The following is a 40,508-nucleotide window of genomic DNA, read 5'->3' on the forward strand; positions in this document are numbered from 1 at the left end:
GCTTCTTGGCGGTGGCCTGCTCGTAGTCACCGAATCCGAGCTGCTTGCTGCCCATCATCCCAGTGCGTACCAGCGATTGCAGAGGTATTTTCGCGCGGATGGCGCGGGTTTTCCAGAGCCTCCCTAATAGAGGAATAAAAGACATTCTTCTCTGGGGTAAGCAATGACTGCAACATCTGGCGAATTACGTTTCTGGGTAGACATGGCCCTTGAATGTGTGCGCCGTGACCACACGCCATCAATTAGCGCCGGAGATCAGCGCGGACCATTTTTGACAGCGCGTGCGCTCGGGCTAGCGCTTGCCGCAATTCATGATGCGAAAATGATTGCGCAAGGCACCCCTGTTGCGGTGCTGGTCTCGGGCCCGCCCGTACCGCTGGGCCTCCCCGGTCTTGCCGGTAACTCGGTTATTGTCGCGGCGGCCGCTGCAGGCTTCCAGACGTTGCTGCTCCGCTATCCCCGCCAAACCGGCTTGCTCAACACTGCGTGGACCGAATGGCTGCAGTTGTTCAATCTCGGTGCAATAGGCAGCGTCGCCGAAGCCGCCGGCCGTGCCTACGGTCTTGGCGTCCACGGCCTTGGCTTGCTCGATCTTTATCACGGCCGTCGCGGTGCCTATAGCCCTTCTTCGCCGCCTGAACCCTATCAGCATACCGCTCCTCCCAATGAACCTGGGCAGGGCTATGCCGGCGGCGCCTGGGGAGAAGAAGTTACGCCATTGGTGGCGCCCCGCCCGGCCTTTCCGCCGCCGCCGGGCCGGATTTCGCCCACTGTTGTCGATGATACCCAGCATTACAGAGACGATTTCGCCAAAGTCGCCGACCTTGGCTTCGACGATCGCAGCCGTGGACGCACTGCCGAACAGGAATTAATCGGAATTTATTGGGGCTATGACGGCCCGCCCGAACTGGGGACACCGCCGCGGCTCTACATGCAGGTCGTGCTCGGCATTCTTGATGATATCGACGCGCGGCGTCTTAACGCCCTGTCGGTCGATGAAGAGCTCGCCGTTGTCGCTGCGTGTGCTGTCGCGATGGCCGATGCCGGCATCCATGCCTGGTTCTACAAATATTCGCCCGATCACATGATGTGGCGGCCAATCGTCGGCATCCGCAGTGCGGAGCCAGGCAACGGCACCGCTGAGCCGGGGTGGTTCCCGCTGGGTCGTCCCGATACCAACCAGTCCGGCACCAATCCGTCTCAGATTCGCCTGGCCGGCACCGGTCTTACTCCGGATTTCCCAGCCTATCCTTCTGGCCATGCAACCTTCGGTGCGGCCGCTTTCCATGTCTTGCGGCTGTTCCTCGTTGAGAAGAAGCAGGCGACATTTCGTCCCAACGGCACCGACAATATCGATTTCGACTTTGTCTCGGATGAATACAATGGCCGTAACATCGACCCACGTCCCAATGACTCTGGCGGCAAGGATCCGCGCCCACTGGTGACGCGCCGCTATGCCAGTCTCTGGAAGGCAATTGTAGACAACTCAATTAGCAGGGTCTATATCGGTGTGCATTGGGAATTTGACGGCATCACCAAGCGCAATAGCGCCGACAATGGTGATGAATTTGGCGTTCCATTGAGCCCCAGCGAGTTAGGCCATACTGGAGGAGTCTGGCTGGGTGGCCAGATTGCCAATGTAGTGGCGGCGGGGATTGGAGTGTCCGCGCCGACGATTACCGCTGGTCGGATGTAGGCGCGTTTCGTCCCCGGCGAAGTTGCCGGGGACCACGCTGTCCTCCCGGTGACTGAGGTGGTCTGGTTTTCTTCACAGGCCCACCTTGAACCTTTGAGGCAGGGTATCGCCCAGGGTCTATTAAAAGTCACTGGCCAAGGTCAACGCGACAAGCTTATGCAGATCGCCAACGACTACGAGAAGGAGGTGTTTAACGGCGATGTGGGCACGGTGGAGACGATCGATGCCGATGCCAGCGAACTCACCGTGCGTTATCCCTCCTCAGAAGCCGGCGGCTGTGATGGCCGAGAGGTGACCTACGGCTGGGGGGAACTCGACAACCTGGTGCCGGCCTACGCCTGCACCATCCACAAGAGCCAGGGCAGCGAATACCCCGCCGTGGTGATCCCCCTGCTCACCCAGCACTACGCCATGCTGCAGCGCAACCTGGTGTACACCGGCATCACCAGAGGCAAGCAGCTGGTGGTGCTGGTGGTGCTGGTGGGGCAGAAGAAGGCCTTGGCGATGGCGGTGAAGAACCACCTGGGCCGTAGGCGCTACACCAAGCTGGCGGAATGGCTGGGACCATCTTGAGATCCGTCTGCCGGGATGACTCAGATGGTCATCAGTCAGCCAAAGCCGCGATCGCAGCAAGCGTCTGCAGCAAGTCCGGTAGTCGTTGCTGGCTGGCTTGATCACCTGGGAGGAAGGCAGGAAGTGCCTCGATGAAAGCGGGCGCCGCCAACAGGACTTGGAAGTGTGCCGCAAGCGCGTTCCGCAGCTCAGGGGTGCTCATCCGACACTCCTCCAGCAGCGACTCGCGACCGTCGACGACCGCCATCAGATCCTCCAGATCGTGGCTGAAGAGGAACGCTCCCTGACCACGACCGTAGAAGGCCTCCAGCTTGGTCGCCAGGAACGCCGGTGCGGTCACCATCCGGATCGAGCGGCCGCTCGGCAACCTCTGAAGCTGGGCGGACTCCACGGCCAGGGGATACCAGCGGTTGGAGAACCCGAGGATGTTGCCTTGGGCGGGCATCAGGTCGAGGATGATCTCCTCGATGCACCAGCGGCAAAGGGGTGCACCGGGCCGTGTGTCCTCCTGGAACCCCCGTGCCCGCAGCTGCATCTCCAGCTGGTAGTAGTCGACCCTGGCGATCACACGACAGATCACATCCACGTCCTGTGTGGGCCGAATGTCCGGCATTGCCGGATCCGTGATCAACAGGCCAGCCACCGCCCCGCCGACAAACACCAGTTGATCAAGCAGGGCCTCTCCCAGATGCTCAGCCGCCCGCTCGAGCAGGGCGACATTGGGATCGTTGGGGTTCATGGCTGCAGCCGCTCCTCCAGCAGGGCCACGGCGAGAGCCTGTTCACGGGCACTGCCGCCGCGCACCGCATCGAACAGGGCCAGCAGCTCGCCCAGTGGCGGGTTGCGCGCCGCCGCCTCAGGGACACTCGGGTAGAGCGGGTAGAAGGCGAGGCCACGGGTCGTGCCGTTCTTCCACGGCCAGACCGGCGGCGGATCCTTGCCCGGCCGGATCTGCTTGTTTAGTGGGGAGGCTGCATATCCGGTTGGAACACCCCGGGTGAGACCGCCCTGGCTGGCCGGGAAGCAGTAGCGGGCACCGTGCTGGAGGAACTGCAGCAGCGCCGTACGGATCACCTGCGGCTTGCCATCGCTGGTCTTGGTAGCCAGCCTGGCCGCCACTGCCCGCTCCACAGCTGCATGGGCCTCAGATGCCGTGATGCCAATCTCAGTGCCGAGTGCGGCGTAGCTCGGAGCAGGCTCGAATGGAAGCGCCAGCCGCAGCAGCACCACCAGATCCTGGGGGCGCAGAACGGGTTGGGGGTTAGAAGGGAAGCGGGCCAACGCAATGCCTTGTTCGCTATTTGCGAATAGCGAATCTTAGCTGCTTGGTGTGCGTTCGGCCGGGCACGAGGGGTGCCGAAAGCTCAGTGTTGAAGTTGGAAAGGCTCGGTGGTGACGGGCAGCCTGGGCCTGGAGCTCGCTGCCAGCGAGGAGGCAGCCATCCGAACGATCGAGACCCGCTCAGGCCCACCATTTCCACCAGCGTCTGCTGGCACCTGCAGGTTCAACCATGGCATTCACAGCCACAACCGGCGTGGCAGGGCTCACCGTTGGGGTGCCCCTTGGCGCAGACCTCGCTGCAGAACAGCAGGGTGACGTTACGGAACGGGCTGTCCGCCTGCACCGTGCAGTGGCAGCCCGGGCAGGCGCACTGCAGCGTGGCGGGTTTCTCCAGGGTCGTGGTCATGGCCTCTCCTTGCTCAATGCCGCTACCAACAGACTGGTACCGGGCTGTCACAACTTCTTATCGACACAGCAGTTTGATCAAGCCTTCAGCGAAGCGGCCCCGGTCGACGTTCACCACTTCCCTGCCATGCAATAGGTCCTGCATCAAGATCAGATGCACCATGGAACCGATGAACACCCGGGCACTGACCTCAGGATCTGCCTCCGGCAGGAAGCCACTGGTCGCGAACAGACGGACCACCTGGGGAAAGGCGTATTGCTCCAACTGACCCACGAAGGTGCGGGCCAGCTGGGGAAAGCGCTCTGATTCGCCTACCACCAGCCGAAAGAACGCCAGGAAGTCGGTTTGGCCTTCGCATGGCTCCAGGCAGCGGTGAGCCAGTTCGGCCAGCGCCTGGCGCGGATCGCCAGGCAAGGCAGCTGCCTCGCCTGGCCCGAACAACTGAGCCACTCTTTCCCCCACCATCTGGTGGGTCAGGCACTGGAACAGGGTCTCCTTGTCGGTGAAGTGGCTATAGACAGTGGCCTTCGAGACACCCGCTGCCGCCGCCACTCGGTCCATGGTGGTGGCGGCATAGCCATTGCGCAGGAACTCGGCCCGGGAGCCGGCCAGGACCGCCTCCCTTTTTTCGGCCGACAACTGCCGAGCAGCCGGCTTGGCTGGCTCTTCGGCTGCTCGCGACGGATCGGCCATGGGTGGGGCTGTTGGCTGCTCTGAGGTCGGCTCACTCCTGGGAATCACCGTCACCGTTTCGACTGTCCCTCCATCCTTCCTGGTCGTTTCACCTGGGTTCGACCCAAGCCGTGGCCAAGCCTACTGGCCCAAACCAGACTAGACGGTTTAGTATTGAGTTCAGTTGGATTCGGCTCCGTGCAGATTCCCTCGCTGCCCTTCAAGCTCCCCGCCAAGCCGCGCCCCAACGCCATTTCCCTGCTCTTGGCTGCGGGGGTAGCAGCAGGCGCTGTGGTTGTGATGCGATCGCTACAGGAGCGGCCAGCACCAGTCCCGGCCCCTTCCGCCCAGGCTCCCCTGCCCACCGTCACAGCGCTTGGCCGCCTGGCTCCCATCGGCGAGGTGCGCACCATCGCGGCCCCCTCCAGCACCACCGGCCAGCAGACCATTCTCCGCCTGCTGGTTGAGGAAGGGGATGCCGTGCGCCAGGGCCAGGTGCTGGCGGTTCTCGACGGCCAGCCCCGTTTGCAAGCGGCCGTGGAACGGGCCGATGCGCAGGTGCAACTGGCTCGCAACCGCCTGTCGATCGCCCGGGCAGACCACCGCAGTGGTCTCGCTGGCCAGTTGGCCAAGGTGCAGTCGCTGCAGGCCCAGTTGCGCACGGCCGAATCCGAGCGCCTGCGTTACCAGAGCCTGTACATCAGCGGGGCCCTTTCGGCCTCCGACCGCGAGGCCAAGAACCTGACCCGTGACACTGTGGCCGCGTCCCTGCGGGACGCAGAAGCCCAGCTCACCCGCCAGCGGGCCGCTGAGGGGGGCAACAGTCTTGATGTGGAGTCTGCCGAGCGCTCCCTGGTGGAGGCGGAGGCGGCCCGGCAGGCCGCCCTGGCCGAACGTGACCAAAGCCTGGTGCGCTCGCCGATTGCAGGCCAGGTGCTCAGTGTCCAGAGCCGCGCCGGCGAGGTGCCTGGTTCTGCCGGCATTGTCGAAATCGGCCAGACCGACCGCATGCAGGTGATCGCCGAGGTGTATCAGAGCGATCTACCTCGGGTGCGCGTGGGCCAACCGGTGCGGATCACCAGCGCAGCTTTGCTGACCCCCCTGGAGGGCCAGGTTGGCCTTGTGGGCGCGATCGTGCGCCGGCAGTCGGTGATCAACACCGATCCCACCGCCAACACCGACAGCCGCGTCGTGGAAATCAGAGCCCCCCTGAACGCTGCCAGCAGTAAGCGTGCCGCCGGCCTCTCCAACCTGCAGGTGCGGACGGTGATCGGCCCATGAGGACGCCCCTTGGCTGGTTGCAGTTGCGACACGATCGGGGCCGATTCGTGGTGGCCATCGCCGGCATCGCCTTCGCGGATCTGCTGATGTTCATGCAACTGGGCTTCCAGTCGGCCCTCTACGACAGCAACACCCGCCTCAGTCGCGCCTTCCGAGGTGATGTGGTGCTGGTCAGCCCCAAGGCGCTCAACCTCCAGAACCTCTCCACCTTTCCAAGGCGTCGCTTGCTCCAGGCCATGGACGTGCCTGGAGTGAAGGACGCCCACGGCCTTTACCTCAACAACCTCACCTGGCGGAATCCACAGACTCTTCGCAATTCGACGGTGCAGGTGCTGGGGTTTGACCCCGACGCCGCCGTGCTGGATTTGCCGGAGGTGAACGCCCAGGCCGGCAAGCTCAAGGAGCCCGACACCGTGCTGTTCGATCGCGGCTCCCGCGGCCAGTACGCCCGCATGATCCAGCGCGTCGACAATGGCGAGCGGGTGACGGCAGAGGCAGAACGGCGCACCATCTCCATCGGTGGCCTGTTTCGCCTTGGGGCCTCCTTCGGGGCCGACGGCACCTTGATGGCGGGCGACCAGACCTTCTTTCGCATGTTCCCCCGCCGGGATCCTGGTGGCGTCAGCCTGGGGCTGCTCACGCTGGCCCCCGGCGCCGACCCCGCTCAGGTGGTGGCTGAGCTGAGCCGTCATCTTGGCGACGACGTCAAGGTGCTTGCCAAGGCCGACTATCTCACGTTTGAGGAGGACTACTGGCGGGTGGCCAGCCCGGTGGGGTTCATCTTCGGGCTGGGGACGGCCATGGCCTTCATGGTGGGAGTGGTGATCGTGTATCAAGTGCTCTCCACTGATGTGAACGCCCACATCCGCGAGTACGCCACCTTCAAGGCGATGGGCTTCCGCAACCGCTACTTGCTGGCCGTGGTGTTCGAGCAGGCCCTGATTCTGGCTGCATTCGGTTTCCTTCCCGGTGCCGTGATGCCTCTGGGGCTCTATGCCCTCGCCGCGAAGGCCACCAGCTTGCCGATCGCGATGACGGCGTCCAGGGCACTGTTGGTGTTCGTGCTCACCCTGGCCATGTGCATGGCCTCCGGGGCGATTGCCACCCGACGGCTGCAGGAGGCCAACCCCGCAGATCTGTTCTGATCCGTTCTCCCGCCAGCAATGACCGCCGCGATCTCAATACAGCATCTCAACCACCACTTCGGCACAGGCGATCTCCGCCGCCAGGTGCTGTTCGACCTTGACCTGGAGGTGGAGGCTGGCGAGATCGTGCTGCTCACCGGCAACTCAGGCTCGGGCAAGACCACCCTGCTCACCCTGATCGGTGGTCTGCGATCGGCCCAGAGCGGCAGTCTGCGGGTGCTGGATCGAGAGCTGGTGGGCTCCAAAGATCGCGCTCTCACCATGGCCCGCCGGGAGCATGGCTACATCTTCCAGGCCCACAACCTGCACGGCAGCCTGACGGCCTTGCAAAACGTCCGTATGGCCCTGGAGATGCGTGGCACGAATGATGCTGGCGAGATGGACCGTCGCGCGACTGCGATCCTCACCACCGTCGGCTTGGGTGACCACCTCCATTCCTTCCCCGACCAGCTCTCTGGCGGCCAGAAGCAGCGGGTGGCCGTGGCTCGTGCCTTGGTGGGTAACCCACCATTGGTGCTAGCGGACGAGCCCACCGCCGCCCTCGACAGCCGCTCCGGTCGGGATGTCGTCACCTTGATGCAACGCTTGGCCCGGGAGCAAGGCTGCACCATCCTGCTGGTCACCCACGACAACAGAATTCTCGACATCGCTGATCGCACCCTGTCGATGGAGGACGGTCGTCTGCTCTGAGCTTTTCAGCGCAAGGCGAGAGACGAGGAGAAGGATCACTTACGCCGCAGTGTCGCCGAGGTCATCACCCGGGATGGCCGCAACGCTGGATTGGAACTTGCCCACCAGGGCCACGCCTTTGTGTATCGCCAGTACCTCGAGTGCTGTGATGCTGCGGCCTATCTGGATCGGGAGAAACAAGCAGAACGTTCCCGGCTTGGGGTCTGGAAACCACCTGGTGGAATTCAGCGCCCATGGGGCTGGCGGGCTGCGCGGAGGGGCGGCAGCAAGAGCACTGGAACACCACAGCGTCGACCTGCGAGCTTGAGGATCATCAACCCTGATTCCGGCTCTGGTGGGGCATCAGGTGCAGGGCGCCGGTGGAGATGCGCGGAGGTTGGTTCGTGGCAGCGCGCCCAGCAACTGCTACGGGAAGGTCACACCTACCTCGATGGGAACAGGGATGCTGAGGCCTGCGAAAGCCTGCGGTGATAGCCCAGGTGACCCCCTTCAGGCCATGGCAAAGCGGTGCCGCTGAACATGTGGCAACCACCCTCCATTGACCGATCCAGTCTATGCACTAGGTTGTGGACAGTGCGATTGACAGCCATGCTCACCGGTCCCGAACTGCTTGCCAAGGTCAAGGAACTCAGCGACTCCAGCAAGTCCGAATTGGTGCGCGAGTGCGGCTACGTGAGCACCAAGAAGGACGGCAGCGATCGGTTGAACTTCACCGCCTTCTATGAAGCCCTGCTGGAAGCCAAGGGCGTCAGCCTCGGTGAACCGGGCCAGGGTCGGGGCAAGGGCGGGCGCAAGCTCAGCTATGAGACCAAGGTGCAGTTCAACGGCAACCTGCTGGTGGGCAAGGCCTACACCGCCCAGCTGGGCCTCCAGCCCGGCGATGAGTTCGAGATCAAGCTGGGCAAGAAGCAGATCAAGCTGATGCCCATTGGCGCACCTGACGAGGACGAGTGAACGACATCAGGATTCCCCTGCTCGGCCCAGGGAGCCAGCCGGCCGGTATCTCGATGCTTGTTCACTCCGGCGGCAGCGATGGCAGCACACCAGCTGCCTCCAGCTCCTTGGTGAACCCGAAGGCCGTGCGCTCCTCGATTCGGTCGGTGTAGAGCACGCCGTCGAGGTGGTCGCATTCGTGCTGCACCACACGGGCATGGAAGCCATCAACCGAGCGGTCGATCTGGTTGCCCTCGCTGTCGACGCCCTGGTAACGGATCTGCTCCCAGCGCGGCACCAGCCCCCGCATCCCCGGGACGCTCAGGCACCCCTCCCAGGCGCTGCTGCGCTCGGGGCTGAGCGGTGTGATGCGCGGGTTGATCAGCACGGTCTCCGGGATTGGGGGCGCCGCCGGAGCGGTGCAACAATGAAGCTCTCGCGAAACAGAAACCTTGCCTTCATCTCTCGCAAAGCCCATGCCTGATCTGCATCGCCAGCTCGGCCAGGCGCGCGAGATCTTTGGCCGCTTCCTGCGCAACTGGCGCAAGGCCAACGGCTGGGTGATCACCACCCCCCAGGACTGGGCCCGCGCCTGCCCGGAGATCATTCCGCCGGGGCTGCGGGTCTCCAGCGGCCAGTGGGCGAATCTGGAGAACGCCCAGATCAAGCAGGCCCAGCCCAGCACCTTTCTGCAGCTGGCGGCCCTCAACCAGGCCCTGGCCAGCACCAACCGCGGCCGCCTCAGCGATGCCCTGCTCAAGGAGCGGGTGGCCAGCGGCCAGCCGATCTGCCGCCCCGATGGCAGCCCCTGGGGCCCTGAGGACTGGTTCGCCTGCTACATCGGCAATCTCCAGGGCCCATCTGAGCTCTGGCCTAAGGAGGGCGACGAGCAGGCGCCGCTGCAGCTGGGGCCGCTCAAGGCCCACTACCTGGCGCTGGTGGAGGCCCATGGCCTGCGGCCGATCACGGCCCTGGTGCAGCTGCTGAGCTGCGGCAAGGACCTGGGCACCGAGCAGCAGCTGGAGATCGAGGGGGCCCTGCTGCAGGACGAGGCGATCCGCCCGGAAACCCTGCCGGCCCTGCAGACGCTCTTGGAGACCTGGGAGGCGAACCTCACGGGCGCACCTGAGCGGAGCAGCCGGCGGCGGCGGAAGTGATGCAGCTTCCGCATGGGGAGTATTTATGGGCTCGCGAGAGGATTACCTTGAGGTGATCTCGGGCCAGCGGAAGGGGAATGCTGAGCCTGTTCACCCACTTCTCAGGTATGGCCACCACCCGCGATGACGACCACGCAGGCGTCGCGGCACTGAACGATCTGTTTCGCTGCCAGGCCGCTCTCAACACCGCACTGGGCCGCTGGCAGGCCCAGTGGAGCCGGCCCATTCCCATCCAGCCCGTCACCTTGCAGGAGGTGGGATTGGCGGTGAGTTTCTCGCGCTCCGGCGAGGGTCTCTACAGCGCCACCCTGCTGCATGAGCAGGGCGCGAGCCTGGAATCGGGCTGCTGCAGTTCCGCCCTGGAGACCTACTGGCTGGTGCTGGGGATGGTCCGTCCTGAGTGCCTGTGGATCCGATGAAGCTCAGCGAGTACCACGCCCATCCCGCCTGGTCGCCCACCACGCTCAAGGCGGCCGTCACCGGCACGATGCGCGCCTGGTGGCATCGCTTTGGGCCCGAGGCCACACCCTTTGAGCCCAGCCCCGACATGGTCAAGGGGGATCTGGTCGATGCCCGGCTCACGCCGCCGTTCTGTTGGCGAGCGGTTTGCGGTGTTCAGCACCATCGCCCGCAACACCAAGGCCGGTGCCGCCAACTGCGCCGCGGCCCGGGCTGCCGGCCTGACGCCGGTGAACCAGGAGATGGTCGATCAGGCGCAAGCCGTTGCCGATGCCCTGCGCCGCGATCCGGTGATCGGTGAGGTGCTGGCCGCCATGGATGAGCGCTACTCCCAGCAGCCCCATTTCTGGAGCGATGGGGCCGGGCGGCCCTGCCGCTGTCTGCCGGATGTGGTGACCAGCGATGGGTGCCTGTTTGACCTCAAGAAGACGCGCACGGCCGTGCCCCGCCGCTTCTACTGGCAGGCGAAGGATCTGGCCTACGACCTGCAGCTCGCCCACCTGGCCCTGGGCCATGCCGATCGCAGCGGCGCCATGCCCACTGAGGCGGGGTTCATCGCCTTTGAGTGGGAGGAGCCCCACGACTGCGCCCTGCTGGTTGTGGAGCCGAGCGACCTCGAGGTGGGGCTGGAGCGGCGGGAGGAGGCGTTCCGCCGGATTGCGGAGTGCCAGATGAGCGGCGCGTGGCCCAGCCACGGCCGCCAGCCGTTCCGCCATTTGCCTGCAGTCTCTCGCACTCCCGAGAGCGAGGCGATTGATCCGGAGTCGATCGCCCTGTTCTGAGGCCTCTTGCCCCCACCACACAACGGAACCACCACCCGCCCATGACCAGTCCACCCCCCAGCTCCAGCCCCAGCACCAGCGCCCTGGCCCGGACCACGCCGGCGTCACTGTCAGCACCGGCGCCACCGGTCGACATCAGCAGCGGCGTCTTCTCCGGCATCGCCGCCTTTGAAGCCGCCCAGCGCATGGCCCAGTCCCTCTGCACCAGCTCCATGGTCCCCACCGAGTACCGCGGCCAGCAGGGCCTCTCCAATTCGCTGATCGCCCTGGAGATCGCGGCCCGCATGGGCCTCTCGCCGCTGGTGGTGATGCAGAACATGACGCCGATCCACGGCAGGCCCACCTGGTCGAGCTCGTTTCTGATCGCCACCGTCAATGCCAGCGGGCGGTTCACGCCGCTGCGCTTTGTCTTTGACGACAAGGCCAACCCCAGCAGCTGCTACGCGGTGGCCAGCGACAAGGCCAGCGGCGAGGTGCTGGAGGGCGAGACGATCAGCATCGCGATGGCCAAGCGCGAGGGCTGGTGGAGCCGCCCGGATCGCAACGGCAAGGAGACCAGCAAGTGGCAGTCGATGACCGGCCAGATGCTGCGCTACCGCGCCGCCGCCTTCTGGGTGAAGGTCTACTGCCCTGAGATCAGCCTGGGGCTGATGACCCAGGACGAGGCCGCCGACGTGCAGGCCGTCGTGGTTGACGCGGTGCAGCCGGCCCCGGCCCCAGCACCAGCGCCAGGCCCGGGCGCTGCGGCGGTGCCGACGCCCCTGCCTGCCAGGCAGCCCGCGCAGCAACCCGCCGCCGCGGCCACCAAACCTGACCACGACGGCACACCCCAGGCCACAGCTGCTCCAGCGGCACCCGTTGCCCGCCGCAGTTCAAAGCGATCGGCCGCAGCACAGAAGCAGAGTCAGCCCGCCGCCGAAACAGACCACGACGGGCTGCAGCCACCTGAAGCAGGCCAGTCGCAGGGGACGTCTCCGCAGCCGGCCAGCCCGGAGGGGCCAGCCGCTCCCGGCCCTGGCGAGAGCACACACCAGCCCGAGCTGCCGACGGGCCCAACACCGCAGCCCGGTGCTGGCGCGTCAGAACCCTCGGAACCCTCCAGCACCCAGCAGCCGTCCAGCGCGGAGCTGCTCAGCACAGCCCAGCAGGAGATCCCCAGACTCGCCAGCGCCGCCGCCCTGGACAACGCCCACCAGCGCGTCAATCGCCTGCTGGCCGAGGGCCAGCTCAGCGATGAGGCCGCCGAGCGGCTCTGGTCTCTGATTGATCGGCGCCGGCAGCAGCTCCAGGCCAGCGGCGTGGAGGGCCAGCCATGAGCACCAGCGATGGCGTCCCTCTGCCGAGCGCCGCGGCCGGCGCCGGCTTTGGCCCTCACCAGATCTGGTGTGACGGGGAGGTGCTCTACCGGGTGGAGACCAGCCCCACCTGCCGTACGCACTGCCGGCTGGTGCCGCTCAACGGTGCACGCACGGCTCCGCTGCAGCGGCACTGGTCCCACACCGCCGGTCTGCGGCGGGTGCGGTGATGGAGCACCTTCCGGCCAGACCGCGGCCGCTGCGCCTGCCGCTGGGGCGTCACAAGAAATGCGTGGCGCTGCACACCGACACCTACCTGCAGCTGCGGGCCTTTGCCCAGCAGCACGACCTCAGCTGGAGCGGCGCCATCCATGAGCTGCTGCGCACCCATCCCGCCATCGGGCTCCCGTCGCTGCTGCAGGCCCGCCAGGCCGCTGCAGCCCGCACCTCTGCACTCGAACCATGAGCATCAACACCATCACCCTGGTCGGCCGCGCCGGCCGGGATCCCGAAACCCGCTTTTTTGAGAGCGGTTCGGTGGTCACCAACCTCTCGCTGGCGGTGAACCGCCCCAGCCGGGAGGAGGAGCCGGACTGGTTCAACCTCGAGATCTGGGGCAAGCAGGCCCAGGTGGCAGCCGACTACGTGCGCAAGGGCTCGCTGATCGGGGTGATCGGCCGCATGACCAGCGAGCAGTGGACCGACCGCAACACCGGCGAGCGGCGCAGCAAGCCCGTGGTGAAGGTGGATCGCCTGGCCCTGCTGGGCAGCCGGGCGGACAGTGCGACGGCTCCACCAGTCGAGGGCCAGACCACAGCCCAGGCAGTAGCTCCTGCCGGCACCCCGATCAGCGACGAGGAGGTGCCGTTCTGATGGCCACCCGATCTCCCCGCAGCGGCATCGGCGCCAGGGGGCGTCGCCCCGAGCTGCCGGCCTTCTGCCGCACCCGCCGCAGCACCACCTTGGTGAGCATCACCAGCCTGCGCGAGCTGCAACGGCTGCTGCTGCTGGTGCTGCTGTTCCAGCTCAGCACCCTGCTGCTGGTGATCACAGGCCTCGGGCCTGGGGTTTGAGCCATGGGAGCTGAAGTGGCTGACCTGAAGGCCGTGATGGCAGAGCTGAGCATTCAGCTCAACCGGCTGTCGGCACAACTGACCCTGCTGACTGCTCGGCAGGCCCCTCCCCAGCAGACCAGCCCCTGGCTGCCGCTGGCGGAGGCCGCGGAGTTGCTCCACTTCTCCTCCGCCCGGGCCCTGAAGAGCAGGATCCTGCGCGGGGCCTTCCCACCGGATTGCTACCGGCAGGTGCCGTCGCCCTCCGGCAAGCGGCATGCCTATCTGGTGAATGTGGAGCGCTACCTCAAATCTCTGCGCTGAAGGCCACTGGCAGGCGTATGGGAAGGCGGCGCTGTTTCATGACCTATCAACCTGAAACTCCATGCACCGACTTGCGAAGGTGGGAACTTGACGACTCAACGCCTGGAGCAGCACGACAGCTGTGCGTGCGGGGTTCCGTTGCCGCGCGGCCATCGTCTTCAGGCAGTCGTTGATGGTGATCGGGTCCAGATCGAGCATGTTGCACAGGAACTGATCGGGGTTGACCGCCTCAACTCCCAGGGGTTGCAAAACCGCCTGCGGGAAATGCCGCAAATTCAGGGTGACGATGACCTCCGCCTTGGCGGCGATGGCTGCGGCCAGCACATGGCGATCGCCCGGATCGCACTCAAGTTGGTCCGCCAGGCCTGCAGGTGGTTCGACCACCGCCTCCGGGAAGGCTCGTTCCATGGCCGCACAGAACCGCGCAGCTTGCTCGGTGGTGGTGCGCCCGTCAGCGAGGAGATTTCGGACCGTGTCCTGAAGGATCTGCTGCGACCAGTGGACCCGATAGAGGTGCCGATGGGCAGCCTCGAGCAACACATCCCTCAGCTCATAGGGGTAGAGAACGCAGCTGTCGAGGAGAACGGGGAAGACAGCAGGCTCCAGCCAGAGGCTCACACGGCCTCCACCTGCATGTCCTGCCCCAGCTGACTGAGCTCATCCAGGGCGGAGCGCCGGTGTTGCTGACGCTGCTCACGCAGCTGCAGGACATCCTGAATACGCAACCGTCGGTGACTGCCCACCATCACCACCGGTACAGCGTTCTGGTCCAGCAGCCGGTAGAGGTAAGGCCGAGAGATGTTGAGGATCTGGGCAGCCTGCTGGGTCGTCAGCAGGGCGTCATGGGGAACCACCGTCACCGCCTCACCCCGTTTGAGGTTGTCCAGCAGGGCACGCATCAGTCCGTAGAGCGCAGCAGGCACCAGATGCTCTTCTCCATGGGGGCCGACCAGGCGGGCTTCACCGGCTTGGAAGAGGGCCAGCAACTCCTCCAGTTGCTCCGGCGACATGGAATCTGGGGTGATGGTCCCGGGCAGCACAGGCATCGCAACCATCGCAACCACCTCCCGATCCACTGACGAACGTAATAAGCGTAACCAGCGCGGTCCCGGCTGGCTCGAACAGCCCTGCGCCCCCGGTCCAGGCAGAGGCCCTGCATCAAGGTGCTGCGCTGAGTTCCGACTGGAGCGCTGCCATCTCATGGGCGTCGAACCAGCGCTGGTAGATGCTGCTGTGCACCGCCAGGCTGTGGCCCATCGACTTGGCCGCCAGGGACGGGGAGATCCTGGGGTTGTGGATCGCCCGTACCGCCCAGGCATGGCGCAGGTCGTAGGGCTGCATGCCCGCCTGCACGCGACGGAACAGCCGACCCATGGCCATCCCCGCGGCCCTGTGACCGCGTTCGGGGTGCATGGTTCTGGGCAGGCGCCGGTCGGTGAGGTTCCAGCGCTGCAGCCATTCCGCCGGCATGGCCAGGGATTGCCGGGCACCGGTCTTGCCGTCGCTGATCCGCAGCAGTCCGGAGGGTTGCACCTCGGCGTGCAGCAGTGCCTCATGGGGCCGGCAGCCATAGGTGGCGACGACCGCGACGGGCCACTGCCACTCGGGGGCGAGGTCATCGATGAGTTGCTCGATCTGGCGATCACTGGGCAGGTCGCGGGGTGAGGCCTTGCGGGCCGAATAGCCCTTGCCGCGCTGCCTCAGGTCCGCGATCAGTTCGTCTCCCCAGCCCAGGGCCTCGGCCATGGTGGCTGCAGCACGGCTCGCCCGAAGCCGGGTTCTGCTGCCAGCTGCGCAGGCATCGACCAACGCGAGAAGGTGGGCGGGTTGCAGGTCCTGAATGGCCCTAAGGCCTGAGAGGGGCTGGCGGTAGTCGACATCCCAGGAGACCTCCGCTGAGCGTCCCCGGGTGCGTTTGCCTTCCCACCACTGCCGCGTCAGAGACAGCGCGCTGATGCCGGAGACGCGATCCCTGGTCGCTTGTCGGCTCGATGGCCCGCGCCCGCGTCCCAGCCGCTCCCATGGCCCCCAGTCGAAGGGTTCGATCTCCAGGCGAGCACGCTCCAGAGCGCGGCCGAGGGTCTCGGCAAGCTCCACGCCCTCTGTGGCGCGTGCCGGGTACTCCAGCCCGGTGGAGATCCGCTGCTGCTGCCAAGGGGTGTCGGCTGGCTCGCCTGGCTTGGGCGGCATGGAGGCGCGCAGGCGCAGGCGAGAGCCGGCCAGCTCCAGGGAGACAGCAAGGCCGCGCAGCTTGAGGGCGGCGTTCTGGCGGCGGAGCCAGGGGTCGGCGGAGGCAGGCACCCGTTTTGCCTAGTGATTTGCCTAATGGTGGCTGTTTCGGGCTTTTTTGCCTAATTCGTTTGCCTAGTGGCGGGTCCCCTTTGGGCTGTTGGCCGGGCCTGGTCTGGGAGCTCAGAACCCAGTTGTAGCAGGGGTTTCAGGGAACGGAGGGGGTGGGATTCGAACCCACGGACCCTTGCGGGTCGCCGGTTTTCAAGACCGGAGCCATCAACCACTCGACCACCCCTCCAGGTGGGGCCGCGGCACCAGGGAGGGAGACGCGGTAGTCGAATTTTCCCATGACCCCAGCGGCGGTCGGTGACACTTTCACCGCCAGGGCCGCCCCTCAGTGCCCCTCCAGCACGACAGGGATCAAAGTGGTGGGCGCATCCCCGATCCCGGCGAACTCCCCCTTGGCTCCTGCGCTGCCGCACCCCTCTCCCCAGCCCGGTCCTGGACAATCCCCGAGCCTCCGGTCCCGCCAGGGTCTTCGCTTCGTCCTCCTGGCCCTGGCTGGCCTGCTGATGGGCGCGTCCGGGGCCCAGGCGGCCCGGGCGGAAACCGTGATCGAGCGGGCCGCCCGCACCGGTGCGATCACTGTGGGGGCCCGCGCCGACCTCAGTCCCTACTCCTTTCGGAACGACAGGGGGGAGCTGGTGGGCTACGGGGTCGACGTTGCCCAGCTGGTGGCGGCCGAGGTGTCGCGCTACCTCGGCCGGCCTGTGCGAGCGGAGTTCGAGCCCGTGGGTGATCCCGACGCCCTGTTCAGGCAGGTGAGCAACGGCGAGATCGCCCTCTCCTGCGGCGCCCAGTTCACCTGGGAGCGGGAGATGTTCGTCGACTTCTCCATCCCCTTCAGCCTCTCCGGCATCCGCATCCTCACCAGGGCACAGGGGTTGAGTGGCACCGCCGAGTCGCTGGCCGGCAAGCGTATCGCCGTGGTGCCGGGTTCGCTCGGGGAGAGGGCGATGCGCGACCTGAGGCCCCAGGCCATCCGGGTGGCCGTGCCCGGCCTGAAAGACGGCCTGGCCGCCCTCGGCTCCGCCAGGGTGGACGGCGTGGCGGGCGACAGCATCCTGCTGGCGGGCGCTGCCCGCTCAGCTGGCAGCCAGGGTCTGACCCTGGTGCCCGAGGACCCTCTGGTGCGCTATGCCGTGGGCTGCATGATGCCGGAGAACAATTCCACGTTCCGCAATCTGGTGAACCTGGCCATTGCCCAGATGATCCAGGGGTATGTGATCGACGATCCGGCCTCCACCGCCACCGTGAACCGCTGGCTTGGGCCAGGTGGCGTGCTGGAGCTGCCACCTGAGCTGATCAAGGCCTACTTCCAGACCGTGCTGCTGAACCACGAGCAGATCAACGTTCCCACCACCCGCTAGATCACCCGAGCCACCGATGACGATCACCTCCCGCGCCGGCCTGTTGGGCTTTCTGGTTTCGCTGGCGGCCTTCACCCAGCCAGCCGGTGCGGCGGCCAGCCGGTCAGCCGTCGATGCCGGCATCCCCGGTGCGCCCACCTCGATCGAAGGCCGGATGAGCCGGATCGCGGCCGCCGTGCGCGAGCGGCAGGCCCAGCTGGGGCCGGCGGCAGGCCCGTTGGCTGACGCCGGCACACCCGTGGCCGCCTTCGTCAACGGTCCCCGGGGCGCTGCTGTGGCTCGACCGGTCGGCGGGTTCGTCAACGGCCACCCGTACTACGGCGGACCCGCCAGGGGCTTCGTGAACGGCGGCGGCGGCTTCGTCAATGCCGCCTACCGCGGCGGCGGTTTCGTGAACGGTGGCGGGGGCTTCGTCAATGCCCGCCCCGGCGGTGCCGCCTTCCGGAACTGGTGAGGAGTGGTGCCGGCACCTGGCTTCGGGCCGATCGGTCTGGTGGTGATCCAGCCCACGCCCTTCTGCAACCTCGACTGCGACTACTGCTACCTGCCCGATCGCAGCGACCGCAGCCGGCTGTCGCTCGACCTGGTGGATCCGATCCTCAGGGCCGTGCTCACCAGTCCCTTCGTGGGCACCGACTTCACGATCCTGTGGCACGCGGGGGAGCCGCTGGCCGTGCCGGTGAGCTTCTACGACGAGGCCACGCGCCTCCTGCGCAGGGCGGAAGGGCGCTACAAGCGCGATCCGATCGCCATCGGCCAGAGCATCCAGACCAACGCCACCCTGATCGATCAGGCCTGGTGCGACTGCTTCCTGCGCAACGGCATCCAGGTGGGGGTGAGCCTCGATGGGCCGGCCTTCCTGCATGACGCCCACCGCCGCACACGCACCGGGCTCGGAACCCATGCCGCCACGATGCGCGGCATTGCCCACCTGCGGCGCAACAACATCCCCTTCCATGTGATCTCGGTGCTCACCAGGGAGTCCCTGGATCATGCCGATGCCATCGTTGGCTTCTTCCTGGAGAACGGCATCACCGAGGTGGGCTTCAACATGGAAGAAACCGAAGGCAGCAACCGCGCCTCCAGCCTGGAAGGGGGCGGATGTGAGCAGCACTACCGCACGTTTCTGGAGCGGGTGTGGGAGCTCACGGCACAGAGCCAGGGCGCCTTGAGGTTGCGGGAATTCGAGACAACCTGCGCGCTTGCCTGCACGGATTCACGCCTGGAGCGCACCGACATGAATCGCCCCTTCGTGATTCTCAATGTCGATCATCGGGGCAACTTCTCGACCTTTGATCCGGAACTGCTGGCGGTGAGAACGGAAGAGTATGGCGATTTCGTGCTCGGCAACATCCTCACCGATTCCCTTGAATCCGTGTGTGCCACAGAAAAGTTTCAGCGCATCCACAGCGACATGCAGGCCGGTATTGAGCGCTGTCGCTGCAGCTGCGAGTATTTCGGCCTCTGCGGAGGTGGCGCCGGCAGCAACAAGTACTGGGAGCGGGGCACCTTCGACTGTGCCGAAACCCAGGCCTGTCGCTACCGCATCAAGATCGTCGCCGATGTGGTGCTGGCCGGGCTGGAGGCCGAACTCGACCTGGGCCCTGAACTGCCATCAGCCTTCCCCCAACCAGCGGTGGCGCCCCATGGGGTCGGTTGAAGGCTGGTGATCCCTACCTGAGCCCCCCTTCGCGGCCGCGAATCGGCTCCATAGGGTTTGGTTCAACAACGCCGAGCGCGCCAACGGTTCATGGATCCCATCCACCCCATTCCCGAAGCCATCAGCCATCGCCAGCTGGCCCAGCTGCTGCGCAGTGCCGCCGTCGAACCCACTGTTGCCGCTGAACCCGGCGGGGACCTGGCGGGCGGGGAGCGCCACCGTGAACTGGATGCGCTGCTGCAGGCCTATGGCCAGCTGAGCGTGCAACTGCTCAAGGCCTTCGAGGGGGCCGGTGACGACCTCGGCAGGGGCCGCACGCCCCGCCAGGTGATGGCGATGGGTGCCCTGCGGGCCCATGCCCACATGGCGCTGCAGGCCCTCGCGGCGAGTCAGCCCTGAATGCTCCGGACACCTGGGATCAGTTGCTGCGCCGCCATGTGGATGGGCACGGGCGGGTGGACTATGCGGCCTGGAAGGCCGACGACGCCGATGTGCTCGCCGGCTGGCTGAGCCACCAGAGCGCCCAGACCGAGGGGCGCCAGGACGCCCTGGCCCACTGGATCAACCTCTACAACGCCTTCACGATCCAGGCGGTGTTGCAGCGCTATCCGATCGCGTCCATCCGTCCCCAGCTGCTGGGGGTGCCCAACTGGCTGGGGTTTCTGCGCTTCTTCTCCCGGCGGGAGCATCGGCTTGGGGAGCGGCCGTTCAGCCTCGGCGAGATCGAGCACAGCATCCTGCGCCCGCTTGGCGATCCCCGCATCCACTTCGCAATCGTGTGCGCTTCGATCGGCTGCCCGCTGCTGCGCAACGAGGCCTACTGGCCGGAGCGGGTGGAGGCGCAGCTGGAGGACGACGCCAGGCGGTTCATCAACGATCCCGCCAAGGTGCGCTACGACGCGGCCGCCAACCTGCTGTTCTGCAGTCCGATCTTCCGCTGGTATCGGGTGGATTTCGAGGCGGTGGCGCCATCCCTGGCGGCCTACATCCTGCCCCGCCTCACCACGGTTGCCGCCAGTGCCGGCAGCGATCTCAGCCAGAGCGAACCCGGCCTGCGCGAGCTGCCCTACGACTGGAGCCTCAATCAGCGCACATCGGGATAGAGGCGCCGCAGGCGCCGGGGACACACCCCCAGCCCCCAGAGCACCCCGATCCACAGGTAGAGCGCCGTGGCTTTCCAGGGGCCCCACTGGCGCACGCGCCGGTCGGAGCTGATCACCACCCGCTGGATCAGCCGGATCCGGCCCAGCTTCACCAGGCGCAGGCAGAGGTCGCCGTCCTCCAGCAGCGGCAGCTCGGCATTGAAGCCGCCGCAGCGCTCGAAGCTGCTGCGCCGCATCACCATCACCTGATCGCCGAACAGCAGCCGCAGGCCGCGCAGATACAGGTGGGGGCGGAACAGCAAGGGCGCCAGGGAGGTTTTGGCGGCATTGAGGGCCGAAATCAGCCAGCGGGTGTTGGTGTCGCCGCCCATCAGCGACACGAAGCCGGCGCCGGCCACGGCCGGATCGGCCAGCACCCGCGCCGCCACCGCCACCAGGTCGTCGGGCACCAGCGTGTCGGCGTGCAGAAAGCAGAGCAGTTCGCCCCGGGCCCTGGCTGCCCCTTCATTCATCTGCGCCGCCCGCCCCCTCACCGCCGCCTGCAGCACGGTGGCTCCGGCGGCCGCGGCAATGGCGGTGGTGCGGTCGCCGCTGCCCCCATCCACCACCAGCACCTCCAGCGCTGGCGGATCGAGCACCAGCAGCTGCCGCAGGGTGCGCCCCAGGCAGGCCTCCTCGTTGAGGGCCGGAATGATGATCGAGAGCGAGGGTGCCGTCGGCGCCGACTTCACCAGGGCAGCTCCTCGCCGTTGGCGTGGCGGAATTGGCCGCTGCTGGCCGGTGTGAGCTCCTCGATGCGCTGCAGAAGGCCGCGCACGGAGGTTTCGGGGCTGATGCCCGAGGACGTGAATCCGGTCATGCGCGTGCTCACCATGCCCGGATGCAGGATCACCACGGCGATGCCGCGGGGCGCCAGGTCGATCGCCAGCGACTTGCCGGCCATGCACAGGGCCGTTTTCGACATCCGGTAGCCGTAGTAGCCGCCGGAGCCGTTGTCGGCGATCGAGCCCATGCGGCTGGTGATCAGCACCAGCTTGGAGCCGGGGTGCAGCAGGGGCAGCAGGGCGCGGCTGAGCAGCAGCGGCGCCACCGCGTTCACCTCAAACTGTCGGCGCAGGCCATCGGCTTCCACGCTGTTCAGGCTGTCGGCCTCCAGCCGGCCGGCGTTGTGGATCAGCACATCGAGGCTCAGATCCCCGAGCCGCCGCCGCAGCTCCTCGCCGCTGCCGGCGTCGGTGAGATCGAGGCCGGCCTCGATGCGCACGCCCAGCTGCTCCAGCTCCGGCGAGGGCGTGCGGCACACCGCCACCACCGCATCGCCGCGGGCCTGCAGCTGGCGGCAGAATTCCAGGCCGATGCCGCGGTTGGCGCCGGTGATCAGAACGGTGCTCATGGGCGGAGGGGTTAGCGGGGGCTGGGGGCTGGGGCGCTGTAGTCGATGCCGTTCCACTCCAGGGGGCGTTCACGCCAGTGCTCGGCGATCGCCTGGGTGAAGCCGGAACGCACCAGCTTGGCGCGGGCCAGGCACCACTGTCCGCCGTCATGGCCCAGGATCAGCCCCTCCGGTGGCCCGGGGTGATACCGGCTGCCGAAGCGCTCCAGCTGCTGCCGCTGGCTGGATCGGCGCTGTCGAAGAGCAGGAAGGGATCCGCCAGAAAGGCCTCTGCCTCCTGGGGGGTGGACACCTTGTCGCCCGCGAAGGTGATCAGGCAGGGCCTGGCGTGTCACACCGCCTGACTGCTCAGACCGTGGCGGCGCTGGGCTGGGGGGTGAAGGTCACAGGCTCGTACTTGGCCACCGACACCTGCCAGCTCCGGGAGGCCAGGGCCTGCAGCCGCTGGAGCGTGGTGTCGGTGTCGCCGCCGGCCAGCCACGTTGCCTTGAGCACGGGCAGCTGGGCATTCATCACCTCCATCGGCATCACCAGCAGCTGCAGGCTGGCGCCGCCGGCGGCCCGCTGCAGGCCACCCTCATCGCTGCGCTGCCATACGCGCAGCAGCAGCTCCAGCGTCAGGGCACGGGCGTCCTCGCCGGGATCCTCGCTGCCGGCGGTTTCGCCACCCCAGGATTTCCCCGCCAGCGGCAGGGCCCGCTTGCCGTTCTGCTCCAGGAAGGCCAGGGCGATCAGATAGGGGGCTTCAGCCATGGCGATACCAATAGATACCTGCCCACACTGGCTCATCGCGCGGCAGCAATGTTGTCCCCATTTGCGGGTAGACGCCTGGAAGCGGAGCTTCATAGGGTCATCGTGTTCAACTCGGCAGATCAAACTCGACAGATCAACTCGCTTCACGCGACAGATCAATCCGAAGACCACTCCGACGGAAACAACTGAGGATCGATCTGCCGATGAAAACGGCTGTGGATCAACCATGGCTGCCATGCGATTGCTTGGTCGGTTCTGTTCATACCTGTGCAAACCATGTCCACTGACAATGTGCAAAGCATCGACTCCAGGCTCGAGAGCTACCGCGCTTCTCTGGCGGCTGCCCGTTCCAATGGGGAGCAGGCCTCAGCACGCAAGCTGGAACAGCAGATCGCGGAGCTGCTGGAGTTTCAGGGGCGTCATCCTGAGATTTCGCAGGCACCCTCTGCATTTGAAGTGTTTTGCGATCTGAATCCTGCGGATATTAACTGCCGAGTTTATGACGACTGAATCCCCCACTTTCACCACCATGATGACAATCAGTGAGCTTGAGGCCAGTTATCCACTGTATTGTCGGGCGCTGCGACTTCTCATTCAGGAGGGTCAATCCCTGCGGAAGGTGCAGCGCACAGTCTGCTGGTCGAGGCTGGAAAGCCTGAATGCCTGTCGGCCGCGCCAGTACCGGAACCCTGAGCATCTCTATTTTCTGCTCAAGCGCCAGGCGGGACTCCAGAGCGACTCATCAGCGGTTCGGGCGGAGCCAGGCTGATGAATTGCCCGCAAATGGGAACCTCGATCCCCTGACATCATTTCCTAGGCTGAATCCATCAGGTCACCAGTACCATGGACATTCACACCAACCCTGATTCTTTCCTGGCTTCCCAGCGCGATCCCAGCGGTTCATGCCTGGGCAGGACATGCATGAAGTGGACAGCCGATGGCGAACTCTCCGACATCGATATCCAGCTGATCCTGCAGCGCCTGCGGGAGGTTGATGCTGAGATGCAGGTGGCCTGAAGCCCCACCCCGGAGAGGCGGTGAGGGGCTGTAGGGTAAAGACTGGACATCAACGCTCAGGTCCTGCGTTGCCAGCGCTCCAGCGCAACTCACGCGGGATCCCTTCCGCTATGGACTTCACGCCATACCTCACCGGTTTTCAGTCGGGTGACGCCGATGAACTGCTGCTTTCCCTCAAGCTGGACGGCCAAGTGGCGTTGGCGATGAAAGGTCGCCTCTTCCTGCGGTCCATGTGTTCGAACTTCAGCGATCCCACTCAGATCGGCTGCGCAGTGACTGACCAGCAGTCGTGCCTCGATTACCTTGCTGAAAATCCCTTCAGCCTTCTGATCTGCACGGATTATCTCGAGCAGGGAAATGGTTTTGAGCTGGCGCGGCGCGCCAAGGAGATGCATCCAGGACTGAGGGTGATCGTGCTTGCTCTTGGCGATGTGATTCCGGCGGAGTATGCCGAGGTTTCCTGGCTCGATGCTGTGGTGGCGGAGGCGGATTTTGTGGAGGATCAACATCCTTTGCAGGCAGCTGTGCTGGCGGTGATGGGCAATCACGCCTACAGGAGCCCATCCCTTCGCAGTGGCACGTTGCCCTACCTCAGCTGTCCGCGACTCACCCCCAGGGAATACGAGGTTCTCGACCTGCTTGCCAGTGGGATGACCGATCGCGAGATGTCGGAGGCCCTGGTGATCTCTGACGAATCGGCCCGCACCTACACCAAGCGGCTGTTGCGCACCCTCGGCGTGCACAACCGCCTGCAGGCCGTGCTCAAGGGGATGCGCTGCGGCATGGTGAATCTCTGAGCACCCTGATGGGATGGCCCTGATTCCATCAAGCCGCGCTGATGGCGGCTACGACACAGCCGTGCGGCGCATCTGGCGTCACGCTGAACCTGGTGTGGGTGACCCGTCAGCGGTGCTGCGTGCGCTCGTGCACGACGCCACGCTGGCCCCCTCCAGCCATAACACCCAGTGCTGGCGGTTCCTGGTGCAGGAAGGGGCCATCACCCTGCTGCCTGATGAACAGCGCCGGTGTCCGGTGGTCGACCCGGACGATCACCATCTGTTCGTGAGCCTGGGCTGTGCCGCGGAGAACCTGACGCACTCGGCCCTCGCCCACGGGTGGCGTTGTGAGCCGGTCTTCGCCGGGGGATCCGATCCTTCAGTGCGGATGGCGCTGCTGCCCACAGCACCGGTGCGCTCAACCTTGTTCGAGGCGATTCCCCACCGGCAGACCACCAGGACGGACTTCGACGGCGAGTCCCTCACCGCAGAGGAGCTCCGGCTCCTGGACGCCGCGGGGTCAGGTCCGGGAGTGAGGGTGCATCTGCTCACCGACCGGCAGGTGATGGAGGATGTGCTGGCGTTCGTGCTGCAGGGGAACTCCGCGCAACTGGGCAATCCCGCCTTTGTCGCCGAACTCAGGCACTGGATCCGCTTCAACGGTCTGGAGGCTGTGCGATCAGGGGATGGTCTGTTGTCCGCCTGCACCGGCAACCCCAGCCTTCCCACCTGGCTGGGCCGGGCGATTGTCCCTCTGGTGCTGTCGGAACGCAGGGAGAATCAGCGCTACATGCGGCAGATCCGCAGCTCCGCCGGCATCGCCGTGTTCATCTCGGAGCGGGATGATCAGCGCCACTGGATCGAAGCGGGCCGCGCCTTCCAGCGCTTCGCGCTCCAGGCCACCGCGCTGGGTGTGCGGACGTCGCACCTCAACCAGCCGGTGGAAGTGGCTCCGCTCCGTGCGGAGTTCGGCCGGTTTCTCGGCCTGGCCGGTGGCCGGCCGGATCTGGTGATCCGCTTCGGCCGGGGCCCGCAGATGCCGCGATCGCTGCGCCGTCCCATCGATGCGGTGGTGGTTTAGTCCTTCGGTGCTGGTGTCGTCCCTCTCACCCCAGGCCCCCGCACTCCACCACCAGCCGGTCCAGTTCGGCCTGCATGTGGGCCACCACCTGGGCGTAGCAGGCCTGCACGTAGCTCTTGTCGCGGCTGGCGGCATAGCCCGTGCGCTCGAACACCACCGGAGCACACACCCGGGTGTGGATGGGTGCGGGCAGGGGCAGGTTGGGCAGGGGCCCGAAGGCCAGCCCCCAGGGCAGGCCCAGATACAGCGGAAACACTTCCGGGTCGATGCCCAATAGCCAGGGCATGCCCAGCTCGTGCAGCCGCCGGGCCTGGGCCGTGCAGTCCTCGAGCACGAACAGGGTGTCGTGGCTGCCCCAGGAGATCAGGGGAATCACCGGCAGCTCGTGCCACAGGGCCAGGCGGATGAAGCCGGTGCGGCCGTTGAGCAGGATGTGTTGCCGCTCACGGTGGGGCCGGAAGGCGTCTTCGCCGCCGCCGGGGTACACCAGCAGGCTGTGGCCCTGGCGCAGCACGGCCATGGCCTGGCGGGGATGGAAGGGCACCGCACCAACCCGTTCCGCCAGATCGGCGATGCCAGGAAAGGCCTTCCACACCTTGGCGTGGGTGAGACCGTACACCTGCCGCTCGGTGCCGAAGCGCCGGATCCAGTCCACCAGGAACATGGGCAGATCGGGCGTCGCCAGCCCCCCGTTGTGCGACCCCACCAGCAGCACCTGCCCCTGGCGGGGCATGTGCTCCCAGCCACTGGTGCGCACCCGGAAGTAGTAGCGGTAGAACCACTCCCACACCGGCATCAGCCGCCGGATCACGCGGGGATCACGGCGGAGAGTGGGAGAGGGAAGGTTGGGCAGGGGGGCGTGGGCAGTGGGGGTGTGGGCAGTGGGGGCGCGCTGATGGGGCTACTCCGCTGGTGGGGTGAGGTGGGCTGTGGCGTAAATGATGATCCCAGGCCTGAACGATGCACCGGAGAGCAGCAGCAGCGTGTTGTCGTGCTGATGGATCTGTGCGCTGCGAAAACGCCCGTTCAACGGTGGACCGGGGCCGGGATCCTTCAGCACAAAGCGCTCTCCGCCGCTGCCTAGCGGGTTGAGCTCGCGGTCGATTTCCACATAGCGAATGCTGCCTCCCCTGTGCCCGCTTGCGTCGTTGTAAACGATGAAGGTCCTGTCGTCCAGACGCAGCAGCGCGGGGTCGTAGATGGCGGTGGTTTCGTGTTCAGCAGGCTCAACAAGCGGCGTTGACAGCTGGGTCCAGGTTTCGGCGTCGTTGGAGATGGCCAGCCAGATCGCGCGCACCCCCCGCTCCTCCATCAACCCGGAATACAGCATGATGTAGCGCGAGCCGAACCTCTCCAGTGGGTAGTCGTAGGCGCGGCTGTAGGTGGCGTTACGGGTGTTGATGGTGGCGGCACGAATGCTGGTGCTGTGGCGCTGGAAGTTGATGCCGTCGTGGCTGGTCCACAGATCGGTGTGGGAGTTGCTGCCGTGGGCCCAGAGATGCAGCCTTCCGCTCTCTTTGATCCAGAGCACATCCGGAATTGCCACATCCCGGATCAGGGGAGTGCCGGCCGCTTCAATCCAGGGACCTTCAAGGCTGTCGGCCGTAGCCAGGCCGATTCCGGAATGGTTGTGGGCTGAGTAGTAGAGGTAATACCGGCCCAGGGGGTTGGCGAGCCGTCCTTCCATTTTGATCAACGCCGGCCGCTCGAGGCCACCCCGCGGGGCAAAGCGCAGGTTGCTCGACTCCAAGACCACGCCGCCAAGGCGGAAGGGAGGCACGGGGCCCGGCTGGGCGCGGCCGGCTGCAGCCCCCAGCAGCCAGGCGGCCCCCCAGGCAACGGCGAACAGCAGGGGCCTGGCCCAGCTCATGGCTGGGGCGCCTCCCATGCGCCCTCACCATCGCCAACCTCCAGCCTGCCCAGCGCCAGCTGGAGGGCGAGGGCCAGGGGGCGCTGTTCCCGTCGCTGCGGGCTCCAGGCCGTGCCGCCCCTCAGCTCGCTGAGCTCGGCCAGCTTCATGTCCTGACCCTCGGCGAGCTGCAGCCGCTCCAGGGGCACGCTGAGGGAACCGCGGAAGAAGTGGGCCACGCGCACCGGCGTGGTGTGGCTCAACCAGGGCGCCAGTTCTGCGGCCTGCCAGCCGATCTCCTCCAGCAGTTCCCGCCGCAGGGCCTGGGCGGGGGTTTCACCCGGCTCCAGGTGACCACCGAACAGCCCCCAGGTTCCAGGCGCCACGATGCCCGGGGTGTCGTCGCGGAGCTGAATCAGCCAACGGCCCTGCCGCTCAAGCATCGCCAGAGCCACTGCGGCTGGCGCCATGCCAACGCCGCTGCTCCAGGCCGCGGCGTACCGGGGCCCGTTCACCACGCCAGATCAGGGAGATCCCGGAAGGCCTGGCGCACGCCGGCGCTCCAGCCGGTGCTGAGGTTGGTGAAGTAGCTGTCGCCTTCCGGGAAGCGGCGTTTCTTGCTGATCACCAGGCTGTCGCGCTCATAACAGAGCAGGTCGATCGGCATCCCCACCGACAGGTTGCTGCGCATGGTGGAATCGAAGGACACCAGCACGCATTTGGTGGCTTCCGTGATCGACGTGGCGGGTGTGATCACGCGGTCGATCAGTGGTTTTCCATATTTGGCTTCACCGGTCTGCAGGAACGGTGTCTCATCGCCGGCCTCGATGAAGTTGCCCTCCGCATAGATCCGGAACAGCCGGGGTGATTCGCCCTGAATCTGTCCGCCAAGGATGAAGGAGGCGTTGAATTTCATGCCCGTACCCTCCAGAAAGGGCGCATCGCGTTTTTCGATATCCCGCAGCGCATCCGATACGAGCAAGGCCACATCGAACAGCGTGCGCACTGTCCAGATCGTGCTCACCCCCTCGCTCAGGCTCGCCCGTTGCTTGAGCAGGCTCACCACGGCCTGGGTGCCGGCCAGGCTGCCGGAGCTGAGCAGCACGATCACACGATCGCCGGCCCGCTCGAAGGTGGTCATCTTGCAGAACTGGGAGAAGTTGTCCACACCGGCGTTGGTGCGCGAATCAGACGCCATCACCAACCCCTCCTCCAGCAGAACCCCCACGCAGTACGTCATCGCTGTTCGGAAGTCTCGCTTGCGCCATCTTGGCTGCCGCTGAGCTCATCAGTCCACACCTTGAAGGATTCGAGCGTGGAGGGCCCGAAGCTGGTGGTGAGGGCGACATCGGCGGCATCGCGCCCACGGGCAATGAGGATGCGACCGATGCGGGGTTTGTTGTTGCGGGGATCGAAGGTGATCCAGCCATCCCCCAGGTAGGCCTCGAACCAGCCGGCAAAGTCCATCTCTGAATAGGGCGGTGGCTCGCCGATGTCGCTCACATAGCCCGTGCAGTAACGGGCCGGAATGTTCATGCAGCGGCAGAAGGCCACGGCGAGATGGGCGAAGTCGCGGCACACCCCCTCACGGTCGTGGAACACCTGATACGCAGATTTGGTGGGGCTGGCATGGTCATAGCCGAAACGGATGTGCTGATGCACGTAGTCGCAGATCGCCTGCACGCGACTCCAGCCTGGGGGTGTTTTGCCGAACAGATCCCAGGCGATGTTGGTGAGCAGGTCGGTTTCGCAGTAGCGGCTGCCGAGCAGAAACAGCAGTGCCTCCTCCGGCAGGGCCTCCACGGCCCGTTCCTCCAGCCACGGCAGCACGGGATCGGGCATGCCGCTGTCGAGCACTACCCCGTTGGCGCTGAGCTTGGTCAGCCCAGCCGGCGCCACGATGCGGTTGCACCAGTTGCCGTAGGAGTCTCGATAGGCGCGAACCGGCACCGAGGGTGTGATCACCAGATGGTCGGGCTCGATGACATCGGAGATTCGGCTGTAGTTCACGTTGAGGGTTACGATCATCGGCGTTGGTGCCGGACAGTGATACACCAACTCGTAACCAATTCTGATCTTCAGCATTGAGGCCTCCTGAGTAGCAGCGCTGGGCTCGCCAGGCTGAAGCTGTGCAGCAGGGCCTGAAGGTGATGGCCTGAATCTGTAGCGAGATCGCTCAAGCCCATCCAGTTCACTTTAGGGGTCAGCCAGCATCTGCGCTCGTTCAGTTGTCGATCACCAACGGGAGGGTGGCTTCCAGGGCCTGCGCCAGTCGCTCGCTCCAGTGGTCGAGACCGGAGTCTTGCAGGAGAAGATCCTGGCGGATTTCCAGTTCCACATGGGGGATGTTGCGCTGTTCCCCATGCACCACAACGGTGTAATCGGTGTCATCACTCACCGCATAGGGCATGTTCTCGCCCACGCACAGGGCGCTGTCCTCGCTGAGCCGGGAGTGCAGCAGCCTCCCCAAACGCCCATCCCGCCCGAACAGCACGCCGGCGTGCCAGGGCCGTTGCTCACCCAGGTAGGTGGGGGTGAAGCTGTGCAGGGCCACCAGCACGCAGGGGCTGCCCCGGTGCGTGCGTCGGTCGAGTTCGCTACTGATGCGGCGGTGGTAAGGAACGAACACCTCCTCCAGCCGCTGGCGCCGGCGCGCTGCGCACAGCCCTTCGTTGGCGGCGATGCGGGTGCGCTCGCTGAGCACGGCGATGGAGTCCGCCGCGTGCGGGGGGCGGTTGGCGTCGATCACCAGACGCGAGTAGTTGTGCTGGATCAGAAAGGCATCCAGCCGCGCCGAGAGGCGCCGCCCCAGTTCGGCGATGCCCAGATCCCAGGCCACATGGGTGGAGAGGGTGTCATTCGAGAGCTGGAGCTGGTTCAGGCGACGGGGGATCGCCCGGCCGGCATGGTCGCAGGTGATCAGCACGGCCGAGCAGCCATCGGCGCGCTCGATGCGGAACACCGGCGGATCGTCATCGCTCAGCAGCCGTTGCGGGGCGTGGGTGAAGCCCATGGTTCAGTGCTTGTAGCTCTGGCCGCGGTAGGTGAGCTCTTTGGTGCTGCTCTCCTGGGTGGATTCGTCGTGGTGGGCATCCAGATCAGTCACCCCGCTATAGGTCTTGGCCATCATGAACTGAGCGTCATACAAACGCTTTGTCTTGAGCATTTTGCTTCTGATCAGATCGAGTACGTTCATCATCGTTTCCACAGCGCCCGACTCCCCGTTGCTGGATGCGGATCAGACTGCGTCCACCTGGGGCCAGGTGGATCAACTTCTTGTTAGTCTATTGGTTTTTTGAGGGCTACTTCAGCGGTTTCCCGAATAGGTATCTCTACTACCGTGCCGTAGTGGCCTGCATCAGAGGCAGCGTTCCGTGGTCCACTCCTGGGGGCCACGCCCTTCACGGCAGCGCTGCTGATCGCCCACCCACTCCAGCTGCCAGTTCTCGCCGGCAGGCACAAAATCAAGGCGGTATCGCTTCCCTTCCACAGAGTCGTCAGCCAGGCCTGTCTGGGTGAGCTTCACCACCGTCTGGGTCTCGGATTCCACCACCGTGACCACCGACTCTGAAAAACTTCCTTCCACCGGTTCTGCCGACCCGAACAGCTCCAGGGCCATCTGCTTCGGGTCTGCGGTCACCTGGTCTGGGCCAGCGGGACTGTCCAGTTCGTTGTAGGCCGAACGATCGTCCTGCTCAGCGGCAGGACCACAGCCGCCGACGAGCACCAGGGCTGCCACCACGGGAAGAGTCGCGAAGAGACGAGGCATCAGGGTGCCAGGCAAGAGTGGCAAGCATGGGAAGCGACAATCCTGAGCATTGAGCCAAGCATTGAAAAGGCGCCCTGTTCAGGGCGCCTTTGGGCCGGTTGCCGGACTTTGGACCTACACCATCCGGGTCGAGGCCTCTGATTCATTTATAGAGCTGCCGGCCATCGGGGGAGTCAGGTCGTGGTGGGCTGAGACCCATCGTTACCCTTCCACATGATCCGTAGCATCGGGTCTGCGGGCAGGTTTGAGGTCAGAGATCTTTGAGGTCAGAGATCTTTGAAGTCAGAGATCTTCAACGTGCCGTCGTGAGCACGGAGCCCTTTCCGTCATCGTGAGCGGCCTGCGCTCCTCTGGAGGATCAGGCTTCAAAGCCCATGGCCACGCTGAGGCTTTCTGGACCTCGGGTGTGGCAGCTTATTCATCCATCGCTGGCTGCTGTCGGAATCTTCTCCACAAGCTGCTTCATCAAGCCATGACTGAAGTCACGCGATTCGTGCATCAGCATCTCGAAGGCATCGGGGGTGAGCCAGAAGGCCTGCAGACCCTGTTCACCCGCGTGAACATCAGCGGAGCGGGGGGAATTGGTGATCACGGCCATCTCCCCGAAGATCTTGCTGCTCCCCAACCGGGTCGTGTTGCCATTTCCCTTGTGCACCACGGCCTGGCCAAGGAGCACCACTCCGAATCCATCGCTGGGATCGCCGCGCCGGAACACGGTCTCGCCGGGCTCCCAGCGGCGCATTTCCCCCCGGGCGGCCACCTGCACGAGCCCCGATGGCGATAGATCGGTGAACAGCTCGCTGCTGGCCAGGATCGGCAGTTCCTCCATGTCTTCGGTCTGCTCGCCGCGCAGCATGGCGGCGAGGAACGCTGAGCTGGCCAGACCCTCGCGAGGCTGCCGCACGGGGCGGGCACCGTTGTCTTGGCCCCGCTGCCGGTCCACCAGCAGCACCCACCCGGCGGTGTCGGGGTCGGGATCCTGCCAGAGCAGATCCAGCGCTTCCTCCAGGGTGCCTTCGGTGTTGGTCGTCTCTGCAGGGATGGACAGCCCCGCGGCCTCGAAGCGCTCCTCCAACTGCTCCTGCAGCGAGCGGTTGCGATCCGCCATGGCCCGGGCCAGCGGCGAGAGCAGCGGCAAGGACTCGGCCTCGCGGCACAGCACCAGGGCCAGACCACGGTCCTGCTGCAGGTGCTGCCAGCGCTCCATCAGCCGGTCCTGCTCCAGGGACCCATGGGGGCCGAACTCGGCAACCACCGTGCCCCACTCCTCGTCGTCGAGGCCACTGCCCATCCGCACCTGGTCCAGCTGCTCCCGTTGCAGGGATGACAGCTCCTGCGGCTGCAGCACCTCGAGACCCGCGAGATTCAGGAACTGATGCAGCGCCTCACGGGCGGCGTCCCGGCGCAGATTGTGGCGCTGGCTTTCGAGCCCATCCATCGTCAGTAGGCCACGAACTTGTGGCGACAGCTTACTCGCAACAACGTGGTGATTCTGCTCCTCGAGGTGGTGGAGATGGGGCCGTTGCCGGGACATCACCGGCAGGGCCTGCTCCAGCCCCGAGACTTTGCTCAGCTGCCGCCTTCAGGCTGACCCGTAGCGTCAGTGTCAGCGCTGAAGCAGCCGTCGCTGGAACCGGGCGATCTCCAGCTCGAGCACTCCCTCGCTGATGCCAAGGGCACGGGCAATGGCGCGCAGCTTCACCCTCTCCTCCTCTTCGATGCTGCCGTCCGAGCAGGCAACTCGGAAGGCAGACTCCAGGATCACTTCGCGGCCGTTGTCATCCAGGCTGGAGCGTTCCCGGGCCAGAACGGCGAGCAATTGCGAATACGCAGCCTCTCCCTGTTCTTCATTCGGGGATTCCCTGCCGTCGTTCTTTGAGCGACGGCTGTCGATCCAACGTTCCAGTTCCTGCCGACTGGTGGGCTGGCCCATGATCTCGGCGTAGGTTGTGGAAATCGTGGTGATCTCATCCTCCTTGATCTCGCCATCAGCCAGGCAAACGTCGATCATGCAATCCAGCATCAGGTCACGCACCTTGGTGGCGTAACGGTCCCCGTAGGCGACCGCCCAGCGCAACTCGGAGAGATCCCGCTCCTTTCGATCGTGCTGGGAGGCGCGGGGATCACGCTTGCAGCCGGTATGTCCTCCCGAGAGATTGTCATAGATATGGAAGGTGAAGCGGTCGACCAGTTCTCGACAAAAGGCCACCCCACGAACGGAATTTCCGTAGTCGTCAAGCCGCGGCGAAAAGGTTGCAAATCCCATCAGGTTTGGCACCACCACGAGAACCGCACCGGCCACACCTGACTTTGCTGGAAGACCAACTTCCAGGGTGAACGAACCAGCGTTGTCATACATGCCGGCGCTCTGCATCACCGCCAGGGTTTTCTTCACAACCTCCGTGGGCAGCACCTCCTCACCGGTGATCGGGCAGACGCCTCCGTTGGCGAGAGTTGCAGCCGCCACCGCAAGCATTTCTGTGGTCATTTCGATGCTGCAGCAGGCAAGATAGAGATCCAGCATCTTGTGAAGATCCACATCCCTTGGCAGGCCTTTTCTTCCCTGTAGAAGGTAGGCAATTGCAAAGTTGGTGTGGGCCGTTGCCCGTTCAGACAACATTGTTTCTTCGCTATACCGAACCTCACCAATCTTGCCAGACAGACGACTCCAAAGATTCATCACATCTTGTGTGATCTCGCGTGCGTCTTGATCGGGGCTGCCCGATGCAATGATGCCAGCTGTCATGATCGCCCCCGCATTCACGCAGGGATTGAAGGGGCGCATGTCGGGGAGCATATCCAGTGCATTGAAGGGGCGACCGGAGGGCTCTGTGCCAACGAAGCGGTGGATGAAATCAGCACCCTCCAGCACCAGTGCATGGGCGTAGTTCAGCGGCTTCGACACGGATTGAATGGAGTGATAAACATCCACATCGCCAAGCCGCATCCGTTGTCCATCAACCGTGCACACTGCCACCCCCCAGCGTTCAGGATTGGCATCGCGAAGAATGGGAATGTAGTCGGCATTCTTGCCGCCACGGTCGGGCGCAACATTCCTGTAGATCGTTTGAATATCGCTGTAGAACTCCTCCCAGTCCGGGATGGCAAGCTGACGTTGAAAGCTGCGACTGATCATCCGCAATTCTGGACCAACCAGTTCCGCAAACGTCTCAAAGTCGATGGGTCGATCGCCGCACTCGGCCAGACGCTCAATGGTGGTCCTTAGACGGAGATCTGTTCTATCAAGGCCACTGGTGGCGATTCTTTCCATGATCCGATCCGCATCAGTCACCCCATTGGTTGTCACTGACTCGAACAGCATCCGCATCCGATCCATGCAGAATCTCAAGAGGTTGAATGATCAGCCTGAAGGGTAGGCCTACCTTGAAGGACCTGCCGCCTTTGGCTGGACCATCCCCGGCGTTCGTGGCCCTGCTCCTCAATCCCGCGGCTGGTCGGCCGCTGCATCTGCAGGTCTGCCTGTTCAGCCCGACATGCTGAGTGGCTCAGCTGGCCTGCTCAACCGTTGGCGGAGGCCGGTGGCTCCAGTTCTTGGCTCAGCAGGTCTTGCGCCAGCAGAAGCAGGGCGACACCCATCAGGGCCAGGGCAGTGCCGCGCTGCTCATCACCACTCAGCTCAAGCGTGCGTGCGGTTTGCAGATGCTCAGGCCAGCTGAGTCGCATGTTGTGCGGCCACAATCGTGATGATTCTGAGTTGTGGCGCTGATGACTGCGAGCACCGTTACAACACGAAACACTGACACGGCGGCCCTTCGAGTAGCCCTTGCTACGCCCATTCGGTAACAGCCCGATACCGTTTCGCCATTCATCGGTCACGGGACCCATGGGCCAGTCCATCGAACTCACTGTGAGCCAGCGCTTCGAGATCGAACGCTTCAGCCGTGCCATCGATGGCACGGCTGATCCGGAGGCCCTGCGCAGCATCGCCAAGCAGTTGCTGCAGGCCTGGCACACCCAGAAGGCCGCCACCACCTGGGCGATGAGCCAGCAGATGGGACCGCCGCTGGGTTTCCTGGCTCAGACTTCAGACGGAGAGAGCGGGGTTGGCCACATGCCTGGTTGACCTTGCCCTGCTCCTGGACCAGAGCCATCGGGCCATGATGATCCCAGCCCAGGAGTCAACACGCTGGATCACCCCATCTGGATGCTGATTCCCTGGGCGATTTTCTCTGTGGCGGCGGGCTTGAAGTTCTGGCGCTTCACGCGGTTGGTTCGGCAGCAACGACCGGGCAGCAGCTCCGAGCTGGAGCGGGTCCGAGCGTCGCTGGAGCAGAGCTGGCGGAAGCACCAGCAGGAAGCCTGATGGAGCACTGGAACTGGGCAACCATCCAACTGGGCCTGGTCGCCCTTGCCTTCGCTGGTCTGCAGGTGTGGTGGATCGGCAGCACCCTGCGCAAGCGTGACCTGGCACGTCCGCTGAGCGGGGGAGCGTTCCGCAAGACCCTGGAGCGAATCTGGGCCAAGAAGAGTTGAGGGAACATCCCGTTCAGCGGCGGCACGATCCACGTTCCGTCACAGAAGTTCATAAGGTGGTGCTGGTCATCGAGTGGATCCCGAGCGGGTCCGCCTTTTTTTGACCTGACGGCGCCCTTAGCGGCTGATCGCCTTCCAGATCCACCAGGCGGCAATGGCCACCAGCACCCAGGGCACCAGGGATCGGAACACCAGCAGCACCAGCAGCACCACCAGGGCGGAGACAGCGGTTCGTTTGGTGAGTGCCTTGGCCTCATCGGTCATGTAGCGCCAGCGAGGAACGATCGGCATCGGCAGGACTCTGGAGGGGTTCAGGCAGGTGGCAGCTTAGAAACAGCCGGTGAACTGCACACCGGAATCGCCCCGAGGCCTGCCCGCACGCAGTGGCGCCCAGATCCAGCCTGAATCACTGCATGAGTTCGTGGATTGTTGTCACGTGAGTTTCTCTCTTGCGAACTTCGCTGCGACCCGAGACATGAGCCCATCAATCCGTGATCAGTTGCGCAACAGACTGCGCATTTGATCACGGAACCATTGCAGTGGATTGTTCACGTCCTGGTCGGCCAACAGGCCTCGCGCTCGGAGGGATTCTTCATAGCTATCCAACACCTCCTGGCGGCGGGATACCTCCTCTGTGATGATCTCGGCGAACTCGGGATGGCGCTGCAGCAGGGCCCGGAAGCTTCCCCTTGGAATCACGAACAGGGTGGTGTCTTCCGCTGCCCGCATGCTGGTGGGATACGGCACCTCCAGCAGGAGGGGCAACTCACCAAAGAATTCGCCTTGGCGGAAACTGAACAGACGCCGGCTGATGCGGTCTGTTTCGTAGATCGCATCAATGCAACCGCTCACCACGATATTGAAGGTGTGACCCAGCTCTCCTTGGCTTACCAGGATGTCTCCCGTGCTGAGGCTGGCTCGGGCACCACCGGCGATCAGCTCGCGCAGCGGACGACCTCGGAGGCCCTGGAAATGGGGCAGAGCGGGCAACACTTCGCTGAGGGGAAGGCACTGCGGGGGGTCTCGCTTCACCGGCTCCCTGCCGTCTGTGTTGTCATCCACAGGAGCGGAGGCAGAACCAATCAGCTCGATCAGCCGCCGCGGCCTGGCCAGCTCAATACCCCGTTCTCGCAACCCTTGCTCGATCGCATAGTTCAAACTGCTGCGGATGAGCTGTGCACTCTGAATCTCTGACGTCCATGCCCACAGGAGAAAACTGAGGCCAGGCTCTCCCTGGCTGGCAAAGACCACCCGCGGCGGCGGATCGGCATTGACGCATGGCTCATCCAGAGCCGCTTGCAGCAGCACTTCAGTGACCTCGAGCACATCGCTTCCATGGGCGACGACGACGGGCACCTCCACCCGACCGTCCGTCATCGAATAGCTGAGATTCTGGACAGGATTGTTGGTGATGAATGTGTTCGGAACGATGATCTCCGCACCTTGGAAGGTGCGGACGACGGTGGAACGAATCGAGATCTCCTTGATGAACCCTTTCGTCTGGTTGAACTCGATCAGGTCTCCCACTTTGAGTTTGCCTTCCATCAGCAGGGTGAGACCACTGCTGAGGTTGCGGGTGAGGTCTTGAAGCCCGAAGCCGAGGCCCACTCCCAGCGCCCCCACGATCACGGCAATGGCGCCGAAATCCAGCCCCATACTCTGCACCACCAGCACGTAGCCCAGGGCGGCTGAACCGAGGCCACACAGGGTGGCGATCGCCTCGCGACGGCCTTCGGGGAGCTGGAGCCACAGCAGCAGCCGTTCCCGGAGCAGATGCTTGATCGCCCGAGCCAGCAGGCTCACCACAACCAGCAACGCGGCCACCTGCAGCAGCCAGGCCAACGAGATGCTCTGCTCCCCAAGCGGAAACAGCGGCGCGGTGAACGTGCGGGACACCCAGCCAGGACTCATACCTTGACGCCCACGCGGTTGTTGATCGTCATGTCAACAGGAGCAATCTCCAAGCTCTCGTGCTTCCTTGCAGCCTCGCTGAGGATGGAGTTGGGTTCTCAACATTGTCGCGCTCCTTCATGGATCGGCAGAGTTGTGCGATTGGCTGATCTCATTTTGGTGTGGACTGTGGTCTCGGGGAACCGCCCGATGGGACTCCACGGTTTGAAAGCATCAACCCTGGCGCTCTCGTCCGGCCTATGGAGAGTTGTGGGGCGCTTGGTTTTTCTATTCATGTCTGATTCTGCTCCAGCGCCGATTGAAGCCTTGCTTTGAGGCTCGGCAACTGATTCTCGATTGCATCCCAAAGAATCATGTGATCCACACCTTCATAGACATGAATGATCCGCTGCATGGGCAAGCTTCAGAGCCTCCCCGATCACTTCGAACTTGCGCTCCACACCCGCTTGGAGCAGCTCATTGTCGAGAAAGTCTACGAGCGAGTGATGTGCGGTGAAGGACTCGATCGCCTGGATCGCCTGCAGGGCATCCAGCAGTCGTTTAAGGGCCTCTCGCTTCAGCTTCACAACTGCACAACTACCTGCCGCACGGCGTCCACATCCTCACGAAAGTAGGGATTGCGGATCATCCGTTCGGTGAGCAGATCCACTGGCCGGCCCATCAGGGCTTCGGCGGCATCGGCAAAGCTGCAGAACCTGTCGCAGTAGCCCGGCTCCTGTGGGTCGCGGAACTGCGCGATGAAATCCAGGTCGCTGGTGGCCGGATCGAACGTGCCCTTCGCCGCCGAGCCGAACACCTCCAGCCGCTCCACCCCAAAGCGGCGGCACAGCTCCCGTAGGGGCTCCAAGTGCACCGCAAGCAGCGGTGGCAGGGGGGCGGGCGACGTCATGCCTTCACTCATAGCCGAGGATCTGCAGGTTCGCCGCAATCGCCGCATCATGAGCCCCAGTCCGCGTAGACACTCGCATCCCGCTCGGGATAGCTCACATAGAAGTGCTCGAAGATCGAGCTGCACTTCTGTTGATAGAGCTCGGGTGTGTAGGCCCTGGGGAGCCCCAGGTCGAGCGCATCTTCGATCGCCAGTTTCAGCTGGGCGCGGGACGCCGCCTTGGCTCGCCAGTTCAATACCAGCAGGGCTTTCACCTGCTCCAGCAGCTCCCGGGCCACGGCCTTCACCTTGCGGCGCTCGGCGTCGGTGAGTTCGGGGGCTGGTTTGAGCAGGATGTCGAAGAGGGTGAGCTCTTCTTCGCTGAGGTGTTCGCGGATGTGGCGCTGCTGTTCGCTGCTGAGGCTGGCGGAGAGCTCCAGCAAGGCCTTGAACAGCTGCTCCACATTCAGGCTGCCGGCGTTGTAGGCGGCGATGAGCTGCTCGAACTTCTCCAGGAAATCGGTGCGGGTGGGATTGAGCTGCACCAGACGGTTCAGCCGGGCGGCGATCTGGGCCTTGAGGGTTTCGAGATCGATGTTCTTGCGCTTCGAGTTCTTGAACTTCTCTGCCAGGGCCTGGAAATCGATCTGGGAGAGATCCATCGGCGGCAGGTTGCGCTCCTGAATGGCCACGCCCGTGATCGAGGCATCGAGCAGCTGGCTGATCCCGGCCATCACTTCACTGAGATCGGCCGGCCCCTCGGGATGGAGCTGCTGGCGAATCTCCGCTGCCAGGAGGGCCAGCAGGGCCTCAATCCCGGTGTATTCCGCTACAGCTCGATCGGGCTTGAGGGCGGAGTAGAGCGTGTGCACCAGGCGCTGGGCGGCGAGGAAGTCGTTGCGCACGCCATCGGGTGAGATCAGGGCGTTCACGGCGTCGCCGATCGCCGCAATCCGCTCCATGCCGCCGGCAGCCAGACCCTCGATCCGCGCCAGATCCACCTGGTGGCCGAGGCAGAAGCGGCGCGCCTCGGCGATCGCCTGGCGCAGCTCACCGATCAGCACGTCGTTGCCTTCCACGGGGCTGTGGCCCGACTGGCCGACGCCGTAGAGGGAGAGGGCCTTCTCCAGCGAGGCGAACACATTGGCGTAGTCCACGATCTGGCCGCTGTGCTTGCCGGGGAACACGCGGTTGGCCCGGGCGATGGTCTGCATCAGGGTGTGGTTGCGCATCGGCTTGTCGAGGTAGAGCGTGGAGCAGCTCGGCGCGTCGAAGCCGGTGAGCCACATGGCGCACACGAACACCAGCCGCAGCGGATCGTCTGGCTTCTTGAAGCGCTCCTCGAGGCTGGGGTTTGACCAATGTCATCCATGGCCTTCGGCCTGGCTTGGGGGGGCCAAAACTGGCCTGAGGCTATGAGCGGCATCGTCAGCTGGCAGTGCGGTTCGAGAGCGGCCGGCGGCCCATCTCCGAACCGATCTCCGAACTTTTTTCCGAACCTGGTGGCCGTGAAGAGGCTCACCCCTCCCCCTCTGCCGAAGCCGCCGCCGCCGCCCGCTCCTGGTGCTCCTTGAGGGTGACGCCCTTGGCGTCTTTCCACTCGATGCGGCCATTGGCGGTACGGGCGAGCAGTGCCATGGCCGCCTGGGAGGGGGAGTTGAACTCATAGTCCTGCGCGAGGGTGAGGCCGGAGGGCTCCTGAAGGAACACCGCCTGGCTCACCAGTTGGGCTCTGGCCTGCACCCAGGCGGCCGGTGTGGACTCCACGAATTCACGGCGAGCCTTGGCGCCGCCCAGCACGGTGAAGCCACCGGGAGATTCGAACCCCTGGCCGGAGGCCCCAGGTCCTTGGAGGTGAAACAACCGGCGGGCCGATGCAGCGGGTTTGCCCGTGGCCTGCTCGAAGGCGCGCAAGCCGAGCACGGGGCAGCAGAGCAGCAGCTCCTCCAGGAAGCCATCGGCCTCGGCGCGGTCCATCTCGGCGAGGGTGATCGAGCGGCCCTGCACGGCGTTCTCCAGCCGGGAGCGCTTGGCGGCCTGGGCCAGGCGGATCAGGCGCGCCTCCAGGTGCTGGGCGTGGGCCTTGTTGAGGTAGCCGTCCTTGGAGGTGAAGGCGTAGGCCGTGGTCCAGAACTCCCTGGCCTGATGCTGCTCCAGGCGGCGGCCGAGGGGATCGGCTTCACCGATGTAGACGAGATCGGCGCCGCCCTCCGGGTCGGGACCGGAGAGCACATAGACCCCCGGACGGGAGGCCTCGTCCCGCTGGGTGAACTCCTTGAGCTGGGAGCGGGGGATCACGTAGGGACTCCTGAAAAAGCCAGATCCACTGCAGCGCAGCTTGTTTCAGCGATAGAGACCCGATAAAGTGGCCTCGATCAGGGCAATCGCGGATTGCTACAACTGCTGAGCGCTGCAGATGTACCGGA

The 40,508-nt window shown here is 65.0% G+C and carries 56 protein-coding genes, 1 tRNA gene and 2 pseudogenes; 28 read left to right on the top strand and 31 right to left on the bottom strand.

Annotated elements, in window-relative coordinates:
• Positions 1-163: 163 nt before the first annotated feature.
• Positions 164-1,696 carry a vanadium-dependent haloperoxidase gene (locus tag KBY96_RS14305; RefSeq protein WP_254980203.1) on the top strand — a complete coding sequence of 511 codons (1,533 nt, stop codon included), beginning with the start codon at positions 164-166 and terminating at the stop codon, positions 1,694-1,696.
• A 57-nt stretch (positions 1,697-1,753) separates the two neighbouring features.
• Positions 1,754-2,269, top strand: coding sequence for an ATP-dependent RecD-like DNA helicase (locus KBY96_RS14310; protein WP_396122334.1), 516 nt, complete (start codon positions 1,754-1,756; stop codon positions 2,267-2,269).
• A 31-nt stretch (positions 2,270-2,300) separates the two neighbouring features.
• On the opposite strand, the gene KBY96_RS14315 is transcribed toward KBY96_RS14310, so the two are convergent.
• From KBY96_RS14315 to KBY96_RS16450, 4 genes are all read right to left on the bottom strand, one after another.
• The gene (locus tag KBY96_RS14315; protein ID WP_254980205.1) at positions 2,301-3,008 is read right to left on the bottom strand and encodes a hypothetical protein; all 708 of its coding nucleotides are present in this window, start codon (positions 3,006-3,008) and stop codon (positions 2,301-2,303) included.
• Positions 3,005-3,550: a hypothetical protein gene (locus tag KBY96_RS14320; RefSeq protein WP_254980206.1), complete on the bottom strand. Its 546-nt coding sequence runs from the start codon at positions 3,548-3,550 to the stop codon at positions 3,005-3,007. Before KBY96_RS14320 ends, KBY96_RS14315 begins: the two co-directional genes overlap by 4 nt.
• A gap of 223 nt (positions 3,551-3,773) precedes the next feature.
• Positions 3,774-3,956 carry a metallothionein gene (locus KBY96_RS14325; protein WP_254980207.1) on the bottom strand — a complete coding sequence of 61 codons (183 nt, stop codon included), beginning with the start codon at positions 3,954-3,956 and terminating at the stop codon, positions 3,774-3,776.
• 57 nt (positions 3,957-4,013) lie between these two features.
• The gene (locus KBY96_RS16450; RefSeq protein WP_315859502.1) at positions 4,014-4,649 is read right to left on the bottom strand and encodes a TetR/AcrR family transcriptional regulator; all 636 of its coding nucleotides are present in this window, start codon (positions 4,647-4,649) and stop codon (positions 4,014-4,016) included.
• A gap of 279 nt (positions 4,650-4,928) precedes the next feature.
• Here KBY96_RS16450 and KBY96_RS14340 point away from each other — a divergent pair, with 279 nt between their 5' ends.
• The 5 genes and pseudogenes from KBY96_RS14340 to KBY96_RS14360 all read left to right on the top strand — a co-directional run bounded on the left by KBY96_RS14340 (position 4,929) and on the right by KBY96_RS14360 (position 8,698).
• A complete protein-coding gene (locus KBY96_RS14340; RefSeq protein ID WP_254980208.1) occupies positions 4,929-5,909 on the top strand; it encodes an HlyD family efflux transporter periplasmic adaptor subunit in 981 nt (326 codons plus the stop codon).
• A complete protein-coding gene (gene devC / locus KBY96_RS14345; protein WP_254980209.1) occupies positions 5,906-7,054 on the top strand; it encodes an ABC transporter permease DevC in 1,149 nt (382 codons plus the stop codon). The genes KBY96_RS14340 and devC overlap by 4 nt, the downstream gene beginning before the upstream one ends.
• 18 nt (positions 7,055-7,072) lie before the next feature.
• Positions 7,073-7,744 (top strand): ATP-binding cassette domain-containing protein, encoded by a 672-nt coding sequence (locus tag KBY96_RS14350; RefSeq protein WP_254980210.1) that lies wholly within the window; start codon positions 7,073-7,075, stop codon positions 7,742-7,744.
• A gap of 30 nt (positions 7,745-7,774) precedes the next feature.
• Positions 7,775-8,215, top strand: a pseudogene (locus KBY96_RS14355) (thermonuclease family protein); the annotation flags it as partial.
• 117 nt (positions 8,216-8,332) lie between these two features.
• Positions 8,333-8,698, top strand: coding sequence for an AbrB family transcriptional regulator (locus KBY96_RS14360; RefSeq protein WP_254980211.1), 366 nt, complete (start codon positions 8,333-8,335; stop codon positions 8,696-8,698).
• 61 nt (positions 8,699-8,759) lie between these two features.
• On the opposite strand, the gene KBY96_RS14365 is transcribed toward KBY96_RS14360, so the two are convergent.
• Positions 8,760-9,065 carry a peptide deformylase gene (locus tag KBY96_RS14365; RefSeq protein ID WP_254980212.1) on the bottom strand — a complete coding sequence of 102 codons (306 nt, stop codon included), beginning with the start codon at positions 9,063-9,065 and terminating at the stop codon, positions 8,760-8,762.
• An 88-nt stretch (positions 9,066-9,153) separates the two neighbouring features.
• Here KBY96_RS14365 and KBY96_RS14370 point away from each other — a divergent pair, with 88 nt between their 5' ends.
• The 9 genes from KBY96_RS14370 (at position 9,154) to KBY96_RS14410 (ending at position 13,746) form a co-directional block, all read left to right on the top strand.
• A complete protein-coding gene (locus KBY96_RS14370) occupies positions 9,154-9,834 on the top strand; it encodes a hypothetical protein (RefSeq protein WP_254980213.1) in 681 nt (226 codons plus the stop codon).
• Positions 9,835-9,911: 77 nt separating this feature from the next.
• Complete coding sequence (locus KBY96_RS14375) at positions 9,912-10,253, top strand: hypothetical protein (protein ID WP_254980214.1); 342 nt, start codon at positions 9,912-9,914, stop codon at positions 10,251-10,253.
• A 150-nt stretch (positions 10,254-10,403) separates the two neighbouring features.
• Positions 10,404-11,075 (top strand): PD-(D/E)XK nuclease-like domain-containing protein, encoded by a 672-nt coding sequence (locus KBY96_RS14380; protein ID WP_254980215.1) that lies wholly within the window; start codon positions 10,404-10,406, stop codon positions 11,073-11,075.
• A gap of 41 nt (positions 11,076-11,116) precedes the next feature.
• Positions 11,117-12,391, top strand: a complete 1,275-nt coding sequence (locus KBY96_RS14385) for a hypothetical protein (protein WP_254980259.1) — start codon at positions 11,117-11,119, stop codon at positions 12,389-12,391.
• Positions 12,388-12,600 (top strand): hypothetical protein, encoded by a 213-nt coding sequence (locus KBY96_RS14390; protein ID WP_254980216.1) that lies wholly within the window; start codon positions 12,388-12,390, stop codon positions 12,598-12,600. The genes KBY96_RS14385 and KBY96_RS14390 overlap by 4 nt, the downstream gene beginning before the upstream one ends.
• Positions 12,600-12,836, top strand: coding sequence for a hypothetical protein (locus KBY96_RS14395; RefSeq protein WP_254980217.1), 237 nt, complete (start codon positions 12,600-12,602; stop codon positions 12,834-12,836). The genes KBY96_RS14390 and KBY96_RS14395 overlap by 1 nt, the downstream gene beginning before the upstream one ends.
• On the top strand, positions 12,833-13,243 hold the full coding sequence (locus KBY96_RS14400; RefSeq protein ID WP_254980218.1) for a single-stranded DNA-binding protein: 411 nt from the start codon (positions 12,833-12,835) through the stop codon (positions 13,241-13,243). Before KBY96_RS14395 ends, KBY96_RS14400 begins: the two co-directional genes overlap by 4 nt.
• Positions 13,243-13,443: a hypothetical protein gene (locus KBY96_RS14405; RefSeq protein ID WP_254980219.1), complete on the top strand. Its 201-nt coding sequence runs from the start codon at positions 13,243-13,245 to the stop codon at positions 13,441-13,443. The genes KBY96_RS14400 and KBY96_RS14405 overlap by 1 nt, the downstream gene beginning before the upstream one ends.
• A 3-nt stretch (positions 13,444-13,446) precedes the next feature.
• A complete protein-coding gene (locus KBY96_RS14410; RefSeq protein ID WP_254980220.1) occupies positions 13,447-13,746 on the top strand; it encodes a hypothetical protein in 300 nt (99 codons plus the stop codon).
• 36 nt (positions 13,747-13,782) lie between these two features.
• Here the strand turns inward: KBY96_RS14410 and KBY96_RS14415 are convergent, their stop codons facing one another.
• The 4 genes from KBY96_RS14415 to KBY96_RS14430 all read right to left on the bottom strand — a co-directional run bounded on the left by KBY96_RS14415 (position 13,783) and on the right by KBY96_RS14430 (position 16,276).
• Positions 13,783-14,364, bottom strand: coding sequence for a PIN domain-containing protein (locus tag KBY96_RS14415; RefSeq protein ID WP_254980221.1), 582 nt, complete (start codon positions 14,362-14,364; stop codon positions 13,783-13,785).
• Positions 14,361-14,756, bottom strand: coding sequence for an excisionase family DNA-binding protein (locus tag KBY96_RS14420; protein WP_254980222.1), 396 nt, complete (start codon positions 14,754-14,756; stop codon positions 14,361-14,363). Before KBY96_RS14420 ends, KBY96_RS14415 begins: the two co-directional genes overlap by 4 nt.
• Before the next feature lie 148 nt (positions 14,757-14,904).
• Positions 14,905-16,047 carry an integrase gene (locus KBY96_RS14425; protein ID WP_254980223.1) on the bottom strand — a complete coding sequence of 381 codons (1,143 nt, stop codon included), beginning with the start codon at positions 16,045-16,047 and terminating at the stop codon, positions 14,905-14,907.
• A 144-nt stretch (positions 16,048-16,191) separates the two neighbouring features.
• Positions 16,192-16,276, bottom strand: a tRNA-Ser gene (locus KBY96_RS14430).
• Between the two features lie 274 nt (positions 16,277-16,550).
• Here KBY96_RS14430 and grrP point away from each other — a divergent pair.
• The 5 genes from grrP (at position 16,551) to KBY96_RS14455 (ending at position 20,171) form a co-directional block, all read left to right on the top strand.
• Entirely contained in the window at positions 16,551-17,408 is an 858-nt protein-coding gene (grrP, locus tag KBY96_RS14435; protein ID WP_254980224.1) for an extracellular substrate binding-like orphan protein GrrP, read from the top strand.
• Between the two features lie 16 nt (positions 17,409-17,424).
• On the top strand, positions 17,425-17,862 hold the full coding sequence (gene grrA / locus KBY96_RS14440) for a GrrA/OscA1 family cyclophane-containing rSAM-modified RiPP (protein ID WP_254980225.1): 438 nt from the start codon (positions 17,425-17,427) through the stop codon (positions 17,860-17,862).
• A 6-nt stretch (positions 17,863-17,868) separates the two neighbouring features.
• Entirely contained in the window at positions 17,869-19,068 is a 1,200-nt protein-coding gene (gene grrM, locus KBY96_RS14445; protein WP_254980226.1) for a cyclophane-forming radical SAM/SPASM peptide maturase GrrM/OscB, read from the top strand.
• 90 nt (positions 19,069-19,158) lie between these two features.
• Positions 19,159-19,467, top strand: coding sequence for a hypothetical protein (locus tag KBY96_RS14450; protein ID WP_254980227.1), 309 nt, complete (start codon positions 19,159-19,161; stop codon positions 19,465-19,467).
• A gap of 23 nt (positions 19,468-19,490) precedes the next feature.
• Positions 19,491-20,171, top strand: coding sequence for a DUF547 domain-containing protein (locus tag KBY96_RS14455; protein WP_254980228.1), 681 nt, complete (start codon positions 19,491-19,493; stop codon positions 20,169-20,171).
• Here KBY96_RS14455 and KBY96_RS14460 read toward each other — a convergent pair.
• From KBY96_RS14460 to KBY96_RS14475, 4 genes are all read right to left on the bottom strand, one after another.
• The gene (locus tag KBY96_RS14460) at positions 20,153-20,902 is read right to left on the bottom strand and encodes a TIGR04283 family arsenosugar biosynthesis glycosyltransferase (RefSeq protein ID WP_254980229.1); all 750 of its coding nucleotides are present in this window, start codon (positions 20,900-20,902) and stop codon (positions 20,153-20,155) included. The genes KBY96_RS14455 and KBY96_RS14460 overlap by 19 nt on opposite strands.
• A complete protein-coding gene (locus KBY96_RS14465; RefSeq protein WP_254980230.1) occupies positions 20,899-21,564 on the bottom strand; it encodes an SDR family oxidoreductase in 666 nt (221 codons plus the stop codon). The genes KBY96_RS14460 and KBY96_RS14465 overlap by 4 nt, the downstream gene beginning before the upstream one ends.
• Positions 21,565-21,724: 160 nt before the next feature.
• Positions 21,725-21,856, bottom strand: coding sequence for a hypothetical protein (locus tag KBY96_RS14470; RefSeq protein ID WP_254980232.1), 132 nt, complete (start codon positions 21,854-21,856; stop codon positions 21,725-21,727).
• Positions 21,857-21,912: 56 nt separating this feature from the next.
• Entirely contained in the window at positions 21,913-22,317 is a 405-nt protein-coding gene (locus KBY96_RS14475) for a hypothetical protein (RefSeq protein ID WP_254980234.1), read from the bottom strand.
• 276 nt (positions 22,318-22,593) lie between these two features.
• Here KBY96_RS14475 and KBY96_RS14480 point away from each other — a divergent pair, with 276 nt between their 5' ends.
• From KBY96_RS14480 to KBY96_RS14500, 5 genes are all read left to right on the top strand, one after another.
• Entirely contained in the window at positions 22,594-22,827 is a 234-nt protein-coding gene (locus KBY96_RS14480; protein WP_254980235.1) for a CP12 domain-containing protein, read from the top strand.
• 22 nt (positions 22,828-22,849) lie between these two features.
• A complete protein-coding gene (locus tag KBY96_RS14485; RefSeq protein WP_315859503.1) occupies positions 22,850-23,086 on the top strand; it encodes a DUF3136 domain-containing protein in 237 nt (78 codons plus the stop codon).
• A 74-nt stretch (positions 23,087-23,160) separates the two neighbouring features.
• The gene (locus KBY96_RS14490) at positions 23,161-23,334 is read left to right on the top strand and encodes a hypothetical protein (protein WP_254980236.1); all 174 of its coding nucleotides are present in this window, start codon (positions 23,161-23,163) and stop codon (positions 23,332-23,334) included.
• 110 nt (positions 23,335-23,444) lie between these two features.
• Entirely contained in the window at positions 23,445-24,131 is a 687-nt protein-coding gene (locus KBY96_RS14495; RefSeq protein WP_254980237.1) for a response regulator transcription factor, read from the top strand.
• Between the two features lie 13 nt (positions 24,132-24,144).
• Positions 24,145-25,191, top strand: coding sequence for an Acg family FMN-binding oxidoreductase (locus KBY96_RS14500; protein ID WP_254980238.1), 1,047 nt, complete (start codon positions 24,145-24,147; stop codon positions 25,189-25,191).
• A gap of 25 nt (positions 25,192-25,216) precedes the next feature.
• On the opposite strand, the gene KBY96_RS14505 is transcribed toward KBY96_RS14500, so the two are convergent.
• The 10 genes from KBY96_RS14505 to KBY96_RS14550 form a co-directional block, all read right to left on the bottom strand.
• Positions 25,217-26,002, bottom strand: coding sequence for a lysophospholipid acyltransferase family protein (locus tag KBY96_RS14505; RefSeq protein ID WP_254980239.1), 786 nt, complete (start codon positions 26,000-26,002; stop codon positions 25,217-25,219).
• 90 nt (positions 26,003-26,092) lie between these two features.
• Positions 26,093-27,061 (bottom strand): hypothetical protein, encoded by a 969-nt coding sequence (locus KBY96_RS14510; RefSeq protein ID WP_254980240.1) that lies wholly within the window; start codon positions 27,059-27,061, stop codon positions 26,093-26,095.
• Positions 27,058-27,510 (bottom strand): NUDIX hydrolase, encoded by a 453-nt coding sequence (locus KBY96_RS14515; RefSeq protein ID WP_254980258.1) that lies wholly within the window; start codon positions 27,508-27,510, stop codon positions 27,058-27,060. Before KBY96_RS14515 ends, KBY96_RS14510 begins: the two co-directional genes overlap by 4 nt.
• A 41-nt stretch (positions 27,511-27,551) precedes the next feature.
• Entirely contained in the window at positions 27,552-28,280 is a 729-nt protein-coding gene (locus KBY96_RS14520) for a peptidase (RefSeq protein WP_396122332.1), read from the bottom strand.
• The gene (locus KBY96_RS14525) at positions 28,277-29,068 is read right to left on the bottom strand and encodes a transglutaminase family protein (protein WP_254980242.1); all 792 of its coding nucleotides are present in this window, start codon (positions 29,066-29,068) and stop codon (positions 28,277-28,279) included. The genes KBY96_RS14520 and KBY96_RS14525 overlap by 4 nt, the downstream gene beginning before the upstream one ends.
• Before the next feature lie 196 nt (positions 29,069-29,264).
• Positions 29,265-30,053, bottom strand: a complete 789-nt coding sequence (locus KBY96_RS14530) for an N-formylglutamate amidohydrolase (RefSeq protein ID WP_254980243.1) — start codon at positions 30,051-30,053, stop codon at positions 29,265-29,267.
• 345 nt (positions 30,054-30,398) lie between these two features.
• Complete coding sequence (locus KBY96_RS14535) at positions 30,399-30,809, bottom strand: hypothetical protein (RefSeq protein WP_254980244.1); 411 nt, start codon at positions 30,807-30,809, stop codon at positions 30,399-30,401.
• A gap of 418 nt (positions 30,810-31,227) precedes the next feature.
• Positions 31,228-32,247: a cyclic nucleotide-binding domain-containing protein gene (locus KBY96_RS14540; RefSeq protein WP_254980245.1), complete on the bottom strand. Its 1,020-nt coding sequence runs from the start codon at positions 32,245-32,247 to the stop codon at positions 31,228-31,230.
• A gap of 168 nt (positions 32,248-32,415) precedes the next feature.
• A complete protein-coding gene (gene glsA, locus KBY96_RS14545) occupies positions 32,416-34,137 on the bottom strand; it encodes a glutaminase A (RefSeq protein WP_254980246.1) in 1,722 nt (573 codons plus the stop codon).
• A 191-nt stretch (positions 34,138-34,328) separates the two neighbouring features.
• Positions 34,329-34,646, bottom strand: a complete 318-nt coding sequence (locus KBY96_RS14550) for a hypothetical protein (RefSeq protein WP_254980247.1) — start codon at positions 34,644-34,646, stop codon at positions 34,329-34,331.
• A 7-nt stretch (positions 34,647-34,653) separates the two neighbouring features.
• Here KBY96_RS14550 and KBY96_RS14555 point away from each other — a divergent pair, with 7 nt between their 5' ends.
• Together KBY96_RS14555 and KBY96_RS14560 are read left to right on the top strand one after the other, a co-directional pair.
• Entirely contained in the window at positions 34,654-34,893 is a 240-nt protein-coding gene (locus KBY96_RS14555) for a hypothetical protein (protein WP_254980248.1), read from the top strand.
• A 239-nt stretch (positions 34,894-35,132) separates the two neighbouring features.
• Positions 35,133-35,303 (top strand): hypothetical protein, encoded by a 171-nt coding sequence (locus KBY96_RS14560; RefSeq protein WP_254980249.1) that lies wholly within the window; start codon positions 35,133-35,135, stop codon positions 35,301-35,303.
• A gap of 117 nt (positions 35,304-35,420) precedes the next feature.
• Here KBY96_RS14560 and KBY96_RS14565 read toward each other — a convergent pair whose 3' ends face one another.
• From KBY96_RS14565 to KBY96_RS16455, 8 genes and pseudogenes are all read right to left on the bottom strand, one after another.
• Positions 35,421-35,594: a hypothetical protein gene (locus KBY96_RS14565; RefSeq protein WP_254980250.1), complete on the bottom strand. Its 174-nt coding sequence runs from the start codon at positions 35,592-35,594 to the stop codon at positions 35,421-35,423.
• A gap of 204 nt (positions 35,595-35,798) precedes the next feature.
• Positions 35,799-37,199: a mechanosensitive ion channel domain-containing protein gene (locus KBY96_RS14570; protein WP_254980251.1), complete on the bottom strand. Its 1,401-nt coding sequence runs from the start codon at positions 37,197-37,199 to the stop codon at positions 35,799-35,801.
• Between the two features lie 286 nt (positions 37,200-37,485).
• Positions 37,486-37,608 carry a HepT-like ribonuclease domain-containing protein gene (locus KBY96_RS16580; RefSeq protein WP_396122333.1) on the bottom strand — a complete coding sequence of 41 codons (123 nt, stop codon included), beginning with the start codon at positions 37,606-37,608 and terminating at the stop codon, positions 37,486-37,488.
• On the bottom strand, positions 37,583-37,780 hold the full coding sequence (locus KBY96_RS14575) for a DUF86 domain-containing protein (protein WP_254980252.1): 198 nt from the start codon (positions 37,778-37,780) through the stop codon (positions 37,583-37,585). The genes KBY96_RS16580 and KBY96_RS14575 overlap by 26 nt, the downstream gene beginning before the upstream one ends.
• Positions 37,777-38,103: a nucleotidyltransferase family protein gene (locus tag KBY96_RS14580; RefSeq protein WP_254980253.1), complete on the bottom strand. Its 327-nt coding sequence runs from the start codon at positions 38,101-38,103 to the stop codon at positions 37,777-37,779. The genes KBY96_RS14575 and KBY96_RS14580 overlap by 4 nt, the downstream gene beginning before the upstream one ends.
• Before the next feature lie 47 nt (positions 38,104-38,150).
• A complete protein-coding gene (locus tag KBY96_RS14585; protein ID WP_396122335.1) occupies positions 38,151-39,239 on the bottom strand; it encodes a type I restriction enzyme endonuclease domain-containing protein in 1,089 nt (362 codons plus the stop codon).
• Positions 39,240-39,416 (bottom strand): annotated as a pseudogene (locus KBY96_RS16585) (UvrB domain 3-containing protein); the annotation flags it as partial.
• Between the two features lie 184 nt (positions 39,417-39,600).
• Positions 39,601-40,380, bottom strand: a complete 780-nt coding sequence (locus KBY96_RS16455; RefSeq protein ID WP_254980255.1) for a GIY-YIG nuclease family protein — start codon at positions 40,378-40,380, stop codon at positions 39,601-39,603.
• Positions 40,381-40,508 lie beyond the last annotated feature (128 nt).

It is taken from the genome of Cyanobium sp. ATX 6A2 (genome assembly GCF_024346355.1).
Lineage (GTDB): Bacteria > Cyanobacteriota > Cyanobacteriia > PCC-6307 > Cyanobiaceae > NIES-981.

What these genes read in the sequence shown, in the direction of transcription:
- KBY96_RS14450 (WP_254980227.1), top strand. Translation starts at nt 19,159, where the DNA reads ATGGATCCCATCCACCCCATTCCCGAAGCCATCAGCCATCGCCAGCTG.
- KBY96_RS14525 (WP_254980242.1), bottom strand. Translation starts at nt 29,068, where the DNA reads ATGATCGTAACCCTCAACGTGAACTACAGCCGAATCTCCGATGTCATC.
- KBY96_RS14555 (WP_254980248.1), top strand. Translation starts at nt 34,654, where the DNA reads ATGGGCCAGTCCATCGAACTCACTGTGAGCCAGCGCTTCGAGATCGAA.
- KBY96_RS14485 (WP_315859503.1), top strand. Translation starts at nt 22,850, where the DNA reads ATGACAATCAGTGAGCTTGAGGCCAGTTATCCACTGTATTGTCGGGCG.
- KBY96_RS16580 (WP_396122333.1), bottom strand. Translation starts at nt 37,608, where the DNA reads ATGCAGCGGATCATTCATGTCTATGAAGGTGTGGATCACATGATTCTT.
- KBY96_RS14480 (WP_254980235.1), top strand. Translation starts at nt 22,594, where the DNA reads ATGTCCACTGACAATGTGCAAAGCATCGACTCCAGGCTCGAGAGCTAC.
- KBY96_RS14530 (WP_254980243.1), bottom strand. Translation starts at nt 30,053, where the DNA reads ATGGGCTTCACCCACGCCCCGCAACGGCTGCTGAGCGATGACGATCCG.
- KBY96_RS14490 (WP_254980236.1), top strand. Translation starts at nt 23,161, where the DNA reads ATGGACATTCACACCAACCCTGATTCTTTCCTGGCTTCCCAGCGCGAT.
- KBY96_RS14465 (WP_254980230.1), bottom strand. Translation starts at nt 21,564, where the DNA reads ATGAGCACCGTTCTGATCACCGGCGCCAACCGCGGCATCGGCCTGGAA.
- KBY96_RS14535 (WP_254980244.1), bottom strand. Translation starts at nt 30,809, where the DNA reads ATGCCTCGTCTCTTCGCGACTCTTCCCGTGGTGGCAGCCCTGGTGCTC.
- KBY96_RS16450 (WP_315859502.1), bottom strand. Translation starts at nt 4,649, where the DNA reads ATGGCCGATCCGTCGCGAGCAGCCGAAGAGCCAGCCAAGCCGGCTGCT.
- grrP (WP_254980224.1), top strand. Translation starts at nt 16,551, where the DNA reads ATGGGCGCGTCCGGGGCCCAGGCGGCCCGGGCGGAAACCGTGATCGAG.
- KBY96_RS14540 (WP_254980245.1), bottom strand. Translation starts at nt 32,247, where the DNA reads ATGGATGGGCTCGAAAGCCAGCGCCACAATCTGCGCCGGGACGCCGCC.
- KBY96_RS14510 (WP_254980240.1), bottom strand. Translation starts at nt 27,061, where the DNA reads ATGAGCTGGGCCAGGCCCCTGCTGTTCGCCGTTGCCTGGGGGGCCGCC.
- KBY96_RS14325 (WP_254980207.1), bottom strand. Translation starts at nt 3,956, where the DNA reads ATGACCACGACCCTGGAGAAACCCGCCACGCTGCAGTGCGCCTGCCCG.
- KBY96_RS14515 (WP_254980258.1), bottom strand. Translation starts at nt 27,510, where the DNA reads ATGGCGCCAGCCGCAGTGGCTCTGGCGATGCTTGAGCGGCAGGGCCGT.
- KBY96_RS14495 (WP_254980237.1), top strand. Translation starts at nt 23,445, where the DNA reads ATGGACTTCACGCCATACCTCACCGGTTTTCAGTCGGGTGACGCCGAT.
- KBY96_RS14420 (WP_254980222.1), bottom strand. Translation starts at nt 14,756, where the DNA reads ATGTCGCCGGAGCAACTGGAGGAGTTGCTGGCCCTCTTCCAAGCCGGT.
- KBY96_RS14560 (WP_254980249.1), top strand. Translation starts at nt 35,133, where the DNA reads ATGGAGCACTGGAACTGGGCAACCATCCAACTGGGCCTGGTCGCCCTT.
- KBY96_RS14565 (WP_254980250.1), bottom strand. Translation starts at nt 35,594, where the DNA reads ATGCCGATCGTTCCTCGCTGGCGCTACATGACCGATGAGGCCAAGGCA.
- KBY96_RS14475 (WP_254980234.1), bottom strand. Translation starts at nt 22,317, where the DNA reads ATGGCTGAAGCCCCCTATCTGATCGCCCTGGCCTTCCTGGAGCAGAAC.
- KBY96_RS14360 (WP_254980211.1), top strand. Translation starts at nt 8,333, where the DNA reads ATGCTCACCGGTCCCGAACTGCTTGCCAAGGTCAAGGAACTCAGCGAC.
- KBY96_RS14315 (WP_254980205.1), bottom strand. Translation starts at nt 3,008, where the DNA reads ATGAACCCCAACGATCCCAATGTCGCCCTGCTCGAGCGGGCGGCTGAG.
- KBY96_RS14350 (WP_254980210.1), top strand. Translation starts at nt 7,073, where the DNA reads ATGACCGCCGCGATCTCAATACAGCATCTCAACCACCACTTCGGCACA.
- KBY96_RS14520 (WP_396122332.1), bottom strand. Translation starts at nt 28,280, where the DNA reads ATGACGTACTGCGTGGGGGTTCTGCTGGAGGAGGGGTTGGTGATGGCG.
- KBY96_RS14305 (WP_254980203.1), top strand. Translation starts at nt 164, where the DNA reads ATGACTGCAACATCTGGCGAATTACGTTTCTGGGTAGACATGGCCCTT.
- grrA (WP_254980225.1), top strand. Translation starts at nt 17,425, where the DNA reads ATGACGATCACCTCCCGCGCCGGCCTGTTGGGCTTTCTGGTTTCGCTG.
- KBY96_RS14370 (WP_254980213.1), top strand. Translation starts at nt 9,154, where the DNA reads ATGCCTGATCTGCATCGCCAGCTCGGCCAGGCGCGCGAGATCTTTGGC.
- KBY96_RS14375 (WP_254980214.1), top strand. Translation starts at nt 9,912, where the DNA reads ATGCTGAGCCTGTTCACCCACTTCTCAGGTATGGCCACCACCCGCGAT.
- KBY96_RS14405 (WP_254980219.1), top strand. Translation starts at nt 13,243, where the DNA reads ATGGCCACCCGATCTCCCCGCAGCGGCATCGGCGCCAGGGGGCGTCGC.
- KBY96_RS14400 (WP_254980218.1), top strand. Translation starts at nt 12,833, where the DNA reads ATGAGCATCAACACCATCACCCTGGTCGGCCGCGCCGGCCGGGATCCC.
- KBY96_RS14390 (WP_254980216.1), top strand. Translation starts at nt 12,388, where the DNA reads ATGAGCACCAGCGATGGCGTCCCTCTGCCGAGCGCCGCGGCCGGCGCC.
- devC (WP_254980209.1), top strand. Translation starts at nt 5,906, where the DNA reads ATGAGGACGCCCCTTGGCTGGTTGCAGTTGCGACACGATCGGGGCCGA.
- KBY96_RS14380 (WP_254980215.1), top strand. Translation starts at nt 10,404, where the DNA reads ATGCCCGGCTCACGCCGCCGTTCTGTTGGCGAGCGGTTTGCGGTGTTC.
- KBY96_RS14395 (WP_254980217.1), top strand. Translation starts at nt 12,600, where the DNA reads ATGGAGCACCTTCCGGCCAGACCGCGGCCGCTGCGCCTGCCGCTGGGG.
- KBY96_RS14580 (WP_254980253.1), bottom strand. Translation starts at nt 38,103, where the DNA reads ATGACGTCGCCCGCCCCCCTGCCACCGCTGCTTGCGGTGCACTTGGAG.
- KBY96_RS14340 (WP_254980208.1), top strand. Translation starts at nt 4,929, where the DNA reads ATGCGATCGCTACAGGAGCGGCCAGCACCAGTCCCGGCCCCTTCCGCC.
- glsA (WP_254980246.1), bottom strand. Translation starts at nt 34,137, where the DNA reads ATGCGGATGCTGTTCGAGTCAGTGACAACCAATGGGGTGACTGATGCG.
- KBY96_RS14500 (WP_254980238.1), top strand. Translation starts at nt 24,145, where the DNA reads ATGGCCCTGATTCCATCAAGCCGCGCTGATGGCGGCTACGACACAGCC.
- KBY96_RS14410 (WP_254980220.1), top strand. Translation starts at nt 13,447, where the DNA reads ATGGGAGCTGAAGTGGCTGACCTGAAGGCCGTGATGGCAGAGCTGAGC.
- KBY96_RS14385 (WP_254980259.1), top strand. Translation starts at nt 11,117, where the DNA reads ATGACCAGTCCACCCCCCAGCTCCAGCCCCAGCACCAGCGCCCTGGCC.